Source organism: Streptomyces sp. NPDC088706 (assembly GCF_044752765.1).
Classification (GTDB): domain Bacteria; phylum Actinomycetota; class Actinomycetes; order Streptomycetales; family Streptomycetaceae; genus Streptomyces.
In genome coordinates this window covers 741,855-799,525 of record NZ_JBIVLW010000001.1, presented here as the reverse complement: position 1 = coordinate 799,525, position 57,671 = coordinate 741,855, and the positions used below count along the sequence as shown (strand labels likewise).

At 72.4% G+C, this 57,671-nt stretch carries 48 protein-coding genes, 2 tRNA genes and 2 pseudogenes (2 of these 52 cut by a window edge); 41 read left to right on the top strand and 11 right to left on the bottom strand.

Annotated elements, in window-relative coordinates:
* The 4 genes from ACIQAK_RS03700 to ACIQAK_RS03685 form a co-directional block, all read left to right on the top strand.
* Window positions 1–473, top strand: partial view of a hypothetical protein gene (locus ACIQAK_RS03700; RefSeq protein WP_366387950.1) — the 3' portion only. It extends 19 nt beyond the left edge of the window; the window shows 473 of its 492 coding nt (coding positions 20–492); its start codon lies off the left edge, out of view; the stop codon is at window positions 471–473.
* 98 nt (window positions 474–571) lie between these two features.
* Window positions 572–1,855 carry a glutamate-5-semialdehyde dehydrogenase gene (locus ACIQAK_RS03695; protein WP_366387951.1) on the top strand — a complete coding sequence of 428 codons (1,284 nt, stop codon included), beginning with the start codon at window positions 572–574 and terminating at the stop codon, window positions 1,853–1,855.
* Between the two features lie 155 nt (window positions 1,856–2,010).
* The gene (locus ACIQAK_RS03690; RefSeq protein WP_366387952.1) at window positions 2,011–2,583 is read left to right on the top strand and encodes a hypothetical protein; all 573 of its coding nucleotides are present in this window, start codon (window positions 2,011–2,013) and stop codon (window positions 2,581–2,583) included.
* Window positions 2,584–2,822: 239 nt separating this feature from the next.
* Complete coding sequence (locus ACIQAK_RS03685) at window positions 2,823–3,980, top strand: hypothetical protein (RefSeq protein ID WP_366387953.1); 1,158 nt, start codon at window positions 2,823–2,825, stop codon at window positions 3,978–3,980.
* Here ACIQAK_RS03685 and ACIQAK_RS03680 read toward each other — a convergent pair.
* Entirely contained in the window at window positions 3,916–5,034 is a 1,119-nt protein-coding gene (locus ACIQAK_RS03680) for a M48 family metallopeptidase (protein ID WP_366387954.1), read from the bottom strand. The genes ACIQAK_RS03685 and ACIQAK_RS03680 overlap by 65 nt on opposite strands.
* Window positions 5,035–5,145: 111 nt before the next feature.
* Between ACIQAK_RS03680 and ACIQAK_RS03675 the strand changes: the two genes are divergently transcribed.
* The 10 genes from ACIQAK_RS03675 to ACIQAK_RS03630 all read left to right on the top strand — a co-directional run bounded on the left by ACIQAK_RS03675 (window position 5,146) and on the right by ACIQAK_RS03630 (window position 10,224).
* Window positions 5,146–5,298 carry a hypothetical protein gene (locus tag ACIQAK_RS03675; protein ID WP_366387955.1) on the top strand — a complete coding sequence of 51 codons (153 nt, stop codon included), beginning with the start codon at window positions 5,146–5,148 and terminating at the stop codon, window positions 5,296–5,298.
* 84 nt (window positions 5,299–5,382) lie between these two features.
* The gene (locus ACIQAK_RS03670; RefSeq protein WP_366387956.1) at window positions 5,383–5,544 is read left to right on the top strand and encodes a hypothetical protein; all 162 of its coding nucleotides are present in this window, start codon (window positions 5,383–5,385) and stop codon (window positions 5,542–5,544) included.
* Between the two features lie 38 nt (window positions 5,545–5,582).
* Entirely contained in the window at window positions 5,583–6,200 is a 618-nt protein-coding gene (gene nadD / locus ACIQAK_RS03665) for a nicotinate-nucleotide adenylyltransferase (protein ID WP_366387957.1), read from the top strand.
* Window positions 6,201–6,219: 19 nt separating this feature from the next.
* Window positions 6,220–8,064: a LytR C-terminal domain-containing protein gene (locus ACIQAK_RS03660; protein WP_366387958.1), complete on the top strand. Its 1,845-nt coding sequence runs from the start codon at window positions 6,220–6,222 to the stop codon at window positions 8,062–8,064.
* A gap of 74 nt (window positions 8,065–8,138) precedes the next feature.
* Window positions 8,139–8,570 (top strand): ribosome silencing factor, encoded by a 432-nt coding sequence (gene rsfS / locus ACIQAK_RS03655; RefSeq protein ID WP_366387959.1) that lies wholly within the window; start codon window positions 8,139–8,141, stop codon window positions 8,568–8,570.
* Window positions 8,567–9,220, top strand: a complete 654-nt coding sequence (locus ACIQAK_RS03650) for a histidine phosphatase family protein (RefSeq protein ID WP_366388590.1) — start codon at window positions 8,567–8,569, stop codon at window positions 9,218–9,220. The genes rsfS and ACIQAK_RS03650 overlap by 4 nt, the downstream gene beginning before the upstream one ends.
* Before the next feature lie 137 nt (window positions 9,221–9,357).
* Window positions 9,358–9,430 (top strand) — tRNA-Ala (locus tag ACIQAK_RS03645).
* A gap of 131 nt (window positions 9,431–9,561) precedes the next feature.
* Window positions 9,562–9,765 carry a hypothetical protein gene (locus ACIQAK_RS03640; protein ID WP_366387960.1) on the top strand — a complete coding sequence of 68 codons (204 nt, stop codon included), beginning with the start codon at window positions 9,562–9,564 and terminating at the stop codon, window positions 9,763–9,765.
* A gap of 3 nt (window positions 9,766–9,768) precedes the next feature.
* Window positions 9,769–10,002 (top strand): hypothetical protein, encoded by a 234-nt coding sequence (locus ACIQAK_RS03635; RefSeq protein WP_366387961.1) that lies wholly within the window; start codon window positions 9,769–9,771, stop codon window positions 10,000–10,002.
* Between the two features lie 149 nt (window positions 10,003–10,151).
* Window positions 10,152–10,224: transfer RNA gene (locus ACIQAK_RS03630), tRNA-Ala, on the top strand.
* A gap of 82 nt (window positions 10,225–10,306) precedes the next feature.
* Here ACIQAK_RS03630 and ACIQAK_RS03625 read toward each other — a convergent pair.
* A complete protein-coding gene (locus ACIQAK_RS03625) occupies window positions 10,307–11,884 on the bottom strand; it encodes an NADH-ubiquinone oxidoreductase-F iron-sulfur binding region domain-containing protein (protein WP_366387962.1) in 1,578 nt (525 codons plus the stop codon).
* On the bottom strand, window positions 11,881–13,539 hold the full coding sequence (locus tag ACIQAK_RS03620; RefSeq protein ID WP_366387963.1) for a hypothetical protein: 1,659 nt from the start codon (window positions 13,537–13,539) through the stop codon (window positions 11,881–11,883). The genes ACIQAK_RS03625 and ACIQAK_RS03620 overlap by 4 nt, the downstream gene beginning before the upstream one ends.
* A gap of 530 nt (window positions 13,540–14,069) precedes the next feature.
* Here ACIQAK_RS03620 and leuS point away from each other — a divergent pair.
* The 5 genes from leuS to ACIQAK_RS03595 all read left to right on the top strand — a co-directional run bounded on the left by leuS (window position 14,070) and on the right by ACIQAK_RS03595 (window position 23,098).
* Complete coding sequence (leuS, locus tag ACIQAK_RS03615; protein WP_366387964.1) at window positions 14,070–16,937, top strand: leucine--tRNA ligase; 2,868 nt, start codon at window positions 14,070–14,072, stop codon at window positions 16,935–16,937.
* A 143-nt stretch (window positions 16,938–17,080) separates the two neighbouring features.
* Entirely contained in the window at window positions 17,081–17,872 is a 792-nt protein-coding gene (locus ACIQAK_RS03610) for a hypothetical protein (protein ID WP_366387965.1), read from the top strand.
* 242 nt (window positions 17,873–18,114) lie between these two features.
* Complete coding sequence (locus ACIQAK_RS03605) at window positions 18,115–18,960, top strand: DegV family protein (protein WP_366387966.1); 846 nt, start codon at window positions 18,115–18,117, stop codon at window positions 18,958–18,960.
* Between the two features lie 725 nt (window positions 18,961–19,685).
* Window positions 19,686–20,360, top strand: a complete 675-nt coding sequence (locus ACIQAK_RS03600) for a helix-hairpin-helix domain-containing protein (protein ID WP_401847769.1) — start codon at window positions 19,686–19,688, stop codon at window positions 20,358–20,360.
* Complete coding sequence (locus ACIQAK_RS03595; protein WP_366387968.1) at window positions 20,357–23,098, top strand: ComEC/Rec2 family competence protein; 2,742 nt, start codon at window positions 20,357–20,359, stop codon at window positions 23,096–23,098. Before ACIQAK_RS03600 ends, ACIQAK_RS03595 begins: the two co-directional genes overlap by 4 nt.
* Here the strand turns inward: ACIQAK_RS03595 and ACIQAK_RS03590 are convergent.
* Entirely contained in the window at window positions 23,081–23,584 is a 504-nt protein-coding gene (locus ACIQAK_RS03590) for a pyridoxamine 5'-phosphate oxidase family protein (protein ID WP_366388591.1), read from the bottom strand. The genes ACIQAK_RS03595 and ACIQAK_RS03590 overlap by 18 nt on opposite strands.
* 117 nt (window positions 23,585–23,701) lie before the next feature.
* Window positions 23,702–23,947 carry a hypothetical protein gene (locus ACIQAK_RS03585; protein WP_366387969.1) on the bottom strand — a complete coding sequence of 82 codons (246 nt, stop codon included), beginning with the start codon at window positions 23,945–23,947 and terminating at the stop codon, window positions 23,702–23,704.
* Window positions 23,948–24,039: 92 nt separating this feature from the next.
* Between ACIQAK_RS03585 and holA the strand changes: the two genes are divergently transcribed.
* Entirely contained in the window at window positions 24,040–25,026 is a 987-nt protein-coding gene (gene holA, locus ACIQAK_RS03580; protein ID WP_366387970.1) for a DNA polymerase III subunit delta, read from the top strand.
* A 289-nt stretch (window positions 25,027–25,315) separates the two neighbouring features.
* Here the strand turns inward: holA and rpsT are convergent, their stop codons facing one another.
* Window positions 25,316–25,582: a 30S ribosomal protein S20 gene (rpsT, locus tag ACIQAK_RS03575; RefSeq protein ID WP_018961227.1), complete on the bottom strand. Its 267-nt coding sequence runs from the start codon at window positions 25,580–25,582 to the stop codon at window positions 25,316–25,318.
* A 228-nt stretch (window positions 25,583–25,810) separates the two neighbouring features.
* On the opposite strand from rpsT, the gene lepA reads away from it, so the two are divergent.
* From lepA to hemW, 4 genes are all read left to right on the top strand, one after another.
* The gene (gene lepA / locus ACIQAK_RS03570) at window positions 25,811–27,685 is read left to right on the top strand and encodes a translation elongation factor 4 (RefSeq protein WP_366387971.1); all 1,875 of its coding nucleotides are present in this window, start codon (window positions 25,811–25,813) and stop codon (window positions 27,683–27,685) included.
* Between the two features lie 275 nt (window positions 27,686–27,960).
* The gene (locus tag ACIQAK_RS03565; protein ID WP_366387972.1) at window positions 27,961–29,850 is read left to right on the top strand and encodes an AMP-binding protein; all 1,890 of its coding nucleotides are present in this window, start codon (window positions 27,961–27,963) and stop codon (window positions 29,848–29,850) included.
* Window positions 29,851–30,340: 490 nt separating this feature from the next.
* Window positions 30,341–32,704 carry a SpoIIE family protein phosphatase gene (locus ACIQAK_RS03560; protein ID WP_366387973.1) on the top strand — a complete coding sequence of 788 codons (2,364 nt, stop codon included), beginning with the start codon at window positions 30,341–30,343 and terminating at the stop codon, window positions 32,702–32,704.
* Window positions 32,705–32,726: 22 nt separating this feature from the next.
* Window positions 32,727–33,968 carry a radical SAM family heme chaperone HemW gene (gene hemW / locus ACIQAK_RS03555; protein ID WP_366387974.1) on the top strand — a complete coding sequence of 414 codons (1,242 nt, stop codon included), beginning with the start codon at window positions 32,727–32,729 and terminating at the stop codon, window positions 33,966–33,968.
* Between the two features lie 15 nt (window positions 33,969–33,983).
* Here hemW and ACIQAK_RS03550 read toward each other — a convergent pair.
* From ACIQAK_RS03550 to ACIQAK_RS03540, 3 genes and pseudogenes are all read right to left on the bottom strand, one after another.
* Window positions 33,984–36,856: pseudogene (locus tag ACIQAK_RS03550) on the bottom strand (hypothetical protein).
* Between the two features lie 135 nt (window positions 36,857–36,991).
* On the bottom strand, window positions 36,992–37,810 hold the full coding sequence (locus ACIQAK_RS03545) for a DUF3097 domain-containing protein (RefSeq protein ID WP_366387975.1): 819 nt from the start codon (window positions 37,808–37,810) through the stop codon (window positions 36,992–36,994).
* 280 nt (window positions 37,811–38,090) lie between these two features.
* Window positions 38,091–38,822 carry an MBL fold metallo-hydrolase gene (locus tag ACIQAK_RS03540; protein WP_366387976.1) on the bottom strand — a complete coding sequence of 244 codons (732 nt, stop codon included), beginning with the start codon at window positions 38,820–38,822 and terminating at the stop codon, window positions 38,091–38,093.
* A 165-nt stretch (window positions 38,823–38,987) separates the two neighbouring features.
* On the opposite strand from ACIQAK_RS03540, the gene hrcA reads away from it, so the two are divergent.
* From hrcA to ACIQAK_RS03495, 9 genes are all read left to right on the top strand, one after another.
* Entirely contained in the window at window positions 38,988–40,004 is a 1,017-nt protein-coding gene (gene hrcA, locus ACIQAK_RS03535; RefSeq protein ID WP_030563440.1) for a heat-inducible transcriptional repressor HrcA, read from the top strand.
* Complete coding sequence (gene dnaJ / locus ACIQAK_RS03530) at window positions 40,005–41,144, top strand: molecular chaperone DnaJ (protein WP_366387977.1); 1,140 nt, start codon at window positions 40,005–40,007, stop codon at window positions 41,142–41,144.
* Between the two features lie 132 nt (window positions 41,145–41,276).
* Window positions 41,277–42,350: a nitronate monooxygenase gene (locus ACIQAK_RS03525; protein WP_366387978.1), complete on the top strand. Its 1,074-nt coding sequence runs from the start codon at window positions 41,277–41,279 to the stop codon at window positions 42,348–42,350.
* On the top strand, window positions 42,347–43,093 hold the full coding sequence (locus ACIQAK_RS03520) for a 16S rRNA (uracil(1498)-N(3))-methyltransferase (RefSeq protein ID WP_366387979.1): 747 nt from the start codon (window positions 42,347–42,349) through the stop codon (window positions 43,091–43,093). The genes ACIQAK_RS03525 and ACIQAK_RS03520 overlap by 4 nt, the downstream gene beginning before the upstream one ends.
* A gap of 60 nt (window positions 43,094–43,153) precedes the next feature.
* Window positions 43,154–44,536: an ATP-binding protein gene (locus ACIQAK_RS03515; protein WP_366387980.1), complete on the top strand. Its 1,383-nt coding sequence runs from the start codon at window positions 43,154–43,156 to the stop codon at window positions 44,534–44,536.
* Complete coding sequence (locus ACIQAK_RS03510) at window positions 44,533–45,597, top strand: tetratricopeptide repeat protein (RefSeq protein ID WP_366387981.1); 1,065 nt, start codon at window positions 44,533–44,535, stop codon at window positions 45,595–45,597. Before ACIQAK_RS03515 ends, ACIQAK_RS03510 begins: the two co-directional genes overlap by 4 nt.
* Window positions 45,598–45,752: 155 nt before the next feature.
* The gene (locus ACIQAK_RS03505; RefSeq protein WP_366387982.1) at window positions 45,753–46,112 is read left to right on the top strand and encodes a histidine triad nucleotide-binding protein; all 360 of its coding nucleotides are present in this window, start codon (window positions 45,753–45,755) and stop codon (window positions 46,110–46,112) included.
* 26 nt (window positions 46,113–46,138) lie between these two features.
* Window positions 46,139–47,050 carry a ribonuclease Z gene (locus ACIQAK_RS03500; RefSeq protein ID WP_366387983.1) on the top strand — a complete coding sequence of 304 codons (912 nt, stop codon included), beginning with the start codon at window positions 46,139–46,141 and terminating at the stop codon, window positions 47,048–47,050.
* Between the two features lie 50 nt (window positions 47,051–47,100).
* Window positions 47,101–48,093 (top strand): adenosine deaminase, encoded by a 993-nt coding sequence (locus tag ACIQAK_RS03495; protein ID WP_366387984.1) that lies wholly within the window; start codon window positions 47,101–47,103, stop codon window positions 48,091–48,093.
* Here ACIQAK_RS03495 and ACIQAK_RS03490 read toward each other — a convergent pair.
* Window positions 48,057–49,418: an MFS transporter gene (locus ACIQAK_RS03490; RefSeq protein ID WP_366387985.1), complete on the bottom strand. Its 1,362-nt coding sequence runs from the start codon at window positions 49,416–49,418 to the stop codon at window positions 48,057–48,059. The genes ACIQAK_RS03495 and ACIQAK_RS03490 overlap by 37 nt on opposite strands.
* Before the next feature lie 409 nt (window positions 49,419–49,827).
* On the opposite strand from ACIQAK_RS03490, the gene ACIQAK_RS03485 reads away from it, so the two are divergent.
* The 5 genes from ACIQAK_RS03485 to ACIQAK_RS03465 all read left to right on the top strand — a co-directional run bounded on the left by ACIQAK_RS03485 (window position 49,828) and on the right by ACIQAK_RS03465 (window position 54,319).
* A complete protein-coding gene (locus tag ACIQAK_RS03485) occupies window positions 49,828–50,958 on the top strand; it encodes a PfkB family carbohydrate kinase (RefSeq protein WP_366387986.1) in 1,131 nt (376 codons plus the stop codon).
* A 141-nt stretch (window positions 50,959–51,099) separates the two neighbouring features.
* Window positions 51,100–52,164: a PhoH family protein gene (locus ACIQAK_RS03480; protein ID WP_366387987.1), complete on the top strand. Its 1,065-nt coding sequence runs from the start codon at window positions 51,100–51,102 to the stop codon at window positions 52,162–52,164.
* Between the two features lie 12 nt (window positions 52,165–52,176).
* Complete coding sequence (ybeY, locus tag ACIQAK_RS03475; RefSeq protein ID WP_366387988.1) at window positions 52,177–52,674, top strand: rRNA maturation RNase YbeY; 498 nt, start codon at window positions 52,177–52,179, stop codon at window positions 52,672–52,674.
* Window positions 52,671–53,966 (top strand): hemolysin family protein, encoded by a 1,296-nt coding sequence (locus tag ACIQAK_RS03470; protein WP_366387989.1) that lies wholly within the window; start codon window positions 52,671–52,673, stop codon window positions 53,964–53,966. Before ybeY ends, ACIQAK_RS03470 begins: the two co-directional genes overlap by 4 nt.
* Window positions 53,963–54,319: an MmcQ/YjbR family DNA-binding protein gene (locus ACIQAK_RS03465; RefSeq protein WP_366387990.1), complete on the top strand. Its 357-nt coding sequence runs from the start codon at window positions 53,963–53,965 to the stop codon at window positions 54,317–54,319. The genes ACIQAK_RS03470 and ACIQAK_RS03465 overlap by 4 nt, the downstream gene beginning before the upstream one ends.
* 100 nt (window positions 54,320–54,419) lie before the next feature.
* Here ACIQAK_RS03465 and ACIQAK_RS03460 read toward each other — a convergent pair whose 3' ends face one another.
* A complete protein-coding gene (locus ACIQAK_RS03460; protein WP_366387991.1) occupies window positions 54,420–55,856 on the bottom strand; it encodes an MFS transporter in 1,437 nt (478 codons plus the stop codon).
* Window positions 55,857–56,039: 183 nt separating this feature from the next.
* Between ACIQAK_RS03460 and ACIQAK_RS03455 the strand changes: the two are divergent.
* The 3 genes and pseudogenes from ACIQAK_RS03455 to era all read left to right on the top strand — a co-directional run.
* Window positions 56,040–56,865, top strand: a pseudogene (locus ACIQAK_RS03455) (helix-turn-helix transcriptional regulator).
* Window positions 56,866–56,903: 38 nt separating this feature from the next.
* Window positions 56,904–57,257 (top strand): cytidine deaminase, encoded by a 354-nt coding sequence (locus ACIQAK_RS03450; RefSeq protein WP_366387992.1) that lies wholly within the window; start codon window positions 56,904–56,906, stop codon window positions 57,255–57,257.
* Window positions 57,258–57,390: 133 nt separating this feature from the next.
* Window positions 57,391–57,671: the 5' portion of a GTPase Era gene (gene era, locus ACIQAK_RS03445; RefSeq protein WP_366387993.1), read on the top strand. The gene runs 694 nt beyond the window's last position; 281 of the gene's 975 nt are visible here — the first part of the coding sequence; it begins with the start codon at window positions 57,391–57,393; its stop codon lies off the right edge, out of view.

Sequence of the window (57,671 nt, the reverse complement as noted above, 5' to 3'; positions counted from 1 at the left end):
GGGCGTCGCCCCGAGGCACGGGCAGCCGCGCCCTGACGAGTGTCGGAGCGGGGGCTGATTTCGACCGGAACCCGCCCCTGGGAGGCACCGCCGAACAGGAGCCGGTGACGGAGCGGCAGGAGGACCGCCCACTGTCGAAACTGTGGCACATCACCCTCAGCGTCTCGGGCACCGAGACCCCGCTGGGGGAGGTCAGACGCGGCCTGGAACAGCTCGCGCACGACCATCCCTTCCTGCTGACCAGCCGCTACGCCACCGACCACGCGGAGATCCGCTACTGGGAGGAGGCCCGCGACCTGCACGACGCGGCCGCGGTCGCGCTGCGGCTGTGGGGCGAGCACCGCTCCAGCGCCCAGCTCCCGCCGTGGAAGATCGTCGGCCTCGAAGTCATCGACCGCGAGACGTACCACCTGCGCATCGCCGAGGGCTACGGGCCGCCGCCCGCCGCCCCCGTCGGCGTGCACCCCTACTGACCCCGGGGTGCTCCGGGGGGCGTCCACCCCTCGGGTCGGGCGTCTCGCATCACGGAATACGTGCCGTATGCCCGCAGAGTGCGCATTACTCTGCGGGCATGACCACGCTCTCGCCCTACGACAACATGTCCCCGGTCGCGCAGACCGCCTACCGGGCCCGTGCGGCCGCCGCAGATATCGCGCCACTTCCGCGCGCTGCCAAGGACGACGCGCTGCTGGCCATCGCGGACGCCCTCGAAGTGCGGACCGCCGAGATCGTCGAGGCCAACGCGCAGGACGTCGAGCGAGCCCGCGAGGCCGGCACGAGCGAGGGCGTCATCGACCGGCTCACCCTCACCCCGGAGCGCATCCGCGCCATCGCCGCCGACGTACGCGACGTGGCCGCGCTGCCCGACCCGGTCGGCGAGGTGGTGCGCGGCTCCACCCTGCCCAACGGCATCGACCTGCGCCAGGTCCGCGTCCCGCTCGGCGTGGTCGGCATCATCTACGAGGCCCGCCCCAACGTCACCGTGGACGCCGCGGCCCTCTGCCTGAAGTCCGGCAACGCGGTCCTGCTGCGCGGTTCCTCCTCCGCCTACGCCTCCAACACCGCCCTGGTCCGGGTCCTGCGCGACGCGGTCGGCGGCTCGGGCCTCCCCGCCGACGCGGTGCAGCTCGTCCCCGGTGAGAGCCGCGACTCCGTACGCGAGCTGATGCGCGCCCGCGGCCTGGTCGACGTCCTGATCCCGCGCGGCGGCGCCTCCCTGATCCGTACGGTCGTCGAGGAGTCCACGGTCCCCGTCATCGAGACCGGCACGGGCAACTGCCACGTGTACGTCGATGCCCGGACGGACCTGTCCATGGCGGTCGACATCCTGATCAACTCCAAGGCCTCGCGCCCCAGCGTCTGCAACTCCGCCGAGACCCTGCTCGTCCACAAGGACGTCGCCGACGCCTTCCTGCCGCTCGCCCTGGACGCGCTCGCCGAGGCCGGAGTCACCGTGCACGGAGACGAGCGGGTCCTCGCCCACGCCGAGTCCACCAAGGCCACCGTGGTCGCGGCGACGACGGAGGACTGGGAGACCGAATACCTCTCGTACGACATCGCGGCGGCGGTCGTGGACTCCCTGGAGGCGGCGGTGACGCACATCCGGCTCTGGTCCTCCGGCCACACCGAGGCCATCGTGACCACATCGCAGGCCGCCGCCCGCCGGTTCACCCAGCTGGTCGACTCGACCACGGTCGCGGTGAACGCCTCCACGCGCTTCACGGACGGCGGGCAGTTCGGTTTCGGCGCCGAGATCGGCATCTCCACGCAGAAGCTGCACGCCCGCGGCCCGATGGGGCTGCCGGAGCTGACCTCGACGAAGTACATCGTCACCGGCGACGGCCACACCCGGTAGCCGGCCCCTCGCCCGCACGCGCCCGTGCGCATGCCGGGCATCTCGCCCCGCGTGCGCACGCGGGTCATGGACCGGCCGCATGTTCCCCCTGCCGCCCGCCGGACGACTTTCCGGAGCACCTGCCCAAAAGGTCCCGGCACGGCTACGCTGAATCCGTGCCGGACGACGTGGGGGGCAAGCCGTTCCCGGACGGCTGGGAGCCCGACGACGACCGCGGGGGCGCGGACAAGGACTTCGCCTCCGTGGTGTTCGACGAGGACTTCGTCCGGGCCGCCACCGTCCACGAACCCACCGCCGTGGAGCGTCTCCTGGCCGCCGCGGAGGCCCGCGCGCAGGCCGACGCCGCCCGGGCCCGTCGCACGCGCCGTCCCTCGGACGGCGAGCACGGCCCACACAGGCGGCCCCGGACCTACCACGACCCTCAGGACCTCGACTACGACCCCGACGAGTACGACGACGGGGAGTCGGACCCCTACGGTCAGGGCGGCCCGCGGCCCTACCGGGGCGCCGCCCGCTGGCACCGCCCGGTCGCCTGGCTGCTGGCCCTGGTGATGGGTGTCGGCATGGTCGCCCTCGCCCTCTCCGCCGTCTACCGGGGCACGTCGGCGAGCCGCCAGGACCCGGTGGTGCCGCCCGTGACCAGCGGCGTGGACCAGCCCGGGGCGATTCCGCCGGCCCCCGTGGTCGACTCCCGCCCGGTGGTCTCCGCCACACCCGGCGCCCCCTGAGCCGTGCCACGCCGTTTCCCGGGCCGGGTGGCCGGTCCGCCTCAACCCTGTCACCCGTCCGGCGGTCCCGGCCGGTACCACTTCTCGCCGCGCTCCGCGTTTACGTACGCGCCGATCGACCTACTCTGAAGATGTGACCCCTCGCTTCCCGGGGGGCTTCTCGCTGCCGGACGCCCGATGGTCGAAGCAGACCGTCGCGCACCGGGCAGACCGGTGGTGTGGAGATCGGGAGAGAAGTCATGACAGGCCGCTCAGAACCGCCGAACGGCCCGCCCGAGAACCCCGAGGGCGGCGAGGACGAGTACCGCTCGCTCGTCTTCGACGAATCGTTCATCCGCAGTGCCCGCATGCAGGAGTTCTCAGCCCAGGAGCGGATGGGCGAGCACGCCCGCGCCGTGCGGACGCTGCCGGAGCCGGTGGCCCCGGCCGCCCACGGCTCCAGGGCCGCCATCGTGCTGGTCGTCCTCATCGCCCTGGCCTTCGCCACGGCCGTCTACATCGGCTTCCGCAACCCCTATCCGCAGCCCGTCACCCGGCGCGCCGAGCCGCTGCGGACCACCGTGGTGCCCCTCGCCCCGCGCGCAGCCGTACCCAGCGGATCACCCGAGCGGCTCTACCGGGCCGCCTCGCTCTCCGGCTTCCGGACCGGTGCGCAGGGCATCAACCTCCCCTCCGTACGGCGCACGCAGAACTTCTCGGACAGCCAGATCACCACTGCCCTCGCCATCGTCAAGGACTATCTGGTGGAGTCCTCGCTCAACCCGGACGTTCTCACCGGCCAGGTCCGCAGGCCCGTCGAACAGCTCCTGGACCCCGACCAGCGGGGCCAGTTCGAACGGTCCATGAGCAGCCCCGCCGACGACGGGCTGCACGCCGCCGCCGGCTGGCTGGTGCGCTTCGACCCGGCGCGGGTGGAGCTCGCGGACCCGCAGGTCCGGGTCCAGGGCACCCTCGCGTACGCGGAGGACGGCGCGGGCACCCTGGAGGTCGTCTCGGACCACACCTTCACCTACGCCCTGCGCCCGGCGGACGGCCCCCCGAAGGAGAACGGCGCCTCGCTCTTCACCGTCCGGCGCGAGCTGCACTTCCGCTTCGACCGGGAGGACCTGCGGCTGCACCGGCTGGAGCTGCGCACCGCCCACGTACAGGCCGGTCCGCAGTCCTGCTCGGCCGGTACGACCGGGGCGCTGCGCCCGCTCCTGGCGGGGGAGCGGGCCGACGACCGGGGCCCCGCGGCCACCGACCCGTACGCCCCGGGCCGGGCCGCGGCGGCACTCTGCGGGACCCTGGCGCCGCTGGGCGCCCCCGCCCCCTCCGGAACCCCCGGGACCGCTACGCCCTCGGCGGTCCCTCCTCGGGCCCCTGAGGCCCTTCGGAGCTTCCGTCCGAGCCGGTAGCCGAACCGCTGGCACCACCCTTCGCCCCGGCGGCACCTCCGGCGAACCTGTCGCGCAGCTTGCCGCCCAGGTCCCCGGCACCCCCGGCGATGTCACCGACCAGCTTCATCAGCGGGTCCTTGCTCGTGCGCACCGTGTCGGCGTAGTGCGAGGCGGACTCCCGGAACGAGTCCGACACCGAGGCGTCCTTGTCCTCGTCGCGCCGGGGGTAGTGGCCGTCCATGATCCGCTGGAAGTCGCGGGTCTCCGACCACTTCTTCAGCTCGCCGGCCCGCACCGTGGTGAAGGGGTGCGTCCGGGGCAGCACATTGAGGATCTTGAGGACCGAGTCCCGCAGATCGCCGCCCTTCTCGTACTCGTCGGCCTGGGCGAGGAAGGCGTCCACGTTCATCTCGTGGAGGTGGTTGCCACCGGCGATCTTCATCAAGCCGCGCATCGAGGCCTGGATGTCCTGGCCGACCAGGAGACCTGCCCGGTCGGCGGAGAGCTCGGACTTGCGGAACCACTCGCGCAGCGCCGTCACGATGGCCATGATCGCCACATTGCCCAGGGGGATCCAGGCGACCTTCACGGCCAGGTTGGTCAGGAAGAGCAGTATCGTCCGGTACACCGAGTGGCCGGAGAGCGCGTGGCCCACCTCGTGGCCCACCACCGCCCGCATCTCCTCCTCGTCGAGCAGCTCGACCAGGCCGGTGGTGACCACGATGATCGGCTCGTCCAGCCCGATACACATGGCGTTGGGCTGCGGGTCCTGCTTGACGTACATCGGCGGGACCTTCTCCAGGTCCAGGATGTAACACGCGTCGCGCAGCATGTCGTGGAGGTGGGCGAACTGCGCTTCGCTCACCCGGACGGAGTCGGAGAGGAAGAGCAGCCGCAGGCTGCGCTCCGGGAGCAGCCCGCTGAGCGCCTTGAACACGGTGTCGAAGCCGGTGAGCCTGCGCAGGGCCACCAGGGCCGAGCGGTCCGCCGGGTGCTCGTAGGCCCGGGACGAGATCCCGGGGAATCGCCTGCGCGCCCTGCTCGGCACGTTCTCGTGACTGCTGTCGGTCATGGATGGCCCCCTGTTCGTACGAGACGTTGCTCGTCCCCCGGACAAAAACCAGCGTATGCGCCGGCGGTACCGTGTGCGGGGGGCTGTGGATAACCATGAGGAGCGCCCGAAATGCCGCACACCGCCGTACTGCTCGCCGCCGTATCCGAGGAACAGGGCCCGGGGGCGACCCTCCGGATCGTCCTGCTGGCCTCGATCGTCGGAGCGGTACTGCTCGCCTGGTTCCTGTTGCGCGGATACCGCAACAACGACGACAACGACTGAGTCGGCGTGAGCGTGCCCGGAGGCCCCGCATACGATGTGCCCGACGTCTTCCTTCCGACTCACGATCGATAGGTCCTGCCGAAGATGAGCCTCACGAGCACCGCACACCAGCTGGTCACTCTCGCCTCCGAGGGTGGCGAGGGCGGCAACCACGAAAGCCTCAACCCGTACCTCACCGGCGGCGGCGCTCTGCTCGTGCTGCTGTTCCTGCTCTGGGTCACCACCCGCTTCAACCGCGACCGCTGAGGCAGAGGCGTACAGCTGTGCCAGTAGGCTCTGCACGCATGGGAGAGCAGGAAGTGCCTTCCGGCCCCGGCAAACGCCGCATCGGCGTCATGGGCGGGACATTCGACCCTATTCATCATGGACACCTGGTGGCGGCCAGTGAAGTGGCCGCCCAGTTCCATCTCGACGAGGTCGTGTTCGTCCCGACCGGGCAGCCGTGGCAGAAGAGCCACAAGACGGTCTCCCCGGCCGAGGACCGCTATCTGATGACGGTCATCGCCACCGCGTCCAACCCGCAGTTCTCGGTCAGCCGCAGTGACCTCGACCGTGGCGGACCGACGTACACCATCGATACGCTGCGGGACCTGCGCGAAGCCCACGGCGACGCGGACCTCTTCTTCATCACCGGCGCCGACGCGCTGTCCCAGATCCTCACCTGGCGCGACGCGGAGGAGCTGTTCTCGCTCTCCCACTTCATCGGTGTGACCCGGCCGGGTCACGTGCTCACGGACGACGGACTCCCCGAGGGCGGCGTCTCCCTCGTGGAGGTGCCCGCGCTGGCGATCTCCTCCACGGACTGCCGTGAGAGGGTCGCGCAGGGGGAGCCGGTCTGGTACCTCGTGCCGGACGGCGTGGTCCGCTACATCGACAAGCGCCAGCTGTACCGCGGCGACTGAGCCACGGAGAGGGGCACCGGTGAACGACCGACAGAACCCGTACGACCACGAGCCGTACTACCCGCAGCCGCAGATCATCGGCTACGACGAGTACGGCCGGCCGGTGTACCAGCAGCAAGGGCAGCAGCAGGGCCAGGAGCAGTACGACCCCTACGCCGCCCAGCAGGACCAGGGGCAGGCGCAGAACCCGGGCCGGGGCGGCCAGGGGCAGGTGCCGGACGCGGGGCACGGATACGACCCGTACGGCCAGTCCCAGCAGCCCCAGGCCCAGCCCCAGGCCCAGCCGTACGACCCCTACGCGGGCCAAGCCGGCCAGGGCGCCGACCAGGGATACGGCCAAGGCGCCGACCAGGGATACGGCCAAGGCGCCGACCAGGGATACGACCAGGGTTACGGATACGGGGGCTACCCCGACCACGGCTACGCCACCGGGCAGCAGCCCGCCGCCGTGGACACCGGCCAGCAGTGGAACATCCCGCACCAGGGCACCGCCCCCGCTCCGGAACAGGCACCGCAGCCGGCCGCGCGGCCCGAGCGCGAACAGGCCCCCGAGCGGGAGCAGGCGGCCGGCGCGGACCCCGCCGTTCCCGGGCAGCGCGGCCCCGCACCGGACTACCGCACCGAGCAGTTCTCGTTCATCGAGGAGCCCGACGAGGACTCCGAAGACGTCATCGACTGGCTGAAGTTCACCGAGAGCCGCAGCGAGCGGCGCGAGGAAGCGCGGCGCAAGGGCCGCAACCGGATGATCGCGCTGATCGTCGTCGCCGTGCTCGTGGTCGTCGGCGGCGTCGGGTACCTCTGGTCCGCCGACATGCTCCCCGGCCTCTCCGGCAAGGAGGAGAAGAAGGCCGTCGCCGCCGGTGCGCAGCAGCGCGACGTGATCGTCGTGCACCTGCACAACACCAAGAAGGGCGGCACCTCGACGGCCCTGCTCGTCGACAACACCACCACCGAGCAGGGCACCACCGTCCTGCTGCCCAACACCCTCGCCGTCGCCGGCGACGACGGCTCCACCACCACGCTCGGCAAGTCCGTCGACGACGACGGCAGGACCGGCACCCGGGAGTCGATCGAAGCCCTCCTGGGCACGAAGATCAGCGGTACCTGGCGGTTGGACACCCCGTATCTGGAGATCCTCGTCGAGCAGGTCGGGAACATCGAGATGGACACCGACATCGATGTTCCCGACGCCAAGAAGGGTGCCGCTCCCCTGGTACGGAAGGGGGAGGCGCAGACGCTCAGCGGTCCGATGGCCGTCGCGTACGCCACCTATCTCGCACCCGGGGAGGCCGAGGCCGAGCAGCTGACACGGTTCGGGGAGGTCATGCGCGCGGTGCTGCGCAAGATCTCGGAGGATCCCAAGGCCGCGACCGTCACCGTGGAGACGCTGGCGCAGGTCCTGGACCCGTCGCTGCCGGAGAAGGACCTCGGGGCCTCGCTCGCCAAGCTGGCCTCGCGCGCCAAGGTCGGTGACTACAAGACGGCGATGCTGCCGGTCCAGGACGACGGCACCCTCACCGACGCGGCCACCCGCAGCGTCGTCAAGGACATCCTGGGCGGCACGGTGAAGGCTCCCGAGGAGGGCGCGCCCCTCCGGGTCGCCGTCCGCAACGCGACCGGGGACGCGCGCGTCGGGGAATCCGCCCGGATCACGCTGGTCAACGGCGGCTACGCCTTCGTGGACAGTGGCAAGGCCAAGGACGAGGCCAGGTCCGTCGTGCTCTACCGGAGCGCCGAGGACAAGGAGAAGGCCACGGAGGTCGCCAAGACCCTGGGGCTGCCCGCCGGTGCGGTGAAGAAGGGCGAGCCGGCCGCCAACGCCGACGTGTCCGCCGTACTGGGACAGGACTACAAGACCGGCTGATCGTCGGCGGGAAGGGTTGTCGGCGGTCCGTGAGACCCTAGAGGTTGCATCCGACCGCCGACGAAAGCCTGCATGTGACCGCCACGGACCGCTCCATCGAGCTCATCAACGCCGCCGCTCAGGCGGCAGCCGACCGGCTCGCGCACGACATCATCGCCTACGACGTCAGCGATGTGCTGTCGATCACCGACGCCTTCCTAGTGGCCTCGGCCCCCAACGACCGCCAGGTCAAGTCGATCGTCGACGAGATCGAGGAGCGGCTCCAGAAGGAGCTCGGCGCCAAGCCGGTGCGCCGTGAGGGCGACCGCGACGCCCGCTGGATCCTCCTCGACTACGTCGACATCGTCATCCACGTCCAGCACAGCGAGGAGCGCGTCTTCTACGCGCTGGAGCGCCTGTGGAAGGACTGCCCGGAGATCGCCCTCCCCGAGGACGCGATCAAGACCCGCGGCAAGGCCGAGGAGCATGCACAGCTCAACGGCAGCACGGAAGGTGACCGGAGCTGAACGGCAGCCGCAGCGGCAGGGGCCGCAAGATCGTCCTGTGGCGTCACGGCCAGACCGCGTGGAACCTGGAGCGTCGCTTCCAGGGCACCACGGACATCGAGCTCACCGACGAGGGCGTCGGGCAGGCCCGCCGGGCCGCCCGGCTGCTCGCCTCGCTGAAACCCGACGCCGTCGTCGCCTCCGACCTCCGGCGGGCGGCCGCCACGGCCGCCGAGCTCGCGGCCGTCACCGGTCTCACCGTGGCCCATGACGCCGCGCTCCGGGAGACGTACGCGGGCGACTGGCAGGGCCTGACGCACGTGGAGATCGTCGAGCGGTACGGCGAGCAGTACGCGGCGTGGAAGCGCGGTGAGCCGGTGCGCAGGGGCGGTGGCGAGCTGGAGACCGAGGTCGCCGACCGGGCCGCGCCGGTCGTCCTGGAGCACGCCGAGAAGCTGCCCGTCGACGGCACGCTCGTCGTGGTCAGCCACGGCGGCACGATCCGGACGACGATCGGCCGTCTGCTGGGCCTGGAGGCGCACCACTGGGAAGGGCTCGGCGGGCTGTCCAACTGCTGCTGGTCCGTCCTGGGTGAGGGTGCGCGCGGCTGGCGCCTGCTGGAGCACAACGCCGGCACGCTGCCGGAGCCGGTGCTCGGCGACGACGACTAGACGTCTCCCAGGACCGCTCGGACGCTGTTCGCGGGCCGTCCCCGGGCGGCTCCGGCCGGATTTCACTTTCCGGCAGGTCACAGGCTAAAGTTCTTCTTGTTCGCAGCGCGGAAACGCAGGGAAACACAGTGAACAGCGGGGCTATAGCTCAGTTGGTAGAGCGCCTGCATGGCATGCAGGAGGTCAGGAGTTCAATTCTCCTTAGCTCCACAATCAGGATCCCGTCCCCGTCTGGGGGCGGGATCTTCTGCGTAGGGGCGTGAAGTGGGCTGACCCCCTTGCGGGGTCATGGCAGAATCGGAGCGCCGGAGGGGGCGACGGACCGATCGGGAGGGAGCGCGATGCCTGCGAGTCGCAAACACGTCCCCGACCTGCCCCTTGTCGCCGCTCTGCTTCCCGGCTCCGTGAGGTCCGAAGATCCACGGTCCCAAGATCGTCCCCGTCTCGGCTGTCCGTCCTGCGGTTCGTCCCATGTGGCCCAAGTCCTGGGCGACAACGGAGGGGTCTCCTACGTGTGCACGGCCTGCGGCCACAGCTGGAGCTGACTGATGGGTGCACACAGGCGTAAGTGCGACTGGTGCGGCAGCGGTACGCCCATTGTCAGGGACATGGATCCGATCAACCAGGAATACCAGTACTGGTGCGAGGAATGCGCCCGGGCGCTGATCATAAAAGGCGACCCCATCGAGACCTACCGGGAGCTGGAGGGGGAGCCGATCTACGGGCGGCTCCTGGAGGAGCACTGCACCCTCAAGCGGTTCTACTCCTTCGCAACGGCCTGACCGTCTGGCCCTCTGACCTGCGACTGACGGTTCGACGCCCGGGCAAAATCCGGACGTATGCGTGCGAACCGGAAACGATTTGGTGAAGCACCGGGGGGACCGTGTAATGTTCTCGATGTCGCCAAGGGGAACCGGGCGGCAAACAGCAAGGGGCTATAGCTCAGTTGGTAGAGCGCCTGCATGGCATGCAGGAGGTCAGGAGTTCAATTCTCCTTAGCTCCACAGTGAAGAAGCGGACCACCCGGATCGGGTGGCCCGCTTCTTTTGTCCTGTCCTGTCCTGTCCTGCCCGGCCCCCGGCCTGCTCAGCCGCGTCCGCTGCCCAGGGCCCGCCGGTTGACGGCGGGCAGCGCGGGGCGCTGCTCGGCGGCCGGCTGCTCGATCCGCAGCGCCAGGGCGGGGCAGCGTCGTACGGCCCGCTGGGCACGCCCGCGCAGATGCATCGGAACGGAGGCGTCCGCCAGCGCCGGATAGGCGTCCGGGCCCAGCCTGATGAGCTCGGGGACGATGTCCGCGCACAGGCCGTGGCCCTGGCAGAGCGTCCAGTCCACCGCCAGCTTCTCGCCGCTCGGGATCGACTCCTCCAGGTCCTGGTAGCCGGAGGCGGGCAGCGGCAGCACGCCGAGCGTCTCGCGGCCGCAGCCGCCGTCCAGGACATGGGCGGCGAGATCGTCCGTGAACGCCGACAGCGTCGAGAGCAGGAACCGCGCCGAACCGTCCGGATGCTTGCACGCGCCCCGGCCCTTCACGGCCTGGGTCACCTCGCGCAGGGCCTCCAGTGCGGCGGGTCCGCCGCCGTTCAGCACGTCGGAGAGCCCGCCCGCCGCCGCCGGGAGCCCCAGCTTGCACGGGCCGCACTGCCCGGCGGTCTCGGCGGCCAGCCAGTTCGCTATGCGGAGGGACTCCCCGAGCGGACAGGTCTCCGGCCCGATCGGCAGGATCGCGCCCGCGCCGAGCGCGCCCCCCACGGTGGCCAGGGACTCCCGGGATATGACGGCGTTGTGGGAGGCGACCGCGTCGATCCAGTTGCCGTGATAGCCGCCGGTCAGCACGCCTTGGGGGAGCGGCGGAGCGCCGGCCAGCTGCAGGATGTACCGCAGCGGGACGCCGGTCGGCACCTCGACGACCATGGGCCGCGCCACGGCGCCGGAGACGGTGAGCAGGACGGTGCCCGGTTCGTTCGGCAGCCCCGTGTGCCCGTAACGGCGGGGGCCGATCCGGGCGGCGACGGCGAGTTGGGCGTACGTCTCCGCGTTCGACAGCAGGGTCGGGGAGCCGCCGACCCCGGTCTCGGCCGCCCGCTCGCGCCGGCCGGGGGGCAGGGCCGGGCCGCCGTTCGCCGCCCGGATCACCGAGGACGCCTCGCCGGAGACCATGCGCTCCGGGGTGCGGACGACGCGGGCGCGCAACTGCTGGCCGCGCCGGTCGGAGAGGCCGCGCTCGGCCAGTGCCGCGCGTACGGAGACCTCGGTGGAGTTACGGGTGACGGCGACGACCAGCGTGCGCGCGCCGAGCGCCTCCGCGGCCAGCAGGGCCCCGTCCAGGATGAGGTGCGGGGCGCGGTTGAGTAGGACGGTGTCCTTGCGGCAGGCGGGCTCACCCTCGCTCCCGTTGATCACGACGACGGGGCGCACCCCGCGCCGGATGGACGCCTTCGCCACCGCCCGCAGCTTCCTGCCGAAGGGGAACCCCGCACCGCCCCGCCCGCGCAGGGAGACCGCTTCGGCCAACTCGGCCAGCCGCTCGCCGGTCATCGGTTCGAGAGGACCGTGCACCTTCAGGTGCATGGCGAGGTCGAGCCGCTCCACCAGGTCGAAGCCGGTGGTCAGTTGTGGCAGGCCGACGACGCGGACCTCGGGAACGTCGGGGAGGGGGTCGTTCACGGTCGGTCTCCTGCGGGTGCGTGCCAGGGTTCGCCGGCCGGGGGCGCGGAGAACGGTCCGGCCGGCGGTTCGGCGCCGGTGCCGGGGACGGTTGTGTGGTGGGGTTCGGCGGCCGGGGCAGCCCGGTACGGGGTTTCGTAGGAGGCTTCGTAGGAAGGGGTGGGCGTGTTGGCCACCGGGGTGTCGGGCATCGAGGTGCCACCGCCGGGGACGCTGCCATAGGAAGGCGTCGCGTCAGCTGTGCCGTACGCCGGTGTGCCGTAAGGAGACGGCGTACGGAGGGGTGACGCGAACAGCGGTGGTTCCTGCGGGCGCGCGTAGGTGTGCTCGGAGTCCTGCGGGCGGTGGGCCCGTGCGGGTGGTGCGGGGGACGGAGTGGGCCACCTGGCGCCCGGCGGGTGTGAGGCGTCACCGGCCTGCGAGACGGCGCGGTAGCCGGCCGCTATCCCCGGCCCGCCCGCGGGGCGGTCGGCGAGCCGGTCGGAGCTGCGCGGCGGTGGTTCGTGCACCGGGGGCTGGAGCCCGTACAGCGGTTCCGTCGGCGCTTCGTGCGGGGAGTGCGTTCCGAGCGGAGGCAGCGTTTCGTGCGGGGTGTGCGTTCCGAGCGGAGGCAGCGTTTCGTGCGGTGTGTGTGCCGCGTACGACGAGAGCTTTTCGTGCGGTGTGTGTGCCGCGTGCGACGCGAGCGTTTCCTGCGCGGAGTGTGCTGCGTGCGATGAGAGCGGATCGTGCGCGGAGTGCGGCGGGGCGGACAGTGGCATGGGAGGGGGTGTCGGAGGGGACAGCGGCGCCGACAGGGTGCGCGGGCGCACCGGAGTGCCGCGGACCCCCCGGTCCGGCTCGCTCCATCCCGCGGGGTCCCCCGGAGGCGGCTCCCGGTCCCTGCCGGGATCGCGCCCCGCGTCCGGCCGCCCGGACCCGCGCAGCACCGGGTCCGGCGCGTCGAAGTCCGCCTCCGGGCTCATGAGCGCCGCGATCCGGTCGGTGATCCGGCGTTTCGTGGGACGGGGCAGCAGGCGCAGGCACAGGGCGCCGGCGACGCCGGTGAGACAGAGGCCGTACATCACCACGACCCAGGTAACGGGCGCCCGGCCCGCGTACAGGCCGTGGATCAGCGCGGCGCACCAGGCCGGATAGGCCAGGGCGTGCAGGGCGCGCCACCGGCCCGCGATCCCACCCACCTCCCGGGGGGAGCCCAGCGACTGTCCGAGCCGGGTGGCCGTGGGGGAGGGCTGGGCGAAGGCGCTGCGCAGGGCGCCGGTCGCGGCCACGGTGACCATGAGCAGTCCGGCCAGCGAGCCGAAACCGATCAGCGCCGCCGTGCCCGTGACGCCGAGGCCGAAGGGTATGAGGGCGCCGAGCAGGGAGACATGGCCGAGGGCGATCTTCACGGTTCCGTGCAGCAGCAGGAAGCCGAGCGCGGCGACGGCCGTGGCCCGGTGGATGCCCTGGCAGACGATCCGCTGGCGGGTGGAGAGGAACAGCCGGTCGGTGGCCAGCAGGCCCCACGCGACGGCCGCGCTGAGCGATACCAGCGACAGGACGCCGGTGGTGAAATCAAGGGTGGCGCGCAAGCCGTCGCTCCCTGCGACGGCGAGCAGGGGGACGAAAACCAGCGCGGCGACAGTCAGGCCGCCCTGTACAGGCCGACTCATTCCGGGGCTCATGCTGGGGGATACGCGGATCTTGCGATGAGGGTTCATGGGGGCGACTCCGAATAGTTCGGCAAAGCGGTCCCGTTGCCGCATGCTAGGGCGCCCCATACCAACCAGTACGGGCTTTGCTCGGTTGCCCCGATAGAAGTCGGTACGCCGAGTAACCTCCGCTTCCCCGGAGTTACCCCCACCTCCGGGATCGCCCCAGGTCTCCCCGGAAAGCCCACCCGAACCCCGCCGAACGCACACCGCACGCACCCGGAAAGCTCACGCGTCGGCTACTGAGGGCAACGGATGAGCAGGGGGTTCCGGCTCGTGCGCGGCGGGTCCGCCCTCCGGTCACTCCCCGCTCGCCTCCGGGTCCGTGCGGTACCCTGACGCCATGCGTGCCGTACGCCTTCTGCTCAGCGAGCCGCGCTGAAGAGTTCCGACCGGTGAGAACGCCTGGTCGGAGTCAGCGCGGCGTCCCCTCCTGTGCGAGGGGATTTTTCGTTTCCCGGCAGATGACGATCGATGGAGCTTTGAGGATCATGAGCGAGACGAATTCCGCAGCCGAGACGGCCGCGCCGCACCGCTACACGGCGGCGATGGCCGCCGACATCGAGGCACGCTGGCAGGACTTCTGGGACGCCGAGGGGACGTACGAGGCACCGAACCCCACCGGTGACCTGGCGGGCGACCCGGAGCTGGCCGCCAAGCCGAAGAAGTTCATCATGGACATGTTCCCGTACCCCTCGGGAGCGGGGCTGCACGTGGGACACCCGCTGGGCTACATCGCCACCGATGTCTACGCCCGCCACCAGCGGATGACCGGCCACAACGTGCTGCACACCCTGGGCTTCGACGCGTTCGGCCTGCCCGCCGAGCAGTACGCGGTCCAGACGGGCACGCACCCCCGGGTCTCCACCGAGGCCAACATGGAGAACATGAAGGTCCAGCTGCGCCGGCTGGGCTTGGGCCACGACAACCGCCGCTCGTTCGCCACGATCGAGGCCGAGTACTACAAATGGACGCAGTGGATCTTCCTGCAGATCTTCAACTCCTGGTACGACACCGAGGCCGACCGGGCCCGCCCGATCGCCGAGCTGGTCGAGCAGTTCGAGAACGGCACGCGGGCGACCCCCGACGGCCGTGAGTGGAGCGCGCTGAGCGCCGCGGAGCGCGCCGACCTGCTGGGCGAGTACCGCCTGGCGTACGCCTCCGACGCGCCCGTCAACTGGTCGCCGGGGCTGGGCACCGTGCTGGCCAATGAGGAGGTCACCGCCGACGGCCGTTCCGAGCGCGGCAACTTCCCCGTCTTCAAGGCCAAGCTGCGCCAGTGGAACATGCGCATCACCGCCTACGCCGACCGGCTGCTGAACGACCTGGACGGGCTGGACTGGCCCGAGGCCATCAAGCTGCAGCAGCGCAACTGGATCGGCCGCTCCGAGGGCGCCCGCGTCGAGTTCCCGGTCGACACCGCCGGCGGCATCACCGTTTTCACCACCCGTCAGGACACCCTGTTCGGCGCGACGTACATGGTGCTGGCGCCCGAGCACGAGATGGTCGAGCGCATCATCCCGGCCGCCTGGCCCGAGGGCACCCACCCGGTGTGGACCGGCGGCCACGCGAGCCCCGCCGAGGCCGTCACCGCGTACCGCAAGCAGGCCGCCGCCAAGTCCGACGTCGAGCGACAGGCCGAGGCCAAGGACAAGACCGGTGTCTTCACCGGCGCGTACGCGACCAACCCGGTCAGCGCCGAGAAGGTCCCCGTCTTCATCGCCGACTACGTCCTGATGGGCTACGGCACCGGCGCGATCATGGCCGTACCGGCGCACGACGCGCGCGACTTCGCCTTCGCGCGCGCCTTCGAGCTGCCGATGCGCTGTGTCGTCCAGCCGTCGGACGGCCGCGGGACCGACCCCGCCACGTGGGACGACGCCTTCGGTTCGTACGACGTGAAGCTGGTCAACTCCGCCAACGGGGAGATCTCGCTGGACGGCCTGGGTGTCGTCGAGGCCAAGGCGAGGATCACCGACTGGCTGGAGGAGCACGGCGTCGGCGAGGGCACCGTCAACTTCCGGCTGCGCGACTGGCTGTTCAGCCGCCAGCGTTACTGGGGCGAGCCCTTCCCGATCGTGTACGACGAGGAGGGCATCGCCCACCCGCTGCCCGAGTCGATGCTGCCGCTGGAGCTGCCGGAGGTCGAGGACTACTCGCCGCGCACCTTCGACCCGGACGACGCGACCGCCCAGCCCGAGACCCCGCTCTCGCGCAACGCCGACTGGGTCGACGTCACGCTGGACCTGGGCGACGGACCGAAGAAGTACCGCCGCGAGACCAACACCATGCCCAACTGGGCCGGCTCCTGCTGGTACGAGCTGCGCTACCTGGACCCGACCAACGACCGACAGCTGGTCGACCCGGCGATCGAGCAGTACTGGATGGGCCCGCGCGAGGGGCAGCCCACCGGCGGCGTCGACCTGTACGTCGGCGGCGCCGAGCACGCCGTGCTGCACCTGCTGTACGCGCGCTTCTGGTCCAAGGTGCTGCACGACCTGGGCCACATCTCATCGGCCGAGCCGTTCCACAAGCTGTACAACCAGGGCATGATCCAGGCCTTCGTCTACCGCGACAGCAGGGGCATCGCCGTCCCCGCCGCCGAGGTGGAGGAGCGTGACGGCGCCTTCTACCACGAGGGCGAGAAGGTAAGCCGCGTCCTGGGCAAGATGGGCAAGTCCCTGAAGAACGCGGTCACGCCGGACGAGATCTGTGCCGAGTACGGCGCGGACACGCTGCGGCTCTACGAGATGGCGATGGGCCCCCTGGACGTGTCGCGCCCCTGGGACACGCGTGCCGTGGTCGGCCAGTACCGGCTGCTGCAGCGGCTGTGGCGCAATGTGGTCGACGAAAACAGCGGCGAGGTCACCGTCGTCGAAGCGGAGCCCGGTGAGGACACCCTGCGGGCCCTGCACAAGGCCATCGACGGGGTCGGCCAGGACCTGGAGGGGATGCGGTTCAACACCGCCATCGCCAAGATCACCGAGCTGAACAACCATCTGACGAAGGCGGGCGGCCCGCTGTCGCGGTCCGTGGCCGAGCGGCTGGTCCTGCTGATCGCCCCGCTGGCCCCGCACGTGGCGGAGGAGCTGTGGCGACGGCTGGGCCACACCGAGTCCCTCGTCCACCAGGACTTCCCGGTGGCCGACCCGGCGTACGTCGTGGATGAGACCGTCACCTGCGTCGTCCAGATCAAGGGCAAGGTCCGGGCCCGCCTGGAGATCTCGCCCTCCATCACGGACGAGGAGCTGGAGGCTCTGGCCCTGGCGGACGCGGGGGTCGTCGCCGCGCTGGGCGGGGCCGGGATCCGCAAGGTGATCGTGCGGGCGCCGAAGCTGGTCAACATCGTCCCCGCGTGACCCTCCCCGCGTGACGGTCCCCGTCAGGGCCATCCCCTACGGGCAGGTTGGGGGTTCCGCAGGAACCCTCGGCCTGCCCGCTCCGTTTACGGTGGAGAGGGCGACCGGTACCGGCAGCCGCATCAAGATACCGAGGGGCATTCATGGAAGCCGTGATCACGATCCTGGCGCTGCTCTTCGTCGCGTTCATCGCGTTGGGCGTCTACATGACCGTGAAGGCGGTCGGCGCGGCAAAGCGAGGCGTGGACCGCACGATCACCCAGGCCCGTCGCACGGTGGAGGACACCACCCTCCGGGCCAAGAGCTTCGGTCAGCCCGGTGTCGCGGGCGAGCTGGCACAGCTCCGGCTCACCCTGCGCACCTCGATGCGCGCCACCCAGGAAGCCCTGCACGCCGGTGTGGCGGAGGACTCCTCGCTCGCGGAGTCGGTGGGCCTCTTCCGGCGGCTGAGCGCCCACGGTCTTGAGCTGGACGACGAGCTCAAGCGGCTGGAGCGTGAGCCGGACCGGGCGACGGTCGCCGGCCTGCTGCCCCAGCTGAAGGAACGCACGCAGCGGATCACACACTCGGCGGACTCGCTGCGCTGGGCCGCCCGGGACCGGGCGCGGCAGTTCGCCGACGACGGTCTGGACGCGCTGAACGCGCAGATCGACATCGAGGCGGGAGCCCTGCGGCACTGGACCGTGGAGGACCAACAGCCCCAGCAGACCGTGCGAACCGCCTCCCAGAGGCCGGGTGCCGGGGCGACCGGGGCGCGCGACGCCGGGCTGGACCGGCCCGAGCCGACCGCCGGGGCCGGGAAGAGCAGCGCGGCGGACGAGTCCTGGGGGAGTCCGGCCCGGGAGGAGGCCCCGCAGGCGATCACCGCGCCGGACCCGCACCTGCGGACGAAGTACCCGTGGCAGAAGTCCGCCCGGCCGGAGACGACCACCTGACGGCGCGGCCCTCCTCCTGTCCCGTCCTCTCCTGTCCCCGTCCTCCTCCTGACCCCGTCCTCCTCCCTGTCGCCGTTCTTCCGGCCGTGAGCGCACTTCTGGCCGGGCGCGTGTACGGGTATGTGCGTATGTCTCCATGCCTGCGGCCGATGGTGACCGGACAGGTTCCGAAGTGACCATGAATGATCACGGGGCCGGGGCCGGGCTCCCGCACCCCCACCTCGGCAGGTAACCTCCGGCTCATGTCCCGCCATGTCGCTATCGTCACTGATTCAACGGCCTACCTGCCGCGCCGGACGATGGAACGGCACGGCATCATCGCGGTGCCGCTGACCGTCGTCCTGGGCGATCAGGCGTTGGAGGAGGGCACGGAGATCTCGGCCCGCTCGCTCGCCCAAGCCCTGCAGAAGCGCCACTCCGTGACCACCTCCCGCCCCAGCCCCGAAGTCTTCGCGGAGACCTACCGGGCGGCGGCCGAGGGCGGGGCCGACGCGGTGGTCTCCCTGCACCTGTCGGCGGAGTTCTCGGGCACGTACGACGCGGCGCTGCTCGCGGCGAAGGACGCGCCGATCCCGGTACGCGTGGTGGACACCGGGATGGTCGCCATGGCCCTGGGGTTCTGCGCCCTCGCGGCGGCGGAGAGCGCGGAGGCGGGCGGCATCCTGGACGAGGTCGTGGCAGCGGCGGAGAAACGGGCGGCCGGAACAGCCGCCTTTTTCTACGTCGACACTCTGGACTACCTCCGCCGGGGCGGCCGTATCGGAACGGCCCGGGCGCTGCTGGGGTCCGCGCTCGCGGTGAAGCCGATCCTCCAGCTCGACGGCGGCCGGATCGAGATGCTGGAGAAGGTGCGGACGGCGTCCAAGGCCATCGCCCGCCTGGAGGAGATCGCCGCCGAGCGGGCCGGTGAGGCGCCGGTGGACATCGCCGTCCACCACCTTGCCGCGCCGGAGCGCGCGGAGCGCCTGGCCGAGCGGTTGCGCGAGCGTGTGCCCGGGCTGGCCGACCTTCATGTCAGCGAGGTGGGCGCGGTGATCGGGGCGCACACGGGGCCCGGGCTGCTCGGCGCGGTGATCTCGCCGAGGTGAGGTGCCGTTGAGCGGGCACGGGGCTTACGGGGAAGCCATGCGCTGTTGAGCGGTCACGGGCTCGTGCGGAGGCCGTGCGGCACTCGGACGAGTGAGTGGGATATCCACAACTGGCCGGTTTTCCACAGGAATCGAGGGAGCTCAGCGGATTCGGTCGGTTGTGCCTAGCGTCGTGAGGCATGGCCCTTCGATCTTCTCGGGTGTCGATGCCCGACCACTCGTCCGCCACGACTCCGCCCGCTGCTTCCCCGCCCCCGCCCCCGGCTCCGCTTCCGCCTCCGCCTCCGGGCCCGGCTCCGGCCTCGCTTCCGCCTCCGGCTTCGGCTCTGACTTCCGCTTCCGGTGGTGCAGCCGCGGCAGCGCTGGCCGCTGCCGTACGTGCTCCGAGTGCTGGGCGGCGGGTGGGCCGCGGTCCCGGCAGCCGTCCGAGCGGCCGGGCGGGGCTCCGTCCCGGTGCTCGGCCCGGCCCCCGCCATGGCAGGCAGGGGTCCGCGCGGGGGCGGGCCGCCCTTGCCGCGGTGGCCGCGCGGCGTCGTGCGGACGCGCTGATGGCAGGTGCCCCCGGCCCGGCGACGGTTCGTGACCCGAGCTCGCAAGCGTGCGCCCTGCCCGACGACAGTGCGCCGGGGAGCACCCAAGTGCAGGCGCGCGGCCCTGGGCGGGCGCGGCGTGCGGTGTCGGGGCTCTGGGACCGGGTGCCCGTGTGGGTCAGGCTCAGGTGGGGGCTGGCACCACGGACGCTGGCGGCGCTGGCCCTGGTGCTGCTGGCGGCCGTCGGCCTCGCCGGCTTCCACTTCTGGTCCGTGCGTCCGCAAGCCGTGGATGCCCCCGACACGGTGGAGGCGGGGGCTACCAAGGTGGTCGAAGACCCGTTTCGGCCCAGGGGCGCGGACCCGGTGCCCGGGCCGGCTGCCGGGGTGCCGCCTTCCCCTCCTCCCGAACCGGCCGGGCGGATCATCGTGGATGTCAGTGGCAAGGTGCACCGGCCGGGTGTCCAGCGCCTGCCCGCCGGGTCGAGGGTGGCGGACGCGCTCCGGGCAGCGGGCGGGGTGCGCGCCGGGGCGGATGTCACGGGGCTCAACCGGGCGCGGATCCTCCTGGACGGCGAGCAGGTCGTGGTGGGGCTGCCCCAGGCCCAGCCGGCCCCCGGCGCGGCCCTCGGCGCGGCCGACGGGTCGGCGGGCGCACCGGGAGCGGCCGGCCCGGCGGCACCACTGAGCCTGAACACGGCGACCAAGGAGCAGCTCGAAACGCTGCCGGGGGTCGGGCCCGTGCTGGCACAGCACATCATCGACCACCGCACGGAGAGCGGTGGATTCCGTTCCGTCGACGAGCTCCGGCAGGTCAACGGCATCGGTGACCGCCGGTTCGCCGACCTTCAACCGCTCGTGCAGCCATGACGGCCCGCGAGGCCGTCCATGGTCCGGGCGAGGCCGACCGTGAGACGGCCACCGCCACGAGTGGTGTGCCGGGTGCGGCCCGTGCGCGGGAGGAGGGGCCGGTGGACCTGAGACTCGTCCCGCCGGCGCTGGCGGTCTGGGCGGCCGCGGCTCTCGCGCTGGGGCTGCCGGGACGCTGGGTGGCCGCAGGGGTGGTGGCCTGTGCGGTGATGGCGCTTGTGCTCCTGGCTGCCGCATCCGCCGGAAGGAGGCGGGGTGCCGCGTCCGCTGGAGGGAGCCGGGGCAGTCGGGGTGCCGCGTCCGTCGGAGACGATCGGGCCACCGCGTCCGCCGGAGGAAGGCCTAGTGCCGCGTCCGCTGGAAACAGCCGGGCCGCAGCGTTCTCCGGGGGCAGCTGGGCCGCAGCGTTCTCCGGGGGCAGCCGGGCCGCAGCGTTGTCCGGGAGCAGCCGGGTCGCAGCGTTGTCCGGAGGCGGGTGGGCTGCCACGGCCGGAGCCGTGCTGCTTTGCGCGGCGGCGGGCGGGGCCGCGGCCGGACTGCACGGCGCCGACGTGCGGCGGGGACCCGTTCCCGGGCTGGCGCGGGAGCATGCGCGCATCGACGCCGAGGTGCGGGTGACATCGGATCCCCGGCCGGCCCGCCCAGGTGTGCGGGGCAGCCACAGCACCCCGGCCACGCTCCTGATCGACGCCGACATCACCGAGGTGGCCGCACCCGGCGGGCACGTCACCCGGGTCCGTACCCCCGTGCTCCTCATGGTTTCGCCCGGGGGGGACCGGGCGAGGTGGCAGGAGCTGCTGCCGTCCACCCGGCTCCGCGTCGGCGGGCGGCTCTCACCCCCCGCCCACGCGGGCGAACGCCTGGCCGCCGTCCTGCGGGTGGACGCCGAAGGGCCGCCCCGGATCACCGGCCCTCCCACAGCGGTCCAGCGCGTGGCCGGGGAGCTGCGCTCCGGGTTGCGGGAAGCGACGGACGGCCTCGACCCGGACGCGCGGGCCCTGCTGCCAGGGCTGGTGGTCGGAGACACATCCCGGGTCTCGCCCGAACTGCACGACGCGTTCAAGGCCACCGACCTGACGCACTTGTTGGCTGTCTCCGGGGCGAACCTGTCGATTCTTCTCTTCCTCCTCATCGGCCCGCCCGGATCGGCACTCAACAGTGAACGCCGAGGTCTGGCACCGAAGCTGGGCATCTCCCTGCGGGGGACCGCGGTGATCGGCGGCGCGTTGACGCTCGTGTTCATCGTCGTGTGCCGCCCGGAACCGAGCGTCCTGCGCGCGGCGGTCTGCGGCCTGATCACCCTTCTCGCCATCGGGACCGGCCGCCGCAGGTCGCTGATCCCCGCTCTGGCAGCGGCTGTCGTGCTCCTGCTGCTGTACGACCCCTGGCTGGCCAGGAGCTACGGGTTCCTGCTGTCGGTCCTGGCCACGGGGGCCCTGCTGACCCTCGCACCGCGGTGGAGCGCGGCGCTGCGGCGGCGGGGGGCGCCGGTACGGCTCGCCGAGGTGCTGGCGGCGGCCGCCGCGGCGCAGGCGGTGTGCGCGCCCGTCGTGGTGGTCCTGGCCTCCCGGGTCAGCCTGGTGGCGATTCCGTGCAACCTGCTGGCGGAGTTCGCGGTGGCGCCCGCTACGGTGCTCGGGTTCGCTGCGCTCGCCGTCGCCCCTCTCGCCCCGCTGGTGGCCGAACTGCTGGCGCGGGTCGCGGGCTGGCCCGTCGGGTGGATCGCCACGGTGGCCCGTACGGGGGCGGACCTTCCCGGGGCGGAGGCCCCGTGGCCCGGTGGCTGGGCCGGAGCAGCCCTCCTCGCCGTCCTCACGGTCCTGGCCGTGCTGCTCGCCCCTCGGCTGGTACGTCACCCCTGGGTCTGCTCGGCCGCCGCGCTGCTCCTGGTTCTCGTGGTGCTGCGGCCGGCTCCCCTGACCCGGATCGTGACCGGGTGGCCGCCGCCCGACTGGGCGTTCGCGCTGTGCGACGTCGGGCAGGGCGATGCGATGGTGCTCGCGGCAGGGGAGGGCACGGGTGTGGTCGTCGACACCGGGCCCGATCCCGGGTCGGTCGACCGCTGCCTGCGCGACCTCGGCGTCACGCGCGTACCGCTCGTGATCCTCACGCATTTCCACGCCGACCATGTGCGGGGGCTGCCCGGGGTGCTGCGGGGCAGGGCCGTGGGCGCGATCCAGACGACGAGCCTCGACGAGCCGCCCGAGCAGGCCGCCTTCGTGCGGCGTACGGCGGCCTCGGCGCGGGTCGCTACGGTGCGGGCGGCACCCGGTGAGCGACGCCGGGCGGGACCGCTCGACTGGCGGGTCCTCTGGCCGCGCGCAGGGCCCGGGGGAGTCGGGGTGGTGAAGGGGGAGGGCGGGCCGAACGACTCCAGCGTGACCCTGTACGTCCGGGCCGCGGGCGGACTGACGCTGCTGCTCCTCGGCGACCTTGAACCACCGGCCCAGCGGGGGTTGCTGCACAGCCCGGTGGGGCTGCCCCGGGTGGATGTCCTCAAAGTGGCCCATCACGGCTCGGGCTTCCAGGACGCGGGGCTGCTGCGCAGCGCGCGGCCGAGGCTGGCGCTCATCTCCTGCGGCGCGGACAACCCGTACGGCCACCCCTCGCCCCGTACCGTCGACGCGCTCAAGGCCGCCGGTGCGCGGGTCCTGCGTACCGACACCGACGGCGCCGTCGCGGTGGCGGGCGCGGGCAAGGAGCTGCGGGCGGTGGGCCGTTCAGGACGGGAGGGCTGACCGGTCGGCGGTGGCGGGGGAGGAGGGCTGGACCAGCCAGGTGCCGGCGAGCATCAGGTCGCGGCCGGGCTGCTCGTTCACCTCCCGCCAGGCACGGACGGTGTGCGGAGTGATGCGCAGGTACACCCACGGGGAGGTCGTCCGCGGGTCCCACCTGGACTTCGCCGCGAACGCGTCGCCGGAGGCGCCGGGGAGGTCCGCTCCCTCGACGATCTCGGCTACCCCCTCGATGAGTACCACGTCACGGGTGGGGCCGAGCGTGACCCTGATCTTGCTGGTGGGGGTCACGTTGACCGCCGTCGGGTTGGTCCTCCGGGTCGCCATGAGCAAGGTGCCCTCGTGCCAGGCGAACGACAGCGGCACCAGGCAGGGGGTGCCGTCCGGGGAGGCGGTCGCCACCCATGCGTCCCGGTCGTCACGGAGGCGGGCGAGGGTGTCCCGCAGGCGCTGTTCCGTGCTGCGCGGAGGTGGTGGGGTGGTGATCATGGCCGTCACGCCAGCCGCCGTCCGGTGCGGTACGCGTCGGCCGCCGGACCTAGGCCTCAGGCCCTGTCCGGGCCTCAGGCCCTGTCCGGGCCTCAGGCCCTGTCCGGGCCTCAGGCGCTACGGCTTCTCCAGCCACCCCTCGTACTCCGCGGCGAACTCGTCGAGCGCGGCCGGGTCCATACGTCCGGCCGGGTCCTCCACGACCACCAGCCACTGGGCGTCCTCGGCGTCGTCCTCACCGGCCAGGGCGTCCCGTACGAGCTGGGGTTCCTCGGCGACTCCGAAGCGGTCCGCCAGCTCCCCGGCGACCTCCTCCGCGGAGTCGCGGTCCGGCAGCACCAGTACATGTCTCACATCGCTCACCCGGTCATTCTCCGGTACGGGCACGTGTGCCCCGCACCCCGGGGGCGCCGGACCGGCCGGGGTGTCAGTGGGCCATGGGATGCTGGATCGCGATGGCCACCAGGAAGAATTCCACCGACGATCCGCTCGCCCCCCTCACCCTCGCCGTGGGCCAGGAGGACCTCCTCCTGGACCGTGCGGTGCAGCAGGTGGTGGCGGCGGCCCGCGCTGCCGACGCCGATACGGATGTCCGTGATCTGGCGTCCGACCAGTTGCAGCCCGGCACGCTCGCCGAGCTCACCAGCCCCTCGCTCTTCGCCGAGCGCAAGGTCGTGATCGTGCGCAACGCGCAGGACCTCGCGGCCGACACGGTCAAGGATGTCAAGGCGTATCTCGGGGCGCCGGTCGAGGAGATCACGCTCGTCCTGCTGCACGCGGGCGGGGCCAAGGGCAAGGCGCTCCTGGACGCGGCGCGCAAAGCCGGGGCGCGGGAGGTGGCCTGCCCGAAGACCACCAAGCCGGCCGAGCGGCTCTCCTTCGTACGGTCGGAGTTCCGGACGCACGGGCGGTCCGCGACGTCGGAGGCGTGCCAGGCGTTGGTCGACTCCATCGGCAGCGATCTGCGGGAGCTGGCCAGTGCGGTGTCGCAGCTGATCGCGGACGTGGAGGGGACGATCGACGAGGCGGTCGTCGGGCGCTATTACACCGGGCGTGCGGAGGCGTCGTCGTTCACCGTGGCCGACCGGGCGGTCGAGGGGCGGGCGGCGGAGGCGCTGGAGGCGCTGCGGTGGTCGTTGTCGACCGGGGTCGCGCCCGTGCTGATCACCAGTGCGTTGGCACAGGGGGTGCGGGCGATCGGGAAGCTGTCCTCCGCGCGGGGCGGCCGGCCGGCCGATCTGGCGCGGGAGCTGGGGATGCCGCCGTGGAAGATCGACCGGGTGCGGCAGCAGATGCGGGGGTGGACGCCGGATGGCGTCGCCTTGGCCCTGCGGGCCGTGGCTGCGGCGGACGCGGGGGTGAAGGGTGGGGGGGACGACCCTGAGTACGCCCTGGAGAAGGCCGTCGTCGCTGTCGCGCGGGCGGCGCGGACGGGGCGGTAGCCGTTCCCCCCCGGGGGTGCCGTCGGGCGGGGCCCTGTCGTCTCCGGGCCCGTCCTCACACGCCGGACGGACTGGAGGTGCCCCCGGACGGGCTGGGGCGGACGCGCGGAAGCCCCGGGCGCCGGTCTGGGGAGATCGGGGCCCGGGACTTCCGGGTCGCACTCTTGGTGCGCCGCACCCGCGTGGCGAACGCAGGTTCGGTGTGCGGCGCGGGGTGCCGGTCAGGGGCGGGAGAGAGGGCCCGTCGAGTCCGTTCCGGCGGTCACATCAGTGAGCTTCGGGAAGAAGCTCAGGCCTGCAGGGCGGCAACCTTGGACGCCAGCGCCGACTTCTTGTTGGCGGCGGCGTTCTTGTGGATGACACCCTTCGAGACAGCCTTGTCCAGCTGACGGGAGGCGTCGCGGACGGCCGTGGTGGCCTTCTCGACGTCACCGGCAACGGCGGCCTCGCGGGCCTTGCGGATCGCGGTCTTGAGCGACGACTTGACGGCCTTGTTGCGCAGGCGCGCCTTCTCGTTGGTCTTGTTCCGCTTGATCTGGGACTTGATGTTCGCCACGAATAGAGCCTTTTCAGGTTCGTTGGATCTTCCAGGTGAGCCGCGCCGCTCGTGAGAGCCACGAGGCACAGCTGTCCACGGTAGCAGTCACCCTCCGACCGGCCCAAACCGGTCGCTGTCCCGCAGGCGTGGGACGATGGAGCCTACGTATCGATCCGACCGACGATCCGACCGACCCGACATCGACCCGAGACACGGCGTTCGGCGTCTCAAGAATCAGGACCCTGCGTGCCCGCGACTCCTTCCAACGTGCCCGAGCCGAGCCGTACCGACCCGGCGCTGATCCGCAATTTCTGCATCATCGCGCACATCGACCACGGCAAGTCGACCCTTGCCGACCGGATGCTTCAGCTGACCGGAGTGGTCGACCAGCGGCAGATGCGTGCTCAGTACCTCGACCGGATGGACATCGAGCGCGAGCGCGGCATCACCATCAAGTCCCAGGCGGTCCGGCTGCCCTGGGCGCCCAACACGGGCGAGGACACGGGCACCACCCACATCCTCAACATGATCGACACCCCGGGCCACGTGGACTTCACCTACGAGGTGTCCCGTTCGCTCGCGGCCTGCGAGGGCACGGTCCTGCTGGTCGACGCCGCGCAGGGGATCGAGGCCCAGACGCTGGCCAACCTCTATCTGGCGATGGAGAACGACCTCACCATCGTCCCGGTGCTCAACAAGATCGACCTGCCCGCAGCCCAGCCGGAGAAGTTCTCCGAGGAGCTGGCCAATCTCATCGGCTGCCAGCCCGAGGACGTGCTCAAGGTCTCCGCCAAGACCGGTGTCGGCGTGGACGCGCTGCTCGACCGGGTCGTGCGGGACGTGCCGGCCCCGGTCGGCGTCGCGGACGCCGCCGCACGCGCGATGATCTTCGACTCGGTCTACGACCCGTACCGCGGTGTCGTCACCTACGTCCGTGTCGTCGACGGACAGCTCAACAAGCGCGAGCGCATCAAGATGATGTCGACCGGCGCCACCCACGAACTGCTGGAGATCGGGGTATCCTCCCCGGAGATGACCCCGGCCGACGGCATCGGTGTGGGTGAGGTCGGCTACATCATCACCGGCGTGAAGGACGTCCGGCAGTCCAAGGTCGGTGACACGATCACCTCCCTGAACAAGGGGGCGACCGAGGCGCTGGGCGGCTACAAGGACCCGAAGCCGATGGTGTTCTCGGGGCTCTACCCGCTGGACGGCTCGGACTACCCGGACCTGCGTGAGGCACTGGACAAGCTCCAGCTCAACGACGCCGCCCTGGTCTACGAGCCGGAGACCTCCGCCGCGCTCGGCTTCGGCTTCCGGGTCGGCTTCCTCGGCCTGCTCCACCTGGACGTGGTTCGCGAGCGGCTGGAGCGCGAGTTCGGCCTCGACCTGATCGCGACCGCCCCCAACGTGGTCTACCGGGTCGAGATGGAGGACGGCACCGAGCACATCGTCACCAACCCGAGCGAGTTCCCCGAGGGCAAGATCGACAAGGTGCACGAGCCGGTCGTCCGCGCCACGGTGCTGGCCCCGAGCGAGTTCATCGGCGCGATCATGGAGCTCTGCCAGAACCGGCGCGGCACCCTGCTCGGCATGGACTACCTCTCCGAGGACCGGGTCGAGATCCGCTACACGCTGCCGCTCGCCGAGATCGTCTTCGACTTCTTCGACCAGCTGAAGTCCAAGACCCGCGGCTACGCCTCCCTCGACTACGAGCCCACCGGCGAGCAGTCGGCCCACCTCGTCAAGGTCGACATCCTGCTCCACGGCGACAAGGTGGACGCGTTCTCCGCGGTCACCCACAAGGACAAGGCGTACGCGTACGGCGTCCGGCTCGTCGCCAAGCTGCAGAAGCTCATCCCGCGGCAGAACTTCGAGGTGCCGATCCAGGCGGCGATCGGCGCCCGGGTCATCGCCCGGGAGACGGTCCGCGCCATCCGCAAGGACGTCCTCGCCAAGTGCTACGGCGGTGACATCTCCCGTAAGCGGAAGCTGCTGGAGAAGCAGAAGGAGGGCAAGAAGCGGATGAAGATGGTCGGCAACGTGGAGGTCCCGCAGGACGCCTTCATCTCGGTGCTGTCGACCGACGAGTCCGCCGGGGAGAGCAAGGGCAAGAAGTAGCCCCGGCCCGACCCTGACCGGCCCCCGGCCGGCCGACGGCCCGAAGGGCCCCCACACCGCAGTACCGTGCGGTGACGGGGGCCCTTTCGTTATGAAAGCGGCGGCCCGTTGCCTCTTACGTGGCGGACGAGTGCGCTCTACTCTGATCACGCATCGTTGGTTACTCGCCAGTTAAACAAGCCGAACGAGCAGGTTGCGCAGCAGACAGCAGCATCACCAGCAGTCGCAGTATCAAAGAAGCCGGTCGTAGCAATGCCGCAGGCCCGGAGGACGTCGTGAGCGACACACAGACCTTGATCGATAACCGGCCGCCCTCCGTGGCGGCCCTCTTCATCGACCGCGTGGCGGCGACCCCGGACGGGGAGGCGTACCGCTATCCGGTCCCGTCCGCCTCGGGAGAGGGTCCCGACGACTGGAAGTCGCTGAGCTGGGGCCAGGCCGCCAAGCGGGTCTACGCGATCGCCGCCGGGCTGATCGCCCTCGGAGTGCGGCCGGAGGAGCGGGTCGCGCTCTCCTCCGCCACCCGGGTGGAGTGGATCCTCATCGACCTCGGCGTGATGTGCGCGGGCGCCGCGACCACCACGGTCTACCCGTCCACGAACGCCGAGGAGTCCGCGTTCATCCTGGCCGACTCCGAGAGCCGCATCCTCATCGCGGAGGACGCCGAGCAGCTGGCCAAGGCCCGCGAGCGCCGCACCGAACTGCCCGACCTCGCCCACGTCGTCGTCATCGACCCGACCGGTGTCGAGCCCGCCGAGGGCGACCCCGAGGGCTGGATCATCACCCTCGCCGACCTGGAGGCCCGGGGCGACGAGCTCCTCGCCAAGACCCCGGACGCGGTCACCGGGCGGGTCTCCGCCATCACGGCCGACCAGCTCGCCACCCTCATCTACACCTCCGGCACCACCGGCCGCCCGAAGGGCGTACGGCTGCCGCACGACAACTGGTCGTACATGGCCAAGGCCACCGTGGCGACCGGCCTGATCACCGCCGAGGACGTGCAGTACCTCTGGCTGCCGCTCGCCCACGTCTTCGGCAAGGTCCTCACCTCCGGCCAGATCGAGGTGGGCCACGTCACCGCGATCGACGGCCGCATCGACAAGATCATCGAGAACCTGCCGGTCGTCCAGCCGACCTACATGGCCGCCGTCCCCCGGATCTTCGAGAAGGTCTACAACGGGGTCGCCTCCAAGGCCCGCGCGGGCGGCGGCGCCAAGTACAAGATCTTCCAGTGGGCGGCCGAGGTGGCCCGCGAGTACGCCAAGGTCTCCCAGGACAACTTCCGCCGCACCGGCAAGGCCTCCGTGCCCTTCGCGCTCGGCGCGAAGCACAAGGTCGCCGACGCGCTCGTCTTCTCCAAGATCCGCGACGCCTTCGGCGGCCGGCTGCGCGCCTGCGTCTCCGGTTCCGCCGCCCTCGCCCCCGACATCGGCTACTTCTTCGCCGGCGCCGGCGTGCACATCCTGGAGGGCTACGGCCTCACCGAGACCAGCGCCGCCTCCTTCGTCAACCCGGGCGAGGCCTACCGCACCGGCACCGTCGGCAAGCCGCTCCCCGGCACCGAGGTGCGCATCGCGGACGACGGCGAGATCCTGATGCGCGGCCCCGGCATCATGGAGGGCTACCACAAGCTGCCCGACAAGACCGAAGAGGTCCTGGAGTCGGACGGCTGGTTCCACACCGGTGACATCGGCGAACTGTCGGCCGACGGCTACCTGCGCATCACCGACCGCAAGAAGGACCTGATCAAGACGTCGGGTGGCAAGTACGTCGCCCCGGCCGAGGTCGAGGGCCAGTTCAAGGCGGTCTGCCCGTTCGTCTCCAACATCCTGGTGCACGGCGCGGACCGTAACTTCTGCACCGCGCTCATCGCCCTCGACGGCCCCACCATCCTGGGCTGGGCCGCCGAGAACGGCCTGGCGGGCAAGGAGTACGCGGAGGTGGTGGCCGCCCCGCAGACCGTCGAGCTCATCGACGGGTACGTACAGCGCCTCAACGAGGGGCTCCAGCGCTGGCAGACCATCAAGAAGTTCCGCCTCCTGCCGCGCGACCTGGACGTCGAGCACGGCGAGCTGACCCCGAGCCTGAAGCTGAAGCGGCCGGTCGTCGAGCGGGAGTACCAGGGGCTGATCGACGAGATGTACGCGGGCTCACGCGAGGCCTAGCGCTTCTCGCGCCAACCGCGTCCGGGGGCCGGCTCCCGGACGCCACGGCCGCCTTCCGGGGGCTCGGCCTCGCAATGGCGCAGCGGGGCGGTCGGACATCCAGGTGTCCGGCCGCCCCGTCCGCCGTGCGTGTCCTGTCGTGACCGAGCACGCCGGCTCCCGGCACCAGGCGATCGGGTGCGCTGATGCCCCCGGTCGCGGGGAGCCGCCGGTGAGCCCGTAGCGCAGGTGCCCAGTGCCCTTTGCGAGGCCGGCCGCGCACAGCACCGTCCACACGGTCACCCACGTGCGGCGGCCCATCCGTATCGGGCTCGGCATTGAGGCCTCCTACGAGCGCTCGACGGGCGCGGCTACGGACGCGGCGCCGATGCCGCGGAACACCCGGTTCGATTTTCTGCCCACTTCAGTAACTCGGTGCTTATGGATGCGGCCGGTCTGTCACTCTGTCGGAGTCGTCGGACCCGTAGGAGCCCCCCGTAGGAGCCGCACCGTGGCGCCCATCCCCTTGCAGCGGGACAGCGTGCAGCGTCCCGGCACCAGCCGTGCCGGAACCGCGCACGGCCCGCGCCTGGCCAGCCGCACCAGCCTGCCCGGAATACCGCTCGCCCCGTCCGCCGCCCGCCGGTTCGTGCGGGCGGCGCTCGCGGAGTGGACCGGGCTCGGGGTTCCCGCCGCCGTGGGCTTCAGCGACCGGCTCGCCGACGACGCCGTGACCGTCACCAACGAGCTGGTCACCAACGCCGTGGTGCACGCCGGGACCACGGTCGACCTGGTGCTCCGGCTGGAGGAGGAAGGCGGCGACGAGCCTTCGGCCGCCCTCGTCCTGGAGGTCACCGACCACCACCCGGCCCGCCCGGTGAGCAGCGACGAGCCCGGGGCGACCGGGCATGCGCGCCGTACGGACACCGAACCGCCCGCCGGTACGGACACCGAACCGCCCGCCGTTACGGCCGCGCAGGTCCCCGCCGGTACGGACACCGAGCCGCCCGCCGTTACGGCCGGGCAGGTCCCCGCCGTTACGGCTGCGCAGGTCCCCGCCGGTACGGACACCGAGCCGCCCGCCGTTACGGCCGGGCAGGTCCCCGCCGTTACGGCCGCGCAGGTCCCCGCCGGTACGGACACCGAACCGCCCGCCGTTACGGCTGCGCAGGTCCCCGCCGTTACGGCCGCGCTGGTCCCCGCCGGTACGGCTGCCGAGGCACCCGCGCTCGCCGACCTCCCCGACCCAGCCGAGTACGGCCGGGGCCTCCAGCTCGTCGCCACCCTCGCCGAGTCCTGGGGCATCACCTACCGCACCGGCCTCAAGACCGTCTGGGCCCGCCTCCCCGTCGACGACTGGTGCGGTCCGCCCGCCCCACCCGACCGGGACTCCCTCCGGCGCGGTCTGCGCGCCGCCGAGATCCTCGCCCCCGCCGCCCGGCGCACCGAACGCGACGACGCGGTCTGGGACAGCCGGGGAACCCCGGCCTTCCTCGCCGAGGCGTCCGACCTGCTCGCCGGGCAGCTCGACGAGGACCTGGTGGCCGCCATAGCGGGCCAGCTGCTGGTGCCCCGCCTCGCCGACTGGTGCGCGATCTGGCTGGAGGCCGAGGGCGGGGGACCGGGGGCCGAACCCCGGCTGGCCCGGGTCTGGCACAGCGACGAGACCGGTACGGAGCCCCTGCGCACCGCCCTGGAGCGGGAGCCCCTCCGCCTCCCGGCCGGTGTCGGCTCCGGCCCCGTGTCCGTCCCCGTGCCCTGGCCCGCGCATCCCGACCGGGCCGCCGGGGACGCCCAGCACGCCGAAGAGGCCCGGGAGGGCAGCCGCTCCCCGCACCCCGGCGGCCGGGAGGGCAGCCGCTCCCCGCACCCCGGCGGCCGGGACGGCGCCGCGCTCGCCTTCCGGATCACCGCGGGCGGCCGGGCGCTCGGGACCGTGCTCGTCGGCCGGGAGGGCGCCGCCCAGGTGCCCGAGGCCGTCGCCTCGCTCATCGAGGACTTCGTACGCCGCCTCGGCCTCGCCGTCGGCGCCGCCCGCGCCTACACCCGGCAGGCCACCATCAGCCGGATCCTCCAGCGCGGCCTGCTGCCCAGCAAGGTCGCGGAGATCCCCGGTGTCACCAGCGCTCTCGTATACGAACCGAGCGACGACGGCGTGGTCGGCGGTGACTTCTACGACATCTTCTCCTGCCCCGGCGACCGCTGGTGCTTCGTCCTCGGCGATGTCCAGGGCAGCGGCCCCGAGGCCGCCGTCGTCACCGGCCTCGCCCGCCCCTGGCTGCGGCTGCTCTCCCGGGAGGGCTTCGGCGTCGGCGAGGTCCTGGACCGGCTCAACCGGCTCCTCCTCGACGACGCCATGGAGGCCGCCGAGGCCGCCGCCCTGATGGTCGCCGCCGCCGGGGGCCAGCAGCTCCACGACGGCTCCCAGTCCCGCTTCCTCTCCCTGCTGTACGGGGAGGTCGTGCCACTCCCCGGCGGCGGTGTCCGCTGCACGGTGGCCAGCGCGGGCCACCCGCTGCCCCTGCTGCTGCGCCCCGACGGCTCCGTACGCCCGGCGGCCGAGCCGCAGGTGCTGCTGGGGGTCGTCGAGGACGTGGCGTACGAGAGCCAGGTCTTCGATCTCGCGCCCGGTGACACCCTGCTCTGCGTCACGGACGGGGTGACCGAGCGGCGGTCGGGGCCGCTGATGTTCGACGACGGGGACGGGCTGGCCCGGGTGCTGGCCGGGTGCGCCGGGCTGCCCGCCGACGCGACGGCCGAGCGGATCCGGCGAGCGGTCCACGAGTTCGCCGAGCAGCCGCCGGACGACGACGTGGCCCTGCTGGTGCTCCACGCGGACCAGCACGCGGACCGAGCGGACCGGCACGCGGACTGAAACGTTCCCGCGGCGAGCGACAATGGTCGGTATGCCTTCCGTACTGCCCGATGGTGAGCCCGTGCCCGACGACGGGGCGCTGCCCCGCCACGCCCTGGAAGGCGCAGCCGACCGCCCGCTCGGCTTCTACCTGCACGTCCCGTACTGCGCCACCCGCTGCGGCTACTGCGACTTCAACACCTACACCGCCACCGAGCTGCGCGGCTCCGGCGGCGCGCTGGCCTCCCGCGACAACTACGCCGCCCACCTGATCGAGGAGGTCCGCCAGGCCCGCAAGGTCCTCGGCGACGACCCCCGCCCGGTCCGTACGGTCTTCGTCGGCGGCGGCACGCCCACGCTGCTGCCCGCCGCCGATCTCGTGCGGATGCTGGCGGCGATCCGGGAGGAGTTCGGGCTCGCGGAGGACGCGGAGATCACCACCGAGGCGAACCCGGAGTCCGTCGACCCGGCCTACCTCGAAGCCCTGCGCGAGGGCGGCTTCAACCGGGTCTCCTTCGGCATGCAGAGCGCCAAGCAGCACGTCCTGAAGATCCTGGACCGCACGCACACCCCCGGCCGCCCCGAAGCGTGCGTCGCCGAGGCGCGCGCGGCGGGCTTCGACCACGTCAACCTCGACCTGATCTACGGCACCCCCGGCGAGTCCGACGACGACTGGCGGGCCACCCTGGACGCGGCCATCGGCGCGGGCCCCGACCACGTCTCCGCGTACGCGCTGATCGTCGAGGAGGGCACCCAGCTCGCCCGCCGCATCCGGCGCGGCGAGATCCCGATGACCGACGACGACGCGCACGCCGACCGCTACCTGATCGCGGACGAGGCCTTCGCCGCCGCGGGCTTCGACTGGTACGAGGTCTCCAACTGGGCCACCACCGAGGCCGGCCGCTGCCTGCACAACGAGCTGTACTGGCGCGGCGCCGACTGGTGGGGCGCGGGCCCCGGAGCCCACAGCCACGTCGGCGGGGTCCGCTGGTGGAACGTGAAGCACCCCGGCGCGTACGCCCAGGCGCTCGCCGAGGGCCGCTCGCCCGGCGCCGGCCGCGAGATCCTCGGCCAGGAGGACCGCCGGGTCGAGCGCATCCTGCTGGAGCTCCGGCTCCGCGAGGGCTGCCCGCTCGACCTGCTCAAACCCGACGGCCTCGCCGCCTCCCGCCGCGCCCTGACCGACGGGCTGCTGGAGCCGGAGCCGTACGAGGAGGGCCGCGCGGTCCTCACCCTGCGCGGGCGGCTCCTGGCCGACGCCGTCGTGCGGGACCTGGTCGACTGACCCGTACGGACGACCTCAAGGCCGGCAGTCCTTCGCCGTCAACGGGGGCGCGACCCCGGCGGGCTTGCCGCAGACGAGGGTCCGCTCGGCGCTCGGCCCGGGGCGGACCACCTTGACGATGTTCAGACCGTGCACATGGTCGGAGACCGAGGACCTCGCCCGGCTGAACGCGATTGTCCCGGTGGGCATGTTGTTCAGCTCCACCGTGTGCAGCGTCGCCCAGGTCTCGGCGGCGCTCCGCCGGGCGTCACCGCGTGCGGCGGCGTCGTACAGGGCCGCCGTCGCGCTGTAGGCGATGACCGTCTGCCCGCTGGCGAACAGCTCGTCCTCGTACGCCGGCCGCCCCGAGGCCAGGGTCGTGGCCTCCTTCTCGGGGGCCAGCGCCCGCAGGGTGCGGTGCGCGTCCCCGTAGAAACCGGGATTCTTCCCCCGGTCCAACGGGGCGAGCGCGCTGTGGTAGAGCGTGACGTTCGTCGCGATGGAGGCGCTGTCGCTGAAGCTGTCCTTCGTCAGATCGTCCCCCGTGAACACCGTCAGCGCCCGGTCCCAGCACCCGGTGGTCTCCGACAAGCCCCGCATCAGGGCCCGTACGTCCTCGACGCGCCCGGCGAAGTACAGCGCGTCCGGGACCCGCTCCGCCTGGCAGATGGTGGTGAGCGGGGCGTTCAAACTGGCGCCCCCCGCCAGGTCGTACTCCACGTCGCGGCCCAGGGCGAAGCCCGATGTCCGCAGCATCTCCCGGCCCGCGTCCCGCTGCTCGGCGGTGTACCGGTCCAGGTCCCCGTTGCGGTCCTCGCGCGAGAGCACGATCGCGTACGGGCGGTCCAGCTTCCCCGCGATCTGCCGGGCCACCAGCCCGAGCGCGTACGTCTGCTCCTCGTCCGTCGCCCCAGACCGAAGTAGTTGGGGAACCGGCGGGGCAGGTCGCTGCTGGAGTTCGTGGTGTCCACCAGTGCCAGCCCGGCCGAGCGGAGCAGCGCCACCGCGTCGTCGCTCTCGTCGGTGTTGCGGCCGAGGCCGACCACGCCCACCACCGTCGGGTCCCGCCGGGCCACTTCGATGATCTTGCGCACGGCGGTGAGTTGGCGCAGCATGTCCTGGCCGGTGTCGGCGGTGAGCACCCGCAGCTTGACCGACCGCCGCACGGTCTTGTTCACCGCCTGCTGCTGGAGATAGACGCCGGTCAGCTCCTCCAGGCCCTTGCGGGTCGCCTCGGGGTCCTTGCCCGTCGCGGTCAGCGGACCGGCGTAGACGACGGTGACGTACGCGTCGCCCGGCTCGATGTCCGCGTTCTCCGCGCGGATCGCCCGCTCGATCCGGTCGAACGTGATGCCCTTCCCGCCCCCGAGCAGCTCCAGGCCGTTGCCCCGCGCGAAGCGCACCTCGGGCGCGGTCGCCACGCCGACACACTCCCGCTCCCCTTCAGGCCCGGCCCAGATCGCGTCGGTGCTGCGGTCGGTCAGCGGGCCGTGGCAGTAGGTGTCGCGCCAGTGCCCGGCCCACAGGAACGCCCCCAGCAGACTGCCCACGACGAGCAGCCCGACGGCCGGTCTCGACATCACCCACCACGCCCAGGTCCGCGGCACCCGGTAGGTGGCGAGCCGGTCCTGGGCGGGCGGACGGGACAGCTCCTCGGTGGCCAGCGGCAGTTGGAGCACCCACGCCAGCATCGCCGCGGCCACCGGCGACTGCCCCAGGCTCAGCTCCTCGACCCAGCGGTCGTAACTCTCCAGGGCCCCCGAGGGAGCGGCCGTCCGGCCCGATACCGGCCGCGGAGGGGGCGGCGGGGTGTGCCGCACGACCTCGGCGGCCGGCAGCGCGGCGAGCAGCAGCAGCGGATCGACCTCGCTGCGCCGCGACCGTACGTTGTTGATCGCGTTGATCAGCAGGATGCCGCCGTTGTCCTGGGTGGCCCGGCTCAGGAGCACCACCGGCGGACGGGTCCGCTTGGAGCGCCGCCAGTCCGCCGCGCGGGGACGGTAGTTGTCCCGCAGGTCCTCCAGCAGCGCCTGTACCCGCAGCTCCAGATGGAACTGGCGCGCGTGCCCGTCGCCCGCCCCCGCGTGCGCCACCCGCTTCGCCACCGCCGCCGCCCGCACCCGGATCACGTCCCACGACCCTCTCGGCGAGAGGCGGGACCAGCCGTCCGAGGGATAGCCGGTGCTGGACGCGGCCAGCGAGGGGGTGGTGGCGAACCACCGGCTGGCCCGGCGCAGCCACAGCAGCGGCGGCGCGGACCGGCTCGCCACGCCCACCACGGCGAGACCCATCAGCGCGAGGGACGCCACCAGGACCGTCAGGAACCAGTCGATCTCGCCGAGCAGCACGCTGAGCAGGGCGATGAAGAGCGCCCCGACGAAGGTCTCGGGCCGCACCGAACTCCGCAGGGACGCCCCCCAGGTGCCCCGGCGCGGCCGGTCGGCCCGCCGGCGCAGCCGGCGCAGCTGCTCCAGGATCAGTTCCTCGCTGATCTCCCGGGGATTCCCGTCGGACTGTCCGACCACGGTCGCGGTCGCCTGCTCGATCGCTCCGAGCAGGCGCGAGCGGGGAAAGGCCGGCGGTTTGTACTGCGCGGTCCCGGGCGGTTCCCACGGCCTCTCGGCCAGCGTGCGCACCATGTCGAGCGCCGCCTCGTAGGGGGTGGACCCGCCGCCTCGCAGCCGCTGCACCGGCACCCCGCGGCGCTCGTTGGCCCGGTGGACCAGCTTCACGATCGCCTCGACCTGCCGGTCGGTCTCGTGCCCGGCCCCGGCGTCCTCGGCCTTGATCACCACCAGCGGCATCACCGGCCGGTTCTTCCGGTACCCGTCGATCAGCTGCTGCGTCAGACGGAAGACGGCCAGGGCCGCCTCGCTCCCCGCCCCGCCCCGCCAGTCCCCTTGCCCCATCGCCCGCGCCCCTCCCCCGTGAACGGGTGAGCCCGCTCTCCCCACCCTCCCTAACCGATGGTGCGTGTGGGGCGCAGCATTCCCAGGGATCGGTACGAGATCCTCTTCCACGGGCCCGCGACGAGCGGCGGGACATCACTCCGTAAGGGTGACGAAGTCGATCAATTCCTCCACCCGGCCCAGGAGTTGAGGCTCAAGGTCCCTGTAGCTGCGGACCTTGGACAGGATGTGCTGCCAGGCCGCCCCGGTGTTCTCCGGCCAGCCCAGCGCCCGGCACACCCCCGTCTTCCAGTCCTGCCCACGGGGCACCACCGGCCAGGCGTCGATCCCCACCGAGGACGGCTTCACCGCCTCCCACACGTCGATGTACGGGTGGCCCACCACCAGCACGTGCGGGTCCGAGACCTGCGCGGCGATCCGGGACTCCTTGGAGCCGGGCACCAGGTGGTCCACCAGCACCCCGAGCCGGGCGTCCGGCCCCGGCGCGAACTCGCCCACGACGGCCGGAAGATCGTCGATCCCCTCCAGGTACTCCACGACCACGCCCTCGATGCGCAGGTCGTCGCCCCACACCCGCTCGACCAGTTCCGCGTCGTGCCGGCCCTCCACGTAGATCCGCCCCGCCCGCGCCACCCGCGCCCGCGCGCCGGGCACCGCCACCGAACCGGAGGCCGTACGGGTGGGGCGCACCGGCCCCCCGGGCCCCGGGCGGACCAGTGTGACCACCTTGCCCTCCAGCAGGAAGGCGCGCGGCTCCATCGGGAAGACCCGGTGCTTGCCGAAGCGGTCCTCCAGGGTCACCGTGGGCCTCAGGGCCGTCCTCTCGCAGCGGATCACCGCCCCGCAGAAACCGGTGGCGACCTCCTCCACGACCAGGTCGGGTTCGGCGGGGACCTCGGGCACGGGGGCGGACCTCTTCCACGGCGGGGTCAGGTCCGGCTGGTAGCTGCGCATGGCACGACGATAATTCGCCGCACGCGCTCCCTCGGCGCACCCCACCGCTCACCTCCGGCGCACCCCACCGTTCACCTCCGGCCCGTCCCACCGCTCACCCTCGGCGCACCCCACCGCTCACCTCCGGCCCGTCCCACCGCTCACCCTCGGCGCACCCCGCCACTCACCCTCCGGCGCACCCCACCGCTCACCTCCGGCCCGTCCCACCGCTCACCCTCCGGCGCACCCCGCCGCTCACCCCCAGCTCGACCCCGCCCACGCCCACGCCCACCCCACCCATTCACACCGCGTCGAACCGCTCCGCCAGCGACGCCCGCTGCGCCCGGACGAACGCCGCGTCCACCACCGCCCCGTGCCCCGGTACGTACACCGCGCCCTCGCCGCCCAGATCGAGGAGCCGGTCCAGGGCGGCGGGCCAGCGCGAGGGGATCGCGTCCCCGCCCGCCTGCGGCTCGCCCGACTCCTCCACCAGGTCGCCGCAGAGCACCACCGCACCCTCGCCGTCCGTACCCGGAACCAGCACCGCGAGGTCATGGCCGCTGTGGCCCGGCCCCACGTTGGCCAACAGCACCTGACGGCCGCCGCCCAGGTCGAGCGTCCACTCGCCGGTCACCTCGTGGTGCGGCACCACCAGCGCGTCCACCGCCCGGTGCGCGTCCTCCTCCGCGAGCCCGTGGCGCACGGCCGACCCGGTCAGCTCGTCCGCCGAGCGCCGCAGCAGGGCGGTGACGCCCACCGCCCCGTACACCTGGGCGCCGGCGAACGCCGCCGTCCCCAGCACATGGTCGAAGTGGGGGTGGCTCAGTGCGATATGCGTCACCCTCCGGCCGAGCAGCGCCTCGGCCTGCCTGCGCAGCTCGACGCCCTCGCGCAGGGTCGAGCCGGTGTCGAACAGCAGCACGCCGTCGGCCCCGGCGACCAGCGCCGCCGTGGCGTCCCAGCCCGGCAGGCGCCGCCGCCCGATACCGTGGCCCAACCGCTCCCAGCCGAAGTCTTCCCAAGAGACGTCCATGGCACGACGCTATCGGCAACCACCCGCGCGGGCCGTCGGCGGCGTGGCCGGTCGCCCTTGCCCCTGCCCCACCCCACCCCCGTACACTGACGGCATCGAAGGTTGGCACTCGTACGCAGCGAGTGCCAGACAGGCACCGGGAAACAACAGCTGGAGGTGTGCGCCATGCTCAGCGAACGCAGGCTCGAGGTGCTGCGCGCCATCGTCCAGGACTATGTCGGCACCGAGGAGCCCGTCGGCTCCAAGGCGCTCACCGAACGGCACCAGCTGGGTGTCTCCCCGGCCACCGTCCGCAACGACATGGCGGTGCTGGAGGACGAGGGCTTCATCGCGCAGCCGCACACGAGCGCGGGCCGCATCCCCACCGACAAGGGGTACCGCCTCTTCGTCGACAAGCTCGCCGGCGTCAAGCCGCTCTCCTCGCCCGAGCGCCGGGCCATCCAGAACTTCCTCGACGGCGCGGTCGACCTCGACGACGTGGTCGGCCGGACCGTACGGCTGCTCGCGCAGCTGACCCGGCAGGTCGCGGTCGTGCAGTACCCCTCGCTGACCCGCTCGACGGTGCGGCACGTGGAGCTGCTGTCGCTGGCCCCCGCCCGGCTGATGCTGGTCCTGATCACGGACACCGGCCGGGTCGAACAGCGTATGATCGACTGCCCCGCGCCCTTCGGCGAGGCATCCCTCGCGGATCTGCGGGCCCGGCTCAACAGCCGGGTCGTCGGACGCCGCTTCGCGGATGTCCCGCGGCTGGTGCGGGAGCTGCCGGAATCCTTCGACAGCGAGGACCGCGGAACGGTCTCCACGGTCCTTTCCACCCTCCTCGAAACCCTGGTCGAGGAGACGGAGGAGCGGCTGATGATCGGCGGCACCTCCAACCTCACCCGCTTCGGGCACGACTTCCCTGTGATGATCCGGCCGGTGCTGGAAGCACTGGAGGAGCAGGTCGTCCTGCTGAAGCTGCTCGGTGAGGCCACGGACTCAGCCATGACCGTGCGGATCGGGCACGAGAACGCCCACGAGGGCCTCACGTCCACGTCCGTCGTCGCGGTCGGCTACGGTTCGGGCGACGAGGCAGTCGCCAAACTCGGCGTGGTCGGACCGACCCGCATGGACTACCCCGGAACGATGGGAGCGGTACGCGCAGTGGCACGTTACGTCGGACAGATCCTGGCGGAGTCGTAAGTGGCCACGGACTACTACGCCGTACTCGGCGTGCGCCGCGACGCGTCTCAGGACGAGATCAAGAAGGCATTCCGTCGGCTCGCACGCGAGCTGCACCCGGATGTCAACCCGGACCCGAAGACCCAGGAGCGGTTCAAGGAGATCAACGCCGCTTACGAGGTGCTCTCGGACCCGCAGAAGAAGCAGGTCTACGACCTCGGCGGCGACCCGCTCTCCGCGGGCGGCGGTGGCGGTGGCGCGGGCGGTTTCGGAGCCGGCGGCTTCGGCAACTTCTCCGACATCATGGACGCGTTCTTCGGAACGGCCTCGCAGCGCGGGCCCCGCTCGCGCACCCGTCGCGGCCAGGACGCCATGATCCGGCTGGAGATCGACCTCTCCGAGGCGGCCTTCGGCACCACCAAGGACATCCAGGTCGACACGGCGGTCGTCTGCAACACCTGCAGCGGCGAGGGCGCGGCCCCAGGCACCTCCGCCCAGACCTGTGACATGTGCCGCGGCCGCGGCGAGGTTTCGCAGGTCACCCGGTCCTTCCTGGGCCAGGTCATGACCTCGCGGCCCTGCCCGCAGTGCCAGGGCTTCGGTACGGTCGTGCCGACGCCGTGCCCGGAGTGCGCCGGTGACGGCCGCATCCGCTCGCGCCGCACGCTCACCGTCAAGATCCCCGCGGGCGTCGACAACGGCACCCGCATCCAGCTCGCCGGTGAGGGCGAGGTCGGCCCGGGCGGCGGCCCGCCCGGCGACCTGTACGTCGAGATCCACGAGCTGCCGCACGCGGTCTTCCAGCGGCGCGGCGACGACCTGCACTGCACGGTCACCATCCCGATGACGGCCGCCGCCCTCGGCACCAAGTGTCCGCTGGAGACGCTGGACGGCGTCGAGGAGATCGACATCCGGCCCGGCACCCAGTCCGGCCAGTCCGTACCGCTGCACGGGCGGGGCATCACCCACCTGCGGGGCGGCGGCCGGGGCGACCTGATCGTGCACGTCGAGGTGATGACCCCCTCCAAGCTCGACGCGGAGCAGGAGCGGCTGCTGCGGGAGCTCTCCAAGCTGCGCGGCGAGGAGCGACCCTTGGGCCAGTTCCAGCCAGGCCAACAGGGGCTCTTCTCCCGGCTGAAGGACGCCTTCAACGGCCGCTGAAGCCTTTTCCGCCTTTCACCGCACCGCCCATCGGTTCTCCGCCGGTGGGCGGTGCGGCGTTCTGCGGGAGATCCGGTCACGCCGAAGGCTGGCTGATTCGGCCCTGTGCGGCGGACGTGGCACGATGCGGTCATGTCCTCCGCGTTGACCGATCTCTGCCGGTATCCGGTCGTGCAGGCCCCCATGGCGGGCGGCGCTTCCGGACCCCAGCTCGCCGCCGCCGTCGCCGAGGCGGGCGGGCTCGGGTTCCTGGCCGCCGGGTACAAGACGGCGGACGGCATGTACAACGAGATCAAACAGCTGCGCCGGCTCACCGGCGGGCCCTTCGGCGTCAACCTCTTCATGCCGCAGCCCGCGCTCGCCGACCCCAGCGCCGTCGAGGTCTACCGCCACCAGCTGGCCGGGGAGGCCGCCTGGTACGAGACCCCGCTCGGCGACCCCGACAGCAGCGGCGACGACGGGTACGAGGCGAAGGTCGCCATCCTGCTGGAGGACCCGGTCCCGGTGGTCTCCTTCACCTTCGGCTGCCCCACCCGCGACACGCTCGACGCCTTCGCCAAGGCGGGGACGCACACCGTCGTGACCGTGACCTCCGCCGAGGAGGCCCAGGCCGCCCAGTGGGCGGGCGCCGACGCCGTCTGCGTCCAGGGCGTCGAGGCCGGCGGCCACCAGTCCACCCACCGCGACGACCCGCAGGCCGACCACACCGGCACCGGGCTGCTCACCCTCGTCACCCAGGTCCGCGAGACCGTGCAGATCCCCATCATCGCCACCGGCGGCCTGATGCGCGGCTCGCAGATCGCCGCCGTCCTCGCGGCCGGCGCCGACGCCGCCCAGCTCGGCACCGCCTTCCTGGTCTGCCCCGAATCCGGGGCCCACCTGCTGCACAAGCAGGCCCTGACCAACCCGCTCTTCGTCCGGACCGAGCTGACCCGCGCGTTCTCCGGACGTCCCGCACGCGGCCTGGTCAACCGGTTCGTCCGCGAGCACGGCCCGTACGCCCCCGCCGCCTACCCCCAGGTCCACTACCTGACCACCGGGCTGCGCCAGGCCGCCGCCAAGGCCGGGGACGCCCAGGGCATGGCCCTGTGGGCCGGTCAGGGCCACCGGATGGCCCGCGAACTCCCCGTCGGCGAGCTGGTCGAGCTGCTCGCCGCCGAACTGGAGGCCGCCAGGTCGGCCCTGAGCATGAGGAGCCCCCGGTGACCGCACCGGTCTTCGTCGTCGAACGGATGCCCACCGGACCGGAGTTCGTGTTGGACGGACCCGAGGGGCGGCACGCCGTCTCCGTGAAGCGGCTCCAGCCGGGCGAGGAACTCGTCCTCACCGACGGCCTCGGCCACTGGGCGGACGGCACCGTGCGCGCCGCCGAGGGCAAGGACCGCCTCACGGTCACCCTTCGCGCGGCCGTCCGGGAGGAGCCGGAACCCGCACCCCGGATCACCGTCGTCCAGGCGCTCCCCAAGGGCGACCGCGGCGAACTGGCCGTGGAGACCATGACCGAGACCGGCGTCGACGCGATCGTGCCGTGGCAGGCCGCCCGCTGCATCACCCGGTGGAAGGGCGAGCGGGGGGCCAAGTCCCTGGCGAAATGGCGCAGTACGGCCCGGGAGGCGGGCAAGCAGTCCCGCCGGGTGCGCTTCCCCGAGGTGACCGAGGCCATGACGACCGGACAGGTCGCCGCCCTGCTGGCCGGGGCCGACTTCGCCGGGGTGCTGCACGAGGACCGCGACCACGACAGCACCCCCCTCGCCACCGCCGAACTCCCCGCCGAGGGCACGATCGTGCTCGTCGTCGGCCCCGAGGGCGGCGTCTCCCCGCAGGAACTGACCGCCTTCGCCGACGCGGGCGCCCGCCCCTACCGGCTCGGCCGCAGCGTGCTGCGCACCTCCACCGCGGGGACGGCCGCGACCGCGCTGCTGCTCGGACGCACGGGGCGCTGGGGCTGAACGGGCCGGACGAGGGGGCTCCCCGGGCCCGCTGTCAGTGACGTTACGTAGAGTGAGGTCATGTCCAACGAGTCGCCTCTGATCATGAGCCTGCGCACCGCTGTCGACGCGGCGCCCTCGGACGTGCCCCTGCGACTGCACCTGGCAGAGCTGCTGCTCGGCGTGGGCCTGGCCGAAGCCGCCGTGGCCCAGGCCGCGGTGGCGCTCCAGCACGCACCGGGGGACGAGGCGGCACGGGAGCTGATGATGCGCGCGATGGGGCTGCCGCGGCAGGCCACCGAGATGCGGGCGGTGGGGCCGCCGCAGCAGGTCGGCGAGATGCGGACGACGGGACTGCCGCAGCAGGCCACCGTCCCCACGGCCCCCGCTCCGGCCGAAGCCCCGTCCCCGGCGGGCGGGTTCGACTGGCGGTCCGCCGAGGACGAGATCAGGGACGTGGTCCCGCCGCGCTTCGTCTCCTCCGCGCCGCCCGGTCCGCCGCAGCCGCCGGCCGCGGTGCCGCCCCCCGGCACCACCCCCGAGGCGCTGCCCGTGGACGGCGGCGGCGACCCCGGGGACGCCGTGGCGTGGGAGGCCGAAGCGCCCGCGCTGCGCCTCGCCGACGTCGGCGGAATGTACGAGGTCAAGGAGCGCCTCGAAGCGGCCTTCCTGGCCCCCATGCGCAACCCCGAACTGCGCAAGCTCTACGGCAAGAGCCTGCGTGGCGGGCTCCTCCTCTACGGCCCGCCCGGCTGCGGCAAGACGTTCATCGCCCGCGCCGTCGCCGGTGAGCTGGGCGCCCGTTTCCTCTCCGTCTCGGTCAACGACGTCCTCGACATGTGGATCGGCAACTCCGAGCGCAACATGCACGAGGTCTTCGAGACCGCCCGCCGGATGGCCCCGTGCGTGGTGTTCCTCGACGAGCTGGACGCCCTCGGCGCCAAGCGCAGCCGTACGGCCACCAGCGGCATGCGCAACACCGTCAACCAGCTCCTCACCGAACTCGACGGCGTCGACGGTGCCAACGAGGGCGTCTTCGTCCTCGCCGCCACCAACGTCCCCTGGGACGTGGACATCGCGCTGCGCCGCCCCGGCCGCCTGGACCGCACCCTGCTCGTGCTGCCGCCCGACGCCGCCGCGCGGGAGACGATCCTCCGCTACCACCTGCGCGACCGTCCCATCGAATCCGTCGACGTCGGCAAGCTCGTCAAGGTCACCGAGGACTTCTCCGGCGCCGACCTCGCCCACGTCTGCGAGTCCGCCGCCGAGACGGCCCTCCTCGACTCCGCCCGCACCGGCACGGTCCGGATGATCAACATGAAGGACCTGCTGGCCGCCGCGAAGGCGGTACGGCCCTCCACCGAACCCTGGTTCGCCACCGCCCGCAACGTCGCCATGTTCGCCAACGACGGCGGCTCCTACGACGATCTGCTCGCCTACCTCAAGAAGAAGCGCCGCCTGTGACGACTCAGCACCCACTCACCGAGCAGGCCGCGGCGCTCCACGCGCTGGACCGTCATGACGAGGCCAAGGAGCTGCTGGCCCGCCGGCTCGCGGAGGACACCGAGGACAGCGCGGCCTGGGTCCAGCTCGCCCGCTGCCACCTCGCCCTGCGGGAGTACGACGAGGTGATCCGTACGACCGCCGAGGCGCTGCGCATCGCCCCCGACGACTGGGACGCGCTGGCCGTGCGGACGTACGGGCTGCGGCGCACGGGACGCCGGGACGAAGCGCTCGCCGCCGCCCAGGAGTCCGTCCGGCTGGGCCCGGAGTCGTCGCTGGCCCATGTCGCCCTGTCCGAGGCGCTCATGGCCTGGCCGGAGCGGCTACCCGAGTCGCTCGCGGCGGCCGAGCAGGCCGTCCGGCTCAACTCCGAGTACCGCGAGGCGCACTACGCGCTGTGGAAGGTGGCGCTCTTCGCGGGCCGGGCCGACGCCGCCGAGTTCGCCGTGCGCCAGGCCCTGCGACTGGACCCGGAGGACGCCTGGGCGCTGGAGGAGCTCGCCGGCATGCAGGGCGCCGACCCCGGCGTCCGCCTCCCGGCCAAGGCGGCGGCGTACGCGGACGCCCTCGCCGCCGCCCCCGACTCCACATCCCTGCGCGCCAGGCTGGATCTGACGGTCTACCGGATGCTGCGCGGCACCCGCTGGCTCGCGGTACTCAGCCTCTGCATCGCGGGCGTCTTCGTCGACCTCTTCCCCACCGAGGGCGAGACGCCCAAGGAGCTGCCGCAGCCGCTCGGCATGCGCCTCTACGCGCTGTTCCTGATGGCGCTGGGCTGGGGCCTCGGCGCGCTGCTGCGCTACCGCAACCTCCGCCGAGGCGTCCGGCTCACCCTCCAGTCCCTGCTGCGGCGGATGTTCTGGGCGCGCCTGGTGCTGGCCCAGGCGGTCTGGGGGACGCTGATCGCCGTGGTGATCGCGCTGGTCCCGTGGAGCGAACGCGGCATACCGCAGGTGCTGTTCTGGACCGGTCTCCTGCCGGTGCTCCTGACGATCTGGTTCGACCGCCCGCGCAAGCGCTGATTCGTGCCGCCCGTCCGCCGCTGACCCGTGCCGCCCGTCCGCCGCTGACCCGTGCCGCCCGTCCGCACCACCGTCGTGGCGAGGCCCCGATAGCATGCCCGTGTACCGATCTTCAGCCAAGCGAACCGATCACCAGCGAACGAGGAGGCCCGGCCATGGCGGGAGAGCCGCAGACCGACTGCCTGTTCTGCAAGATCGTCTCGGGAGACATCCCGGCGACCATCGTCCGGGAGAGCGAGACCACCGTCGCCTTCCGCGACATCAACCCGCAGGCCCCGACCCACGTCCTGGTCATCCCCAAGGTCCACTACCCGGACGCCGCCTCGCTGGCCGCCGCCGAACCGCAGATCGCCGCCGACGTGCTGCGCGAGGCCGGAGCGGTCGCCGCCGACGAGAAGGTGGACGCCACCGGCTACCGGATCATCCTCAACACGGGCTCCGGCGCCGGCCAGACCGTCTTCCACGCGCACGCCCACGTCCTGGGCGGCCGAGGCCTCCAGTGGCCCCCCGGATAGCGCCCGCCCCGTAGGAGCTCCTCCCCATGTCCGTACGCGAGCTGGTGGTGCTCGGCACCGCCAGCCAGGTCCCCACCCGGCACCGCAACCACAACGGCTATCTGCTGCGCTGGGACGGCCAGGGCATCCTCTTCGACCCCGGCGAGGGCACCCAGCGCCAGATGCTGCGGGCCGGGGTCGCCGCACACGACATCGACCGGATCTGCGTCACCCACTTCCACGGCGACCACTCCCTCGGCCTCGCCGGGGTGATCCAGCGGATCAACCTGGACCAGGTGCCGCACCCCGTCACCGCCCACTACCCGGCGAGCGGGCAGCGCTTCTTCGACCGGCTGCGGTACGCCACCGCCTACCGCGAGACCGTCGAGCTGACCGAGGCCCCGGTCGCCGGAGCCGGCGGACCCCTCGCCACCACCCCCGCGTACACCCTGGACAGCCACCGGCTCTCGCACCCCGTGGAGTCCTACGGCTACCGCCTCACCGAGCCCGACACCCGTCGCATGCTGCCCGCCCTCCTCAAGGAGCACGGCATCGCCGGACCGGACGTCGGCCGCCTCCAGCGTGCGGGCACCCTGGGCGATGTGACCCTGGAGCAGGTCTCCGAGCACCGGCGCGGGCAGCGGTTCGCGTTCGTCATGGACACCCGGCTCTGCGACGGGGTGTACGCGCTCGCCGAGGCGTGCGACATGCTCGTCATCGAGTCGACCTTCCTCGACGAGGACGAGAAGCTGGCCACCGACCACGGCCACCTGACCGCCGGGCAGGCCGCCCGGGTGGCGAAGGAATCAGGCGTACGCCACCTGGTGCTGACCCACTTCTCACAGCGCTACAGCGACCCCGAACTCTTCGAGGCCCAGGCCCGCGCCGCCGGGTTCGACGGCGAGCTCACCGTCGCCCAGGACCTGATCCGGGTCCCGCTCCCCACCCGGCACCACTGAACCCACCTGTTCGACCACCCCCCCACCAGCACCACCGTTTGTGAGACACCGTGCACCTCCCCAAGGCAGAACTCCACCTCCACATCGAAGGCACCCTCGAACCCGAACTGGCCTTCGCCCTCGCGGAACGCAACGGGGTGGCCCTGCCGTACGCCTCGACCGACGAGCTGCGCAGCGCCTACCACTTCGACGACCTGCAGTCCTTCCTGGACCTGTACTACGCGCTGATGGCCGTGCTGCGCACCGAAGCGGACTTCACCGAACTCGCCGACGCCTATCTGGCCCGCGCCGCAGCCCAAGGCGTCCGGCACGCCGAGATCTTCTTCGACCCGCAGGCCCACACCGCCCGCGGCATCCCGATCGGCACGGTCATCGAGGGGCTGAGCCGGGCGCTGGAGCGCAGCGAGGAGACCCACGGCATCTCCACCCAGCTCATCCTGTGCTTCCTGCGCGACCTCTCCGCCGAAGCCGCCCTCGGCACCCTGGAGGCGGCCCGCCCCTACCTGCACCGGATCAGCGCCGTCGGCCTGGACTCCGCCGAGGCCGGTCACCCGCCCGCCAAGTTCCGCGAGGTGTACGAGGCGGCCACCGCCCTCGGGCTGCGCAAGGTGGCCCACGCGGGGGAGGAGGGGCCGCCGGAGTACATCAGCCAGGCGCTGGACGTCCTCGGCGTCGAGCGGATCGACCACGGGCTGCGCTGCCTGGAGGACCGGGCGCTGGTGGCACGGCTGGTCGTGGACCGCGTGCCGCTGACGCTCTGCCCGCTGTCCAACGTACGGCTGCGCACGGTCGACACGCTGAAGGACCACCCGCTGCCGCAGATGCTGGCCGCGGGTCTTGTGTGCACGGTGAACTCCGACGACCCCGCCTACTTCGGCGGGTACGCCGGGGACAACTTCGACGCCGTACGGGACGCCCTCGCCCTGGACCCCGAGCAGCTGCGCACCCTGGCCCGCAACTCCTTCGAGGCGGCATTCCTCGACCACGACGAGGAGCGCCGGGCGCGCTACCTGTCCGAGGTCGAGGCGTACGCGTTCGACTGACCGGGCCCGCCGTCCGGACCGGCCGCCCGGATCGCGCTGCGCACCAGCCGCCTGCGCCGCAGACCCGGTACGCGGAGCTCGGTGACGGCCTGCTCCGGTGAACCGAGCTTCGGCACGGCACCGGACAGGCTGCCCGTGGTGGCGGCCAGCAGGGCGGCCGGGGCGCCGCCACGGCGGCGGACCGAACCGGACACCAGCGGGCGGCCACCGGTGTGCAGCGCCACGGCGGTCACCGGCGCGGCGACCAGCAGGGTCGCCGCACCCAGGATCAGCCCCATCACCGGGTAGCCGGCCTCCTCCGAGAGCACGCTGCCCAGAAGCGGGCCGCAGGCCACGCCCACCGACGAGGCAGAGCCCGCCAGGACCGCCCAGCGGCCCCGTACGTCCAGGGAGGCGGCCAGGCCGATCAGGTAGGAGAGGACCACCGGGTAGACGGTGTTCCACAGGATCTCGCCCCCCGCGAACGACCCCAGGTCCCGGGCCGAGGAACTGACCACGATGCTTCCCGCGATGACCACGGTCCCCAGCCCGATCGGCACCGCCCGGCCCAGCCGCGCGCCGAGCACCCCGGCGCCCATGACGCCCAGCAGACCCGCGCCGAGGGCGGCGGCGAACACCGCGCCGACGGTGACCTCGGTGAGGCCCGCCTGGACCACGCCGATACGGCTGCTGACACCCCACAGCGCGTTCTGCGCCATGGACCAGACGAGCATGCCGCCCGCCAGGACGAGACCGGAGCGGCGGTGCGGCAGCCGCCCGGTGATCTGCGCGGTGGACCCCTCCGCCGTGCTCGGGCCCCCGAGCCGGGCGGTCGCGGGCCAGACGAACAGGGCGACCAGGGCGATCGCGGCGAACGGCAGCCGGTGGCCGCCGCCGAGGTGCGGGATCGTCAGGTAGAGCGCGCCCGCGGTGGCGGAGACGCTGAGCAGTCCGAGCGAGGACGTGCGGTGCGGGTCGCGCTGCGCGGCGATCCCGGCCGCGGCGACCGCCGTCGCCGCCCCCGACCCGAAGCCGCCGACCACCACGGAGAGCACCACCAGCGGCACGGACCCGGCCAGGGCCGCGGACCCGTACCCCACGGCGGCCAGCACCAGACCGACACGGGCCGGGGTGCGGGACCCGTACCGCTCGACCCGGCCCGCCAGGGTGAAGCCGGCACTCGCCGAACTCAGCAGCAGCGCACTGCCGACCAGGCCCGCCTGAGCGGGCGTCAGCCCGAGATGGACGCTGAGGCGGCCGACGATGGTGGGAAGCAGATAGGAGGCGAGGTAACCGGCGGTGAACACGGCGACCAGGGGCCACGCGGCGCGGGGGCGCGGGGACATGGGCGTTCCTGAAGACATGCCTGAGCAGGCAGGGGGAGGGGGGGAGATGAAGCGGGCGCGCCCGAGAAGGGCAGCGCGAAGCAAGCGGGGGTGGCGGGAATGCGAGGAGGTACGGCGAGATACGCGGAGCTACGGGGAAGTGCGGCTCTCGTCGGACGACGTCCCCGAAGGTGCTCGCGGGGCAATTTGTATCAAGTGCTCCCCGCCGCCCGAAAGTCGCCCCGCCGTGATCTGGGTCACTTATGCGTTTATGCGCTCAGAAGCCGGGTAGCAACGCCTGTTTATGCAGGTCAGGATGGTCCTGTCGGCCTCTGCCGGATCGGCGACGAGACTCCGCCCCCGCGCCCCCATCAGGCAGACTGGCCGGATCTCACACTGTCCAGACTGCCGCACGGCCGGGGAGCGCACGGTGAGCACTGACACTCCAGGTATCGACCCGCTGCTGGCGCTGCGCGCCCCGCAGGACCCCGCCTGCGACGTCTTCCTGACGGGCACGGTCTTCCTCGACATCATCTTCACCGGCCTGGACAGCGCCCCCGTGCGCGGCACCGAGTCCTGGGCCCGGGGGATGGGCTCCAGCCCCGGCGGCGTCGCCAACATGGCCACCGCGCTCGCCCGGCTCGGCCTGCACACCTCCCTCGCCGCGGCCTTCGGCGACGACCACTACGGGGAGTACTGCTGGGACGCCCTCGAACAGGGCGAGGGCATCGACCTGTCGATGTCGCACACCGTCCCCGGCTGGCATTCCCCGGTGACCGTCTCCATGGCGTACGAGGGGGAGCGCACGATGGTCTCGCACGGCCACGAGGCCCCGGCGCCCGCCGCCACCGCCGTCCCGGGGCAGGCGGCCCCCGCCGCCGCCCCGAACCCGGTCTTCCCGCAGTGCCCGCCGCGCGCCCGCGCCGCCATCGCCTCCCTCGTCCCCGGCCGCAGCGAACCCTGGGTGGCCACCGCCGTCCGGCACGGCGCGCTGATCTTCGCCGACGTCGGCTGGGACGAGACCGGCCGCTGGGACCTGGACGCCCTGCCCGGCCTGACGCACTGCGAGGCGTTCCTGCCCAACGCCGAGGAGGCGATGCGCTACACCCGCACCGACTGCCCGCGCGCCGCCGCCCACGCGCTCGCCGAACGCGTCCCGCTCGCCGTGGTCACCCTCGGCGCCGAGGGAGCGTACGCCGTCGACGGACGCACCGGCGACAGCGCCCAGGTGCCCGCGATCGAGGTGGAAACCCTCGACCCGACCGGCGCCGGGGACGTCTTCGTGGCCGGATTCGTCACCGGCACCCTCGCCGACTGGCCGCTCGCCGACCGCCTCGCCTTCGCCGGGCTGACCGCCGCCCTCTCGGTCCAGGAGTTCGGCGGCTCGCTCTCCGCACCCGGCTGGGCCGAGATCGCCGCCTGGTGGCAGCGGATCCGCACCTGCGAGAGCCAGGACCCCACCGCGCTGGAGCGGTACGCGTTCCTGGAGGAGCTGCTCCCCACCACCGCCCGTGCCTGGCCGCTGCGGCGCGCGGTCCCCACGATCGGCTTCCGTCAGTGAGCCGGCCCGGGGACGCCCCACGGCGCCGCCGGTAAAACCTCTCGGTGTTGTCACTGTCAGGTCGTAGGCTTGGTAATCCAGAGGTTGTCGAGCAGCGAGAACCCTGCAACGGGAGGTATGCGCAGGCCCGAGGGCCGGCCCATGACTCAGACACCCACACAGCCGCAGGCGCGTGCCCAGATCAGGATCCCGGCCGCACACCCCATGGTGATGCTCCTGGGATCGGGTGACTCGCTGTTGCGCGTGATCGAAGAGGCTTTCCCGGCGGCCGACATCCATGTCCGGGGCAACGAGATCAGCGCCACGGGCGGGGCGGCCGACGTCGCCCTCATCCAGCGCCTGTTCGACGAGATGATGCTCGTGCTCCGCACCGGAGCGCCGATGACGGAGGACGCAGTGGAACGGTCGATCGCCATGCTCAGGGCGGCCGGCACCGGCGAGGGAGACCCCCAGGGCGAGACCCCCGCCGAGGTGCTCACCCAGAACATCCTCTCCAACCGCGGCCGCACCATCCGCCCCAAGACGCTCAACCAGAAGCGGTACGTCGACGCGATCGACGAGCACACGATCGTCTTCGGGATCGGCCCGGCGGGCACCGGCAAGACCTACCTGGCCATGGCCAAGGCGGTCCAGGCGCTCCAGGCCAAGCAGGTCAGCCGCATCATCCTGACCCGCCCCGCCGTCGAGGCGGGGGAGCGACTCGGCTTCCTGCCGGGCACGCTCTTCGACAAGATCGACCCGTATCTGCGCCCGCTCTACGACGCCCTGCACGACATGCTCGACCCCGATTCGATCCCGCGCCTGATGGCGGCGGGCACGATCGAGGTGGCGCCCCTGGCGTACATGCGTGGTCGCACGCTCAACGACGCCTTCATCATCCTCGACGAGGCGCAGAACACCAGCGCCGAGCAGATGAAGATGTTCCTCACCCGCCTCGGCTTCGACTCCAAGATCGTCATCACCGGTGACGTCACCCAGGTCGACCTGCCGAGCGGCACCAAGAGCGGGCTGCGGCAGGTCCAGGAGATCCTGGAGGGCCTGGACGACGTGCACTTCTCCCGCCTCACCTCCCAGGATGTCGTCCGGCACAAGCTCGTCGGCCGTATCGTCGACGCGTACGAGAAGTACGACAGCCGAAACGGTCAACGAGACGGTCAGGCGGACGGCCGGGAAGACGGCCGACGCGACCGGCGTCAAGGGAAGTAGCCGCAGGACACCATGTCGATCGATGTCAACAACGAGTCCGGAACCGAGGTCGACGAGCAGGCGATCCTCGACATCGCCCGCTACGCACTGGCCCGGATGCGGATCCACCCGCTGTCCGAGCTCTCGGTGATCGTGGTGGACACCGACGCCATGGAGCAGCTGCACATCCAGTGGATGGACCTCCCCGGTCCGACCGACGTCATGTCCTTCCCGATGGACGAGCTCCGTCCGCCGGCCAAGGACGACGACGAGCCCCCGCAGGGTCTCCTCGGTGACATCGTGCTCTGCCCGGAGGTCGCGCGGAAGCAGGGCGAAGAGGCGCCGACGCAGCACTCCATGGACGAGGAGCTCCAGCTCCTGACCGTCCACGGGGTGCTGCACCTGCTGGGGTACGACCACGAGGAACCGGACGAGAAGGCCGAGATGTTCGGACTCCAGGCCGCCATCGTGGACGGCTGGCGCGGTGAGCACGGGCTCACCGGCGCGTCCCCCGCCCCCACCGTCTCGTGATCGCGCCCCTGATCACCGGCGCCGTCCTGCTGGTCGTCGTCGGCTGGCTGGCCGCCTGCGCCGAGGCGGGCATCGCCCGTACGTCGAGCTTCCGGGCGGACGAGGCGGTCCGGGCCGGCCGGCGCGGCAGCGCGAAGCTGGCGCAGGTCGCCGCCGACCCGGTGCGCTATCTCAACGTCGCCCTGCTGGTGCGGGTCGCCTGCGAGATGTCGGCCGGGGTGCTCGTCACCTACGCCTGCCTGCAGAGGTTCCCCGAGACCTGGGAGGCGCTCGCCGTGGCGATGGGCGTGATGGTCCTCGTCAGCTATGTCGCCATCGGGGTCTCCCCGCGCACCATCGGCCGCCAGCACCCGCTGAACACGGCGACGGCCTCGGCGTACGTGCTGCTGCCGCTGGCCCGGATCATGGGCCCGATCCCGCAGCTGCTGATCCTCATCGGCAACGCGCTGACCCCCGGTAAGGGGTTCCGCAAGGGCCCGTTCGCCAGCGAGGCCGAGCTGCGCGCCATGGTCGACCTCGCCGAGGCGGAGTCGCTGATCGAGGACGACGAGCGCCGCATGGTGCACTCGGTCTTCGAGCTGGGCGACACCCTGGTGCGCGAGGTGATGGTGCCCCGCACCGACCTGGTCTCCATCGAGCGCTACAAGACGATCCGTCAGGCCCTCACCCTCGCCCTGCGCTCCGGTTTCTCCCGGATCCCCGTCACCGGCGAGAACGAGGACGACATCGTCGGGATGGTCTACCTCAAGGACCTGGTCCGCAAGACCCACATCAACCGCGAGTCCGAGGCCGACCCGGTCTCCACCGCGATGCGCCCCGCCGCGTTCGTCCCCGACACCAAGAACGCCGGGGACCTGCTGCGCGAGATGCAGCGGGACCGCAGCCATGTCGCCGTCGTCATCGACGAGTACGGCGGCACGGCCGGCATCGTCACGATCGAGGACATCCTGGAGGAGATCGTCGGCGAGATCACCGACGAGTACGACCGCGAGCTGCCGCCCGTCCAGGAGCTGGAGAACGGCTGCTACCGGGTGACCGCGCGGCTCGACATCGGCGATCTGGGCGACCTCTTCGGGCTCGACGAGTACGACGACGAGGACGTGGAGACCGTCGGCGGGCTGCTCGCCAAGGCGCTCGGCCGGGTCCCGATCGCCGGGGCCTCGGCCGTCGTCGAGCTGCCCGACAGCCGCAGGCTCCGGCTCACCGCCGAGTCCCCGGCCGGCCGCCGGAACAAGATCGTCACGGTGCTGGTGGAGCCCGAGGAGAAGGAAGCGGAGACGGAGACGGTATGACGCCCGAGCGACTGCGCGCCTTCTGCCTGGAGTTCAACGCGAGCGTGGAGGAGTTCCCGTTCGGCCCGGAGACCTCGGTCTTCAAGGTGCTCGGCAAGGTGTTCGCCCTCGCCGCGCTGGACGCCAGGCCGCTGACGGTCAACCTCAAGTGCGACCCGGACGAGGCGGTCCGCCTCCGCGAGGAGCACCCGGCGGCCGTCGTGCCCGGCTGGCACATGAACAAGCGCCACTGGAACACGGTGACCGTCTCCGGCGTCCCGGACAAGCTGCTGCGCGAGCTGATCGAGGACTCCTACGACCTGGTGGTCGCCGGACTCCCGAAGGCGCAGCGGCTGCGGCTGGACCGCACGTAGCACGCACGCGTACGTGGACGGGCTCGCTCCTCCCCCGTGGGGAGCGGGCCCGTCCACGGACCGGCGTACGGGCGTGGCCCGTCCGCCTACCGGCGTGAGCTCAGCCGCGCCGCAGCCCCACCGCCACCGCCGCGCCCGCCGCCAGCAGGACGGCCGCCGCGATCGCCACCACCGTCCGTACGCCGTCGAACAGCCCGCCCTGTGTCGTCGCCAGCACCCCCAGCAGCGGGATGCCGATCGTGATTCCCACCTGCTGGGTGGTGGTGACCAGGCCGGTCGCGAGCCCCTGCTCCTCGTTCGGGACGCCGGACGTCACGATCAGGCCGTACGCGATGATCGCGCCGAGGTGGCACATGCTCGCCAGCGACACCGCCGCCGTCGCCAGCCAGACCCCCGACCCGGTACCGAGCCCCAACAGCGCGCCGATGAACAGCCCCTGGCCGAGCAGCGACACCACCAGGGTCCGGCGCGCGCCGATCCTGCCGATCAGCTTCGGCGCGTACATCCCCGCCACCACCGACAGCACGCCCTGCACGCCGAAGACGAGCCCGGTGGCGAACGGGGAGAGGCCCAGGACCTCCTGGAGGTAGAGCGTCAGGACGAAGACGACGGTGCTCATCATCGAGAAGGTGACGAGCCCGCCCAGATTGCCGAGCGCCACCGTCCGCCGCCGCAGCATCGGCAGCGAGACCAGCGGGGCCGCCGCCCGGGACTCCACGACCACGAACGCGGCCAGCAGGCCGATGCCCAGGACCAGGGTGACCAGCACGTCCGCGCCCCCGAAGCCGTGCTCCGCCGCCGTGGTCAGGGCGTGGATCAGCGCCAGCAGCCCGCCGGTGACGGCGACCGCGCCCGGTACGTCGAGCCGGGGACGGTCCGGCGTACGCGACTCCTCCAGCACCTTCGGGGCCAGCACCAGCACCACCGCCGAGGCCACGGTCAGCAGGCCCATCGTGGAGCGCCAGCCCAGCGTGCCGGTCAGCACGCCGCCCGCCACCATGCCCACCGTGAAGCCGAGCGAGAGCAGGGTCCCGCTGATCCCGAGCGCCCGGTCCCGCAGGGGGCCCTCCGGGAACGTGGTGGTCAGCAGGGACATCCCGGTCGGCACGATCACCGCCGCCCCGAGGCCCTGGAGGACCCGCCCGGCGAGGAAGGAGGCCGGGTCCCACGCCAGGGTCGCCAGGAGCGAGGAGGCGCCGAAGAGGGCGAGTCCGGCGAGGAACAGCCGGCGCCGCCCGTACAGGTCGGCGATCCTCCCGAACAGCAGCAGGAAGCCGCCCGACGGCAGCGCGAACGCGGTCACCGCCCACTGGAGCCCCGAGGTGGAGAGCCCCAGGTCCTTGCCCAGGACGGGCAGGGCCACATTCAGTACGGAGAAGTCGAGGGCCACCATGAACTGGGCGGCGCACAGCACGAAGAGCACGAGCCGGGCCCGTCCGGAGAGCCGGGGCGGGGGCGGCGCGGGAGAGGCCGGGGACGGTACGGGAGGGGCCGGGGAGAGCGGGGGAGCAGGGGTTCCAGGGGTTTCGATCGCCATGGGCCCACCCTGCGGCGGCCGGAATGTCCGTGGGGAGCGGGAACTTATCCTGTTGCCCGCACCACCAGGCACGGGGGACCACCGGGCGCACCACGACACCAGGGGGAGTACGTGGCCGCACCGGCCCGGCAGAGGACGGACGAGGCGAAAGCCCACCGCCTCGCCGAACTGCGCGAGTTCCTGATGAGCCGGCGGGCCCGCGTCACCCCGGCCGACGCCGGTCTCCCGGACGGCGGCGCCCGCCGGCGTACGCCCGGCCTGCGCCGGGAGGAGGTCGCCGTCCTCGCGGGCGTCGGCGTCTCCTGGTACCAGTGGCTGGAGCAGGGCCGCGACATCACCGTCTCGCCGCAGGTGCTGGACGCCGTCGCCCGCGTCCTGCGGCTCAGCAGCGCCGAGCGCCGCCACCTGTACGTCCTGGCCGGGCTGAACGCGCCCCCGCCGGAGGTCGACCCGGCGCACGCCGACATGTGCGAGGGGCTGGTCCGGCTGATCGACGCGTGGATGCCGTACCCGGCCCACATCATGGACCGGTACTGGAACACCGTCCTGTACAACGACGCGGGCCGCCGCGATCCTCGGGATGCGCCCCGACATCCGGCAGAACTGCCTGATCGACTTCTTCGCCGACCCCGTCTACCGCGCGCGGACCGGGCGGAGCTGGGCGGCGCTCGCCCCGCAGGTGGTGGCCCAGTACCGGGCGGCCTGCTCGGAGTGCCCGGACGACGACGGCTTCCGGGCCGTCGTCGAGGAGGCGAAGGCGGCCAGTGCGCACTTCGCCGAGCTGTGGGAGCGGCGCGACATCGCCCCCGCCGGGCAGAACCGCAAGGAGGTCGAGCACCCGCTGGCCGGCCGGCTGGCCCTGGAGGCCACCCAGCTGCGGGTGCCCGCCCGCCCGGACCTGGCGATCGTGCTGCACACCCCGCTGCCGGACACCGGGACCGAGGCCAGGCTCCAGTGGCTGGTTTCGCCCGAGGGCCGCCGCGGCTCGATGTACCCGGTGCCGGGGTGAGTGGACCCGCGCGGCCGGGCGCTTCGTATGCTCGTGCCATGACCGACACCACCGACCTCGACGCCGAGGACCGCAAGATCGTCACCCTGGCGCGCAGCGCTCGCGCCCGCAACGGTGTGGCCGAGGGCGCCGCCGTGCGGGACGAGACGGGACGTACGTATGTGGCGGGCACCGTGGCGCTGGAGTCGCTGAAGCTGAGCGCCCTGCGGACCGCCGTGGCCATGGCGGTCGCCAGCGGCGCCACCTCGCTGGAGGCCGCGGCCGTGGTCTCCAGCGCCGATACCCCCGCCGACGAGGACCGCGCCGCCGTACGCGACCTGGGCGGCCCGCAGACCCCGGTGCTGCTCGCCGGCCCGGACGGCACCCTGCGGCTGCGGGTCACAGCGGGCTGACGGCCGCCCGGGCCCGCTCCTCCCGGTGGCCCTCCCGCGCGACCCGGCCCGGCCCTCCGGCGGCACTCCCGCTCCGGCCTTCCGGCGCGTCCGGGCGGACCGCTGTACGGGAGCGCCGCCGCGATCGGGGAGAATGGTCGCCATGAGCGCTCGACCGAACCAAGAAGCCGCTGCCCAGCGGGCGGAGAACGACGCCCCCCACCGGGCCGGCTTCGCCTGCTTCGTGGGCCGCCCCAACGCGGGCAAGTCCACCCTGACGAACGCTCTGGTCGGTCAGAAGGTGGCGATCACCTCCAACCGCCCCCAGACCACCCGGCACACCGTGCGCGGCATCGTGCACCGTGACGACGCGCAGCTGATCCTGGTCGACACCCCCGGCCTCCACAAGCCGCGCACGCTCCTCGGCGAGCGGCT

Excerpts from the sequence above, each read along its gene's own strand:
- ACIQAK_RS03695 (WP_366387951.1), top strand. The coding sequence starts at position 572 with ATGACCACGCTCTCGCCCTACGACAACATGTCCCCGGTCGCGCAGACC.
- ACIQAK_RS03685 (WP_366387953.1), top strand. The coding sequence starts at position 2,823 with ATGACAGGCCGCTCAGAACCGCCGAACGGCCCGCCCGAGAACCCCGAG.
- ACIQAK_RS03680 (WP_366387954.1), bottom strand. The coding sequence starts at position 5,034 with ATGACCGACAGCAGTCACGAGAACGTGCCGAGCAGGGCGCGCAGGCGA.
- ACIQAK_RS03675 (WP_366387955.1), top strand. The coding sequence starts at position 5,146 with ATGCCGCACACCGCCGTACTGCTCGCCGCCGTATCCGAGGAACAGGGC.
- ACIQAK_RS03670 (WP_366387956.1), top strand. The coding sequence starts at position 5,383 with ATGAGCCTCACGAGCACCGCACACCAGCTGGTCACTCTCGCCTCCGAG.
- nadD (WP_366387957.1), top strand. The coding sequence starts at position 5,583 with ATGGGAGAGCAGGAAGTGCCTTCCGGCCCCGGCAAACGCCGCATCGGC.
- ACIQAK_RS03640 (WP_366387960.1), top strand. The coding sequence starts at position 9,562 with ATGCCTGCGAGTCGCAAACACGTCCCCGACCTGCCCCTTGTCGCCGCT.
- ACIQAK_RS03635 (WP_366387961.1), top strand. The coding sequence starts at position 9,769 with ATGGGTGCACACAGGCGTAAGTGCGACTGGTGCGGCAGCGGTACGCCC.
- ACIQAK_RS03620 (WP_366387963.1), bottom strand. The coding sequence starts at position 13,539 with ATGAGTCGGCCTGTACAGGGCGGCCTGACTGTCGCCGCGCTGGTTTTC.
- leuS (WP_366387964.1), top strand. The coding sequence starts at position 14,070 with ATGAGCGAGACGAATTCCGCAGCCGAGACGGCCGCGCCGCACCGCTAC.
- ACIQAK_RS03610 (WP_366387965.1), top strand. The coding sequence starts at position 17,081 with ATGGAAGCCGTGATCACGATCCTGGCGCTGCTCTTCGTCGCGTTCATC.
- ACIQAK_RS03605 (WP_366387966.1), top strand. The coding sequence starts at position 18,115 with ATGTCCCGCCATGTCGCTATCGTCACTGATTCAACGGCCTACCTGCCG.
- ACIQAK_RS03595 (WP_366387968.1), top strand. The coding sequence starts at position 20,357 with ATGACGGCCCGCGAGGCCGTCCATGGTCCGGGCGAGGCCGACCGTGAG.
- ACIQAK_RS03590 (WP_366388591.1), bottom strand. The coding sequence starts at position 23,584 with ATGATCACCACCCCACCACCTCCGCGCAGCACGGAACAGCGCCTGCGG.
- holA (WP_366387970.1), top strand. The coding sequence starts at position 24,040 with ATGGCCACCAGGAAGAATTCCACCGACGATCCGCTCGCCCCCCTCACC.
- hemW (WP_366387974.1), top strand. The coding sequence starts at position 32,727 with ATGGTCGGTATGCCTTCCGTACTGCCCGATGGTGAGCCCGTGCCCGAC.
- ACIQAK_RS03545 (WP_366387975.1), bottom strand. The coding sequence starts at position 37,810 with ATGCGCAGCTACCAGCCGGACCTGACCCCGCCGTGGAAGAGGTCCGCC.
- ACIQAK_RS03540 (WP_366387976.1), bottom strand. The coding sequence starts at position 38,822 with ATGGACGTCTCTTGGGAAGACTTCGGCTGGGAGCGGTTGGGCCACGGT.
- hrcA (WP_030563440.1), top strand. The coding sequence starts at position 38,988 with ATGCTCAGCGAACGCAGGCTCGAGGTGCTGCGCGCCATCGTCCAGGAC.
- ACIQAK_RS03525 (WP_366387978.1), top strand. The coding sequence starts at position 41,277 with ATGTCCTCCGCGTTGACCGATCTCTGCCGGTATCCGGTCGTGCAGGCC.
- ACIQAK_RS03515 (WP_366387980.1), top strand. The coding sequence starts at position 43,154 with ATGTCCAACGAGTCGCCTCTGATCATGAGCCTGCGCACCGCTGTCGAC.
- ACIQAK_RS03505 (WP_366387982.1), top strand. The coding sequence starts at position 45,753 with ATGGCGGGAGAGCCGCAGACCGACTGCCTGTTCTGCAAGATCGTCTCG.
- ACIQAK_RS03500 (WP_366387983.1), top strand. The coding sequence starts at position 46,139 with ATGTCCGTACGCGAGCTGGTGGTGCTCGGCACCGCCAGCCAGGTCCCC.
- ACIQAK_RS03490 (WP_366387985.1), bottom strand. The coding sequence starts at position 49,418 with ATGTCCCCGCGCCCCCGCGCCGCGTGGCCCCTGGTCGCCGTGTTCACC.
- ACIQAK_RS03480 (WP_366387987.1), top strand. The coding sequence starts at position 51,100 with ATGACTCAGACACCCACACAGCCGCAGGCGCGTGCCCAGATCAGGATC.
- ybeY (WP_366387988.1), top strand. The coding sequence starts at position 52,177 with ATGTCGATCGATGTCAACAACGAGTCCGGAACCGAGGTCGACGAGCAG.
- ACIQAK_RS03465 (WP_366387990.1), top strand. The coding sequence starts at position 53,963 with ATGACGCCCGAGCGACTGCGCGCCTTCTGCCTGGAGTTCAACGCGAGC.
- ACIQAK_RS03460 (WP_366387991.1), bottom strand. The coding sequence starts at position 55,856 with ATGGCGATCGAAACCCCTGGAACCCCTGCTCCCCCGCTCTCCCCGGCC.
- ACIQAK_RS03450 (WP_366387992.1), top strand. The coding sequence starts at position 56,904 with ATGACCGACACCACCGACCTCGACGCCGAGGACCGCAAGATCGTCACC.